This window comes from Mycetocola reblochoni REB411, from assembly GCF_900163835.1.
Lineage (GTDB): Bacteria > Actinomycetota > Actinomycetes > Actinomycetales > Microbacteriaceae > Mycetocola_B > Mycetocola_B reblochoni.
In genome coordinates, this window is the sequence record NZ_FUKR01000004.1 from 1 (window position 1) to 40,809 (window position 40,809).

The window sequence follows — 40,809 nt, forward strand, 5'->3', positions numbered from 1 at the left end:
GGCTGGGGCAGCGGGGCGGCGCTGATGACGAGGGGGTCGTCGAGCTCGCCCCACGGGACATCGGTCCGCGTGACCACGGTGCTGATGCGCACGTCGTCGCCGAAGCGGCGCAGCAGGCCGTCGACGATCCCCGTGTACAGGTCGAGATAGCCCGGGGCGATCACGGTGATCGGCAGTCGCGCGTCGGCGCCGAGGCTCCGGTTGAGCTGCGCGCCCAGGTGGAGGGCGATGTAGGCGATCTCGTCGTCGCCGACGGTGATGCCCGTCGCGTCGGCGATCGCGCCGCTCAGCCTGACCGCGACGTCGTAGATCATCGGGTAGCTCGTCTTCATCGTCGCGGCGAGCGGGTTGCGGCCGGGGGAGGCGTCGGCCGAGCGCTCGACGAGGTTGGCGACGTGCGCGGTGAGGCGCCGGAGGAAGCCGGGGTCGGCGAGGTCGAGGCCGTACTCGCGACCGAGTGAGGCGACGATCGCGCCGACCGTGTCGGCGAGCGTGCCGGGGAGGGCATCGGCGGTGTCCGCGTCCCCTGCGGTGCCCTCCGCCGTGACGGCCCTGGTGCTGAGCACCCGGGCGAGGTGGTCGACATCGGCGGGGGGAAGCTCGATGCCGAGTTCGTCCCTGATCAGGGCGCCGACGTCGATCCGTCCGACGAGGGCCGGTGTCGGCTGCGGGTCCGGCGTCACCTGCTGGCCTGGCGCCACCGGCGGCACCGATGACTCCGGAGACGGCGGTGCCACGGGCGGTGTGCGCGTCACCGGAGCGGCGGTGGGGGCCGATCGCGAATCGGCGCCCCCTGCCCGGTCGGCGGCCACGGCGAGATGCAGGAGGAAGTCGTCGAGGCCGTACTCGTTGATCCGGTGCTCGACCGCGTCGACGCCGGCGAGGATCGCGGTCTTCACCTTCGCGAGCGCGGAACGGTCGACGCTGCCGAGGGCGGAGTCGAGCGGCGCCTCGCCCGTGACGCTCTCGGCGCGGAACAGCTCGAGCAAAGCCAGGCGCTGGGCGTGCTCCGGTCCGGCCAGACGCACCCGCGACCCGCTCCGCTCGAGGCGGAGGCCGGTGTTCTCCAGGCGCTGGCGCACCCGTGCCAGGTCGGCCTCCATGGTGGACCCGCTGAGGTGCTCGGTCAGGGCCCTGTCGGCGACGTCGACGCCGGCGGCGTCCCTGAGCAGGTCGCGGAGCAGCCGGGTGGCCCTGTGCTCGGGCGAGACGTCGCCCGTCGGTGCCGCTGTCGGTGCCGCGGCCGTCGACCTCAGCCGGTAGCCCGCGGCCCCCGACTCGATGCCGTGGCCGTCGTCGTCCCGCAGCGACTGGACGTAGCCACGGACGCTCCGGGTGCTGACGCCGAGGGCGTCGGCGATCGAGGCGGCGGGCAGCCAGGTCCCCGCCTCCGTCAGGAGGGTGAGTACCTGCGCGCGACGAGAGCGGGCCATCGCCGTGCCTCCCATCCGCGCCACGGGGTCGCATGATCGTTCGTGGACGCGCGAGGTGCGCCCTGCCCCGCCGTCGATCCCGGGGAGCCCACAGGGAAGTCAACCACGTCGAGCCGGGCGAACGGTGGACGCTCCGAGCCGGCTTCCTGCCCGGCGGAAGCGAAACGGGTGGCCCCCCGGGTCCGCCGGGAGCACACTGGCAGGACCAGAGAACCCTGAGGATGCCATCGATGAAGATCTCCGTGCTGTGCGCTGCCGGCGCCTCGAGCACCTTCGCTGCGCTGCACCTGCGCCGCGAGGCCGCCGCACGGGGACTGGCCGCCACCATCACGGTGAGCACCCTGCCCGCCGTGCTGCTCCGGCCCGACGACAGCGACGTCATCCTGCTCGGAGCGCACCTCAGCGGTGAGCGTGACCGGGTGAGGCTGGCGGCGCCGGACGCTCGGGTCGTGCAACTCGGCACGACCATCACCGACCGCGCGCAGGCGGCCGCGGTTCTCGACAGCATCACCGCAGAGCACGACACAGCACGGGGCGGCACCGCCCCACAGAACGAAGGACACAGACAATGACGACGACGTCAGAGAGCGCGGGGAAGACCCGCGGACTCCGCACCGGAGTGCAGAAGGTCGGCACGTTCCTCTCCGGAATGGTCATGCCGAACATCGCCGCGTTCATCGCGTGGGGACTCATCACCGCCCTGTTCATCCCGGAGGGCTACCTTCCGAACGAGCAGATCAGCTCGATGGTCGCACCGATGCTGTACTTCCTTCTCCCGCTGCTGATCGCCAGCACGGGCGGGCGCATCATCCACGGCGCCCGCGGCTCCGTCGTGGCCACCATCGCGACGACGGGCGTCATCATGTCGTCGATCGGCGACCCGATGTTCGACGGCGGCAGCCCGATGTTCCTCGGTGCGATGGTCATGGCCCCGCTCGCGGCGTGGCTGATGAAGCAGCTCGACCGGCTGTGGGACGGCAAGGTCAAGGCCGGCTTCGAGATGCTGGTCAACAACTTCTCCGCGGGCATCTTCGGGGCCATCATGGCGGTCGTCGGCTTCTTCGCGGTCGGCCCCGTCATCCGCACGATCACCGACTGGCTGGGCGCCGGCGTCAACGCCCTGCTCGACGCCGGCCTGCTGCCGCTGGCGAGCATCATCGTCGAGCCGGCGAAGGTGCTCTTCCTCAACAACGCGATCAATCACGGCGTCCTCACCCCGCTGGCGTCGAGCCAGGCCGCCGAGCAGGGTCGCTCGCTGCTGTACCTGGTCGAGGCCAACCCCGGACCCGGTCTGGGCATGCTCATCGCCTTCACCGTCTTCGGCCTCGGCGCGGCGCGCGCGACGGCGCCGGGCGCGATCGTCATCCAGTTCCTCGGCGGCATCCACGAGATCTACTTCCCGTACGTGCTGGCCAAGCCGGTCCTTCTCCTCGGCCTCATCGCCGGTGGCGCGACGGGTATCGCCACGAACGTGATCTTCGGCTCCGGCCTGTCCGGGGCCGCGTCCCCCGGCTCGATCATCGCCGTCCTGACGATGACCGCCCCCGGAAGCCACCTCGGCGTGATCCTGTCCGTGGTGCTCTCCGCCCTCGTGTCGTTCCTCGTCTGCGGCGCGATCCTGGCCGCCAGCCGCAAGCGCGACCTGGCCTCCGGCAACGCCGGTGACCTCAGCGCCGCCGTCGCCGCCACCTCGGCGAACAAGGGCAAGGAGTCGAGCGTGCTCGGCACGCTGAACACCTCGGCCGCCGCACCGGCCGGCGCACCGGCCGCCGGCGTGGTCGCCGAGCCCGCCGTCGACCGCGCCGAGGCGCACCGCCGGGTCGAGAAGGTCATCTTCGCCTGCGACGCCGGGATGGGCTCCAGCGCGATGGGAGCCTCCGTGCTGCGCAACATGGTCACGAAGGCAGGGATCGAGGGGGTGAGCGTGACCAACGCGGCCATCGCCAACCTCGACGGCACCGCCGACCTGATCGTCACGCAGCGCGAGCTCACCGACAGGGCCAGGCAGAAGGACCCGACGGCCCAGCACGTGTCCGTCGACAACTTCATGAACTCGCCGCGCTACACCGAGATCGTGGAGCAGCTGCGCGCCCAGGGCTGAGCCGGCCCCGCCGTCGCGCGGGCTCCGACCGCCGTCAACCGTCCACACAAGGAGAAGCACATGTCAGGAAACGTCCTCACCCGCGACCGCGTCCGCATCGTCACGGGGCCAAGCGACAGGGACAGCGCGATCCGCGCGGCCGGGGCCCAGCTCGTCGAGGCCGGAGCGGTGACCCCGCCCTACGTCGAGGCGATGCTGCAGCGCGAGGCCACCGTCTCGACGTTCATGGGCAACGGCCTGGCGATCCCGCACGGCACGAACGAGGCGAAGGACGAGGTGCGCAGCTCGGCGCTCTCGGTGACCCGCTACGAGACGCCGATCGACTGGGCCGGCGAGCCGGTCAGCTTCGTCATCGGGATCGCGGGAGCCGACGGCGGGCACCTCGAGCTGCTCAGCGGCATCGCCATCCTGTTCTCGGAGGAGGACAGCGTCCAGGCGCTCCGCGACGCGCCGGACGAGGACGCGCTGTTCGCGCTGTTCGACGGGATCGGCGCCTGATGCTCGCCGTCCACTTCGGTGCGGGCAACATCGGCCGCGGATTCATCGGCCTTCTGCTGGCCGAGGCCGGCTACGAGGTCGTCTTCGCCGACGTCAACGCGGACATGGTCGACACGATCAACCGGCTGGGCGGATACGCCGTCCACGAGGTCGGCCAGGGCGCCCGCGAGCACAGCGTCACGGGGGTGCGTGCGGTCAACTCCGTCACCCAGGGGGAGGAACTCGTCGAGCTCATCGCCCGCGCGGACGTGGTCACGACCGCCGTGGGGCCGAGCATCCTTCCGCGCATCGCGCCGGCGATCGCCGCGGGGATCCTCGCGCGTCCCGCCGACGCGGCACCGGTCTGGGTGATGGCCTGCGAGAACGCGGTCGGTGCCAGCGCCCAGCTGGCCGAGGCCGTCGCCGTCGAGGCGGGCGACAGGGCCGACGAGGTCGCCCGCCGCTCCGTGTTCGCGAACACGGCCGTCGACAGGATCGTGCCGGCCCAGGACCCGGACGGCGCCGACGTCACCGTCGAGGCGTTCCACGAGTGGACGATCGAGCGCGGCGACCGCACGGACGCGCCCGAGATCCCCGGCGCCCACCCGGTGGACGCCCTCGGACCGTACATCGAGCGCAAGCTGTTCACGGTGAACACCGGTCACGCGACCGTCGCGTACCTCGGCTACGCCGCGGGTGTGGAGTCCATCGCCGACGCGATCGCCGTGCCGGAGATCGCCGCGCGCGTCGAGGCGGTGCTCGCCGAGACCAGCGCACTCCTGATCGCCGAGCACGGCTTCGGGGCGGAGGCGCTCGGGGACTATCGGGCCACCGTCCTGCAGCGCTTCGCGAACAGGGCGTTACCGGACACGACCGTGCGTGTGGGCAGGGCGCCGCTGCGCAAGCTCGGTGCGGGGGAGCGCTTCATCGCCCCCGCACGCCGGCTCGCGGACCACGGCATCGAGCCGACCGCGCTGCTGTCGATCGTGCCGGCCGTGCTGGCGTTCGACCCCGCGGGCGACGACGAGGTCGAGCAGCTGCGGCGGATCAGGGCCGAGCTCACTCCGGAGGCAGCGGTGACCCGCGTCACCGGGGTGGCCGAGGGCGAGCCGCTCTACGCGGCCCTCGTCGATGCCTTCCGCCGTGCCGACGAGGCGGACCTCCCCGCCGACTGAGCCGTCCGGCCGGGTCCCGGCCGGAACACACCCGCACTCCCGTCGGCCTTCATCAGGGGGACGTCACCGGAGGGGAGTGCGTTCGCGGGCATCGCCCGCGTGCACTGGGGCGCCTGCGGATCGCGGGCGCCCCAGCCGCGTCCGCGGCGGCGTGCTCGCCGTGCCGCGCACGCACCGTCGACGCTCGACACCGAGCGACCGGGGCGACACGCGAGCTGGCGCGAGCGGGCATTGTGGCATAAGATCATTCTTTGGTGCTTTATGCGCGCTTCCGGCGCGTCGTCTTCGGGCGTCCGGCACCGTTCCCCATCAACCGCACGACCAGTGCGACCGACAACTTGTGACAGTGAGGCAATGGCCAAAAAAGACGGCGTCATCGAAATCGAGGGCCAGGTGACCGAGGCTCTGCCCAACGCGATGTTCCGCGTTGAGCTGACCAACGGACACAAGGTCCTGGCAACCATCTCCGGAAAGATGCGGCAGCACTACATCCGTATTCTGCCCGAGGACCGCGTGATCGTGGAGCTCAGCCCCTACGACCTCACGCGCGGGCGCATCGTCTACCGCTACAAGTAATCGGTCGTCTGTAAGTAACGGCCGCGACCACCACGGTGGCGGTACGAGGACAGCGAAAAGAGAAGAACCATGAAGGTCAACCCCAGCGTCAAGAAGATCTGTGACAAGTGCCAGGTCGTCCGCCGCCACGGCCGCGTTCTCATCATCTGTGAGAACCCGCGCCACAAGCAGCGCCAGGGCTAAGCCGTCGCCGCGTCACGCGGCAACGGACAACGCAACACAACACAACCAGGCAGTTCCATCTGATCCGGCGGGAGACCGTCGGATGGACACCTCGGGTCGGAGGCCCGGGCACCGGAACTGCTCCACACCTCCATTACTCCTAGGAGAGCCACCATGGCACGTCTTGCAGGCGTTGACATTCCGCGCGACAAGCGCGTGGAAGTCGCACTGACGTACATCTACGGTGTTGGACGCACTCGGGCCCTGAAGACCCTTGCGGACACCGGCATCGACGGAAACATCCGCGTGAAGGACCTCAGCGACGAGCAGCTCGTCGCCCTCCGCGACTACATCGAGGGCAACTACAAGGTCGAGGGTGACCTTCGCCGCGAGGTCGCGGCCGACATCCGCCGCAAGGTCGAGATCGGCTCGTACGAGGGCATCCGCCACCGTCGCGGCCTGCCCGTCCGCGGTCAGCGGACCAAGACCAACGCGCGTACCCGCAAGGGCCCCAAGCGCACCGTCGCCGGCAAGAAGAAGGCGCGCTAGCCCTTCGGCAGCCCGCCCGCCGTTCAGGATTCAGGAGAAATAAATGGCTTCACCGAAGTCGGCTGTCCGTAAGCCGCGTAAGAAGGACAAGAAGAACGTCGCCGCCGGCCACGCTCACATCAAGTCCACGTTCAACAACACGATCGTCTCGATCACCGACACGACCGGTGCCGTGATCAGCTGGGCCTCCTCGGGTGGCGTCGGCTTCAAGGGCTCGCGCAAGTCGACCCCGTACGCCGCTCAGCAGGCCGCCGAGGCCGCAGCCAAGGGCGCGCAGGACCACGGCATGAAGAAGGTCGACGTCTTCGTCAAGGGGCCGGGTTCCGGCCGCGAGACCGCGATCCGCTCCCTCCAGGCCGCCGGCCTCGAGGTCGGGTCGATCACCGACGTGACGCCCCAGGCGCACAACGGTGCTCGTCCCCCCAAGCGCCGTCGCGTGTGATTCGTCCCCGGTCGGCCGGGTGCCCGGTTCCTGAGTGAACCGGGCACCCGGCCATCCGGGTTGCAACTCCATACCTCGCCATCGCAAGTGTCATATGGCGGACACTTAGCCGAAAGGAATCAACAGTGCTCATTGCACAGCGTCCCACGCTTACCGAGGAAACACTCTCCGAGAACCGCAGCCGCTTCGTCATCGAGCCGCTGGAGCCGGGCTTCGGGTACACCCTCGGCAACTCGATGCGTCGCACCCTGCTGTCGTCGATCCCGGGCGCGGCCGTGACCAGCGTCCGCTTCGACGGCGTGCTGCACGAGTTCAGCACCATCCCCGGTGTGAAGGAGGATGTCACCGAGATCATCCTCAACATCAAGGGCCTCGTCGTCTCGAGCGAGCACGACGAGCCGATCACCGCGTACCTGCGCAAGACCGGTGCCGGTCAGGTGACCGCAGCCGACATCTCCGCTCCGGCGGGCGTCGAGGTGCACAACCCCGAGCTGGTCATCGCGACGCTCAACGACGCGGCCAAGTTCGAGGTCGAGCTGACCATCGAGCGCGGCCGTGGCTACGTGTCGGCGACCCAGAACCGGAACGAGTTCAGCGAGTCGGGTCAGATCCCCGTCGACTCGATCTACTCGCCCGTGCTCAAGGTCACCTACCGTGTCGAGGCCACCCGTGCCGGTGAGCGTACCGACTTCGACCGCCTCGTGGTCGACGTCGAGACGAAGCCGGCCATCTCGCCGCGCGACGCGATCGCCTCCGCCGGTTCGACCCTCGTCGAGCTCTTCGGTCTCGCCAAGGAGCTCAACAACCAGGCCGAGGGCATCGAGATCGGCCCCGCGCCGGTCGAGGCCCAGCTGCCGGGCGAGCTCTCGATCCCGATCGAGGACCTCGACCTGTCGGTGCGTTCCTACAACTGCCTCAAGCGCGAGGGCATCAACACGGTGTCCGAGCTCGTCGCCCTGAGCGAGACGCAGCTGATGAACATCCGCAACTTCGGCCAGAAGTCGGTGGACGAGGTCCGCGACAAGCTCGTCGAGATGGGACTGTCCCTCAAGGACGCCGTCCCCGGCTTCGACGGCGCGCACTTCTACACCGGAATCGACGAGCAGAACTCCTGAGTTCGGCCCGATCGTTCGACCTTTTCTAATCCTGGAGATACACAACAATGCCTCAGCCCACTAAGGGTCCCCGCCTCGGAGGCGGACCGGCGCACGAGCGTCTGCTTCTGGCCAACCTCTCGGCCGCGCTGTTCACCCACAAGTCGATCAAGACGACCGAGACGAAGGCGAAGCGCCTCCGTCCCGTCGCCGAGCGCCTGATCACCTTCGCTAAGCGCGGCGACCTGCACGCGCGCCGCAAGGTGCTCGGCATCATCGGTGACAAGTCGGTCGTGCACGAGCTCTTCACGGAGATCGCGCCCCAGGTGGCCGACCGTCAGGGCGGCTACACCCGCATCACGAAGATCGGCAACCGCAAGGGCGACAACGCCCCCATGGCTGTCATCGAGCTGGTTCTCGAGCCCGTGACCCCCAAGGTCAAGGCAGCCAAGAAGACGGCCGCTCCGGTCGTCGACGAGGCTCCCGTCGAGGAGACCCCGGCCGAGGAGACCGTCGTCGAGGAGGCTCCCGTCGAGGAGGCCACCGAGGCGGAGGCCCCCGCCGAGGACGCCAAGTAGCCTCGGCAGCACTGCCGCTCGGCGGGCCCGTCACCCTCGTGGTGACGGGCCCGCCGAGCTTGTTGTCAATGGCAGGCGTCGGGTCGTCCGGACGCCCGCCCGGTCGCGCCGCGTGCGGGTACTGTTGACACCATGCCCTCGCAGACCCGCACACTTTCCGAGCGCCTGGGACCCGTTCCCGAGCCCGTCCGTCCCTCCCACCCCGGCATCGCGGAGTGGAGGTCAGCGACCGCCGCCGACGTGGACGCCGTGGTGGGGGCTCTGACCGCGATGGCGGTGACGGACAGCCCCGAGCACCTGCCCAGCGCAGGGCACGTTGCCGAGGAGCTGGCGCTCAGCCACATCGACCTCGCCGTCGACAGCGTCCTCGGCTTCGACGCCGCCGGTGTGCTGGTCGCCTACGGGCTCGTCGCCCTCGACCCCGGCGCCGATACGCGAGCGCAGTCGTACCTCTCCGGTGGCGTCATCCCGGAAGCCCGCGGGCGGGGGATCGGCAGGGAGCTGCTGCGCTGGCAGCTGGAGCGCTCGCGGCAGCAGCTGGCAACCGTGACCGCGGACGTGCCGGGCTGGAGCATGCTGTTCTGCCCCGAGGGCAACGCCTCCGCCCCCGCGCTGTTCGCCCGCGTCGGTGCCCCGCTCACGCGCTACTTCGTCGGCATGCACCGTGACGTCGCAAAGCCGATCGACAGGGTCGAGCCCAGGGCGGCCGAGGACGGGCTCCGTATCGTCCCCTTCGAGCCGGCGCTGGCCGACTCCGCGCGGCGGTCCCGCAACGACTCGTTCCGCGACCACTGGGGATCCCAGCCGACTCTCCCGGAGGAGTGGAGCGTCATGGTCGACGCCCCGGCGTTCCGCTACGACCTCTCGCGTGTGGCGGTCGTCGGCGAGGGCGATGACCGGCGGGTCGTGGGCTTCGGGCTCGTCGAGCTCAACGAGCAGGACTGGGAGGCTCAGGGCTACACGAGCGCGTACATCGACTACATCGGTGTCTCGCGCGAGGCGAGGGGCCGACGCGTCGCCCCGGCGATCATCGGGGAGGTGCTCACCGCCATCCGCGACGCGGGCTACCAGCAGGCCCTGCTCGACGTCGACTCCGCGAGCCCGACCGGCGCCGATGAGCTGTACGGCCGGTGGGGCTTCGTCGCGGGAACGCGCGAGCTGGCTTTCGTCAGGGAGTACTGACGCGTCTCGCCGCGTCCGACGCTGGGTAGCATGAACGGGTGACCGAGCCCGCAGCATCCGACCCCGCTCCGCAGCGTCTCCGCCTCGACCTCGCCTACGACGGCACCGCGTTCTCCGGCTGGGCGGCACAACCGGGCAAGCGCACCGTGCAGGGGGTCCTCGAGGCGGCGGTGTCCCGCCTCTCCGGTGACCGGTTCGCGCCGGTCCGACTCGTCGTCGCGGGTAGGACGGACGCCGGGGTGCACGCGAGCGGGCAGGTCGCGCAGCTCGACCTGCCGGCCGACCACGCGCGCGCCCTGGTCCGCGGGCGCGGGAGACGCGGCTCCGGTGAGCCGGCGGAAGCGCTGCACCGGGCGCTCAACGGCGTGCTGGGCCGGAACAGCGACGTGGTCGTGCGCTCCGTCGTCCCCGCGCCCGAGGGCTTCGACGCCCGATTCTCCGCGCTCTGGCGGCGCTACCGCTACCGCATCGCCGACAGGGGGAGCGCCCGCGATCCGCTGCAGAGGCACAGGACCCACTGGCACGGCCGGGCACTCGACGACGCGGCGCTCGATGGTGCGGCGCGCGCCACGGTCGGCCTGCACGACTTCCTCACCTTCTGCAAGCCGAGGGAGGGGGCGACGACGATCCGCACCCTGCAGGACTTCCGCTGGGAGCGCGACGGGGACGGCGTGCTCGTCGCCGAGCTCCGGGCTGACGCTTTCTGCCACTCGATGGTCCGTTCCCTCGTCGGCGGTGTCGTCGCCGTGGGTGAGGGGGGTCGGACGCTCGACGAGCTGCGCGACGCGCTCGCCGTTCCCGCACGGCGCCAGTTCGCCTCCGCCATGCCCGCGCGAGGGCTCGACCTGGTCGAGGTGGGCTACCCCGACGACGATGAGCTGCGCGCCAGGGCCGAGCTGACCAGGGCCAGGCGCACCCTGTCCGGGCCGGTGCACGCCGACCCCCGCCGGTGACCGTGCATCGGCGCGACGTTTGCCAGGGGTCCGATCATCGCGTAACCTAGATTCTTGGTGTGCCGGCTCCCGTGGCCGGACCCCGTGGTTGAGCCCTCCACCTCACGGCGTTCCATTCGGAACTCCGGCCGGAGCGGGATTCACGAACGTCCAACCTACGATCAAGAAAGCAGCACTACTGTGACGCGCACTTACTCCCCGAAGGCCGCTGATGTCCAGCACGACTGGCTCGTCATCGACGCAGAGGACGTCGTCCTCGGCCGTCTGGCCAGCCACGCGGCGGCCCTGCTCCGCGGCAAGCACAAGCCGACCTTCGCCCCGCACATGGACATGGGTGACTTCGTCATCATCGTCAACGCCGACAAGGTCGCGCTGACCGGCCAGAAGGCCGCGCAGAAGGTCGCCTACCGTCACTCGGGCTACCCGGGCGGCCTCAAGGCTGTCGGCTACGCCGAGCTGCTGGAGAAGAACCCGGTCCGCGCCGTCGAGAAGGCCATCCGCGGCATGCTCCCCAAGAACAGCCTCGGCCGCGCCCAGCTGAAGAAGCTCAAGGTCTACACCGGTGGCGAGCACCCCCACGCCGCGCAGCAGCCGAAGACCTTCACCCTCGACCAGGTCGCCCAGTAAGCACCGGAACACAGACTTTAAGGATTATTGACGTGGCGAACATCGCAGACTCCATCGACCAGGCTCCGGAGAGCTACAGCACCCAGTCGAGCACCGAGGCGGCCGCTGCCGCTCCTCGCGTGGTCAACGTTCCGGGCGCAGCCGTCGGCCGCCGCAAGCAGGCCATCGCCCGCGTGCGGCTCGTCCCCGGCTCCGGCACCTTCTCGGTCAACGGCCGTGAACTGGCCAACTACTTCCCCAACAAGCTGCACCAGCAGCTGATCACCGACCCCTTCACGCTCCTCGAGCTGAACGGCAGCTACGACGTGATCGCCCGCATCTCCGGCGGTGGCCCCTCGGGTCAGGCCGGCGCGCTGCGCCTGGCGATCGCTCGTGCGCTCAACGAGATCGACCGCGAGAACAACCGTCCCGCCCTCAAGAAGGCCGGCTTCCTCACCCGTGACGCGCGCGTCATCGAGCGCAAGAAGGCCGGTCTCAAGAAGGCCCGCAAGGCGTCGCAGTTCTCGAAGCGCTGATCCGGGGTATCACCCCATGGGTCGTCTGTTTGGTACCGACGGTGTTCGCGGCCTCGCGAACGGCGTCCTGACGGCGGACCTCGCCCTCGGCCTCGCCCAAGCCACCGCAGTGGTGCTTGGGCGGGGCCGTCGTGCTGAGGAGCGCCGTGCGCGCGGGGTGCGCCCCGTCGCCGTCCTCGCACGGGACCCCCGTGTCTCGGGCGAGTTCCTCGGGGCCGCGGTCGCCGCGGGCCTGGCCTCGAGCGGCGTCGACGTGCTCGACGCCGGTGTCATCCCCACGCCGGCCGCGGCGTTCCTCGTCGCGGACATCAAGGCCGACTTCGGCGTGATGATCTCCGCGTCGCACAACCCGGCCGCCGACAACGGCATCAAGATCTTCGCCTTCGGCGGGCGCAAGCTGCCCGACGAGGTCGAGGAGCGCATCGAGGCGTTCCTCGGTGCCGAGCACCTCCTGCCGACAGGGGCTGACGTCGGACGCATCCGCCGCTTCTCCGACGCGGAGGACCGCTACGTCCTCCACCTGCTGTCCACGCTCCCGCACAGGGATCTCTCGGGGCTGCACGTCGTCCTCGACTGCGCCAACGGCGCCGCCTCCGGGCTCGCGCCGGACGCCTTCAAGGACGCGGGCGCCGAGGTCACGGTCATCGGCAACGAGCCGGACGGTCTCAACATCAACGAGGGCGTCGGGTCGACGCACCTGGAGCCGCTGCAGCGCGCCGTCGTCGACCTCGGGGCGGACATCGGGATCGCCCACGACGGCGACGCGGACCGCTGCCTCGCCGTCGACGCCAGCGGCGCCGTCGTGGACGGCGACCAGATCATGGCGATCCTCGCCGTCGCGATGAAGGAGCGGGGCCAGCTGGCGAAGGACACGCTCGTCGCCACGGTGATGAGCAACCTGGGCCTCGGCCTGGCGATGGCCGAGCACGGCATCACGCTGGTGCAGACGGGCGTCGGCGACCGCTACGTGCTCGAGGGCATGGCCGCGGGCGGCTTCTCGCTCGGAGGGGAGCAGTCGGGTCACGTCATCATGAGCGACTTCGCGACGACGGGCGACGGCCCGCTGACGGGACTGCACCTGGTGGCGGAGATGGCGCGGACGGGCAAGACCCTGGCCGAGCTGGCCTCGGTGATGACGGTCTACCCGCAGCGCCTGATCAACGTCAGGGGTGTGGAGCGCGAGCTGCTCGACGCCGACGAGGTGATCGCGGCGACCGTGGCGACGGTCGAGGCGGAGCTCGGCGACTCCGGTCGGGTGCTGCTGCGTCCGAGCGGCACCGAGCCTCTGGTGCGCGTCATGGTCGAGGCGGAGACGGAGGAGACGGCGACACTGCACGCCGAGGCCCTCGCCGCCGTGGTGAAGGAGCGGCTCTCCGTCGGCTGAGGCCGACGCGCAGCAGGACACGGCCCGGGCGGCCTCGGGGGAGACATCCCTCGCGGCCGTCCGGCGTTCGTGGCGCCATCCACGGCGGTGGCGTGTCGCCGCCGGCGCTAGGCGGCGACACGGCCGTCCTCGAGCCGCACCACCCGCTCGGCCGAGGTGATCACGGCGGCGTCGTGGGTCGTCTGTACGACGGTCACCCCCGCACCGGACAGGGCGGTGACGGTGGTGGCGATGAGGCCGCGCGAGTGCTCGTCCATGGACGATGTGGGCTCGTCCAGCAGGAGCAGCTCCGGCTCCTGGCAGAGAGCGCGCGCGACGAGGGCGCGCTGACGCTGCCCTCCGGAGAGCGCATCGACGTCCCTGTCGGCGAGCGGCGCTATCTCAAGGGCCGTCATCGCCCGGGCGACGGCGTCGATGTCGTCGCCGCGCAGGCGACGCCACGGGCCGGTGTGCGCCCAGCGCCCCATCGACACGAGTCCGCGCACGGTGAGCGGCAGGCCAGCGGGGACCTGGCTGTGCTGGGGAACGAGGGCGACGGCCCGGCCGCGAGCACGGCGGGAAGGCGGCCGAGGTCGCCGGACTCGGGCCGCATCCCTCCCGAGAGGACGTCGAGTAGCGTGGACTTGCCCGCTCCGTTGCCACCGACGATGACGGTGCTGCTCCCGCCGGCCAGGGCGAGGTCGACGGAGTGGATCCCTCGGCCTCCACGGTGGGTGGCGGTCACGTCGCGGAGCACGATCGGGTCGGACGGGGGGAGGGGGGCGATGTGGAACATGTCCTCGATTTTATAGTGAGAATCATTATCATGTAGTGTGAACGCGTGCTCGACGACCTCCTCGCCCCGCTTCAGCTCGCCTTCATGCAGCGCGCGCTGATCGGGGGGATCCTCGCCGCCGCCATCTGCGCCGTCGCCGGAACCTGGGTGATCGTGCGCGGACTGGCATTCCTCGGCGAGGCGCTCTCGCACGGCATGCTGCCGGGCGTGGCGATCGCCGGCCTGCTGGGCTGGCCGCCGATGGTCGGCGCGGCCGCCAGCGCCGCCGTGATGGGGGCGGGCGTGAGCGCGCTCTCGCGGCGCGGACGGCTGTCCGGCGACACGGCGATCGGCCTGCTGTTCGCCGGCATGCTCGCCCTCGGCGTCATCATCGTGTCCCACTCGCAGAGCTTCGCCACCGACCTCACCGCGATCCTCTTCGGCGACGTCCTCGCCATCCGCATGGCCGACCTCGTGGCACTCGCCGGCGGCGTGATCGTCACCGTCGCGCTCGCGGCGATCGGCCACAGGGCGTTCCTCGCGCTCAGCGTCGACGACCGGATCGCCGGGACCCTCGGCCTCGCGCCGCGCTGGGCGGAGGCGGGGCTCATCGCCCTCGTCGCGGTGGCGGTCGTCTCCGCGGCGCAGGCCGTGGGCACGCTCCTGGTCGTCGCACTGCTGCTCGGTCCGGCGGCCGCCGCCCGCCGCCGTGCACGCAGTGTGACCGCCACCATGGCCGGCGCGGCCGTCATCGGGACGGCGTCCGTCGTCGTCGGCCTGCTCGTGTCCTGGCAAGCGGGCACGGCGGCGGGAGCCTCGATCGCGATCGTCGCCGTCGGCGCGTACCCGATCGCCCTCATCCTCACCCCTCGGCGCTCGCGCGCCGCCGCCGTCGGGCCGGTCGCCCGACTCCCCATCCCGGAAGGAACCACGTGACGCGATCGCGCACACTTCCCCTCGTCCTCGGCCTGTTGACCGTCCCCCTCCTCGCCGGGTGCTCCACGACCACCGGCGGCGAGCCGTCCGGCTCGGCATCGTCCACCGCATCCGACGCCCCCGGGCACGGCTACGTCGCTGGGGCCGAGGAGCTCAGCGAACCGCAGACGGGGCTCGTCACCGTCGGCGACGGCGGGGTCGCCCTCACCGACCTGGCCACCGAGGCGGTCGAGGACGTCACCGACGGCGCAGGGATCGCGTCGATCGGCTCCGACGGGCGGTTCGTCGTGCTCGGTCGCGACGGCGGCACGGAGATCGTCGACAGCGGCGTCTGGACGGTGGACCACGGAGACCACCAGCACTACTACCGCGCCCCGGCGCGATCCGTCGGCACGCTCGAGCAGGAGGTGAGCTCGATCGCCTCCAGTGAGAGCGTCGTCGTCCTGCGCTCCGCGGGAACCGGTCAGGTGACGCTGCTCGACCGGGAGGCACTCGGCCGGGGCGAGATCGTGGAGACCGGGTCCATCCCCGGCACACCGGGGGAGGGGGCGGCCTACCCGCTCGACGGCGAGGTCGTCGTCGTCGAGCCGGTCGAGGACGACTCCGCCGACGCGCACCTGCTCCGCTACGGCGGCGACGGCACCGCCGTGGCCGAGGCCGTCACCTGCGACGCGCTCGGCGTCACCGCGCAGACCAGGGCGGGGATCGTCGTCGACTGCGCCGACGACGCGATCCGCGTGGGCGAGGGGGACGACGGGATCACGACCGAGCGTGTGGAGCGCCCCGAGGGCCCGCGCGCCTCGGCTGCGCTGGCGGGGAGGGCGCTGCGCCCGGTGCTGACGGCACCGGCGGGCGACGCCGGCTACTGGCAGGTCAACACCCGCACCGGTGAGTGGGAGCTCACCCGCACGGACACGGCGCTCGGCACGGTGGTCGGAGCGGACGACGACGCCGGGCACGTCCTCGCCGTCGACACGGCGGGCGCGCTCCACGTCTACACGGACGGCGAGCTGACCGCCACGGTCGAGGCCACCGCGGCCGAGGGGGCGCTCCCCGGCGCGCCCGGCCTCGTCGTGGACCGGTCCAGGGCCTATCTGCTCACCGGCGACGGTGTGGCAGAGATCGACTACGCCGACGACGCGCGGGTGTCCCGCGAGTTCGCCGTCGCCGGCGCCACGGCACTCGTCCAGGTGGGTGCCTGATGGGCGCCGTCGCGGCCCGCCGCACCACGACGACCCGGGCGACACGACGCGCACGGCGCCGTGGGGGCCCCCTGGCCGCCGGACTGGCGCTGCTGCTCCCCATCGGCCTCGCCGGCTGCTCGGCGGCGGGCACGGGCACGGCCGACGACGGCCCGGTCGTCGTGGTCAGCACCAACATCCTCGGCGACGTCGTCGAGGAGATCGTCGGGAGCCAGGCCGAGGTGGTCACCCTCATGAAGCCGGACGCCGACCCGCACTCCTTCGAGATCTCCGCGCAGGAGGCCGAGATGCTCGGCAACGCCGAGCTCGTCGTCAGCAACGGCCTCGGCCTCGAGGAGGGTCTCCAGCAGCACCTCGACCAGGCGGGGGCGGCCGGTGTGCCGGTCCTCGCCGCGGGCGACCACGTCGAGACCCTCGTGTACGGCGTCGAGGCCGGCGACAGCGAGGGCCAGCCCGACCCGCACTTCTGGACCGATCCGGCGCGCATGGACGACGCCGTCGTCGCGATCGCTGACGCCCTCGCAGCCGTGCCTGGCGTCGACGCCGCACGGCTCGAGGAGGACACCGCGGCCTACCGCGCTCAGCTCGCCGACCTCGACGAGGAGATGACCGCCGCCTTCGGCCGGATCGACGAGGACCGCAAGGCGCTCGTGACGAACCACCACGTGTTCGCCTACCTCGCCGAGCGCTACGGGTTCCGCGTGCTCGGTGCCGTCCTGCCGAGCGGGACCACGCTCGCCGCGCCGAGCGCCTCGGACCTCGCCGGGCTGGCGGCGACCATCAGGGAGGCCGGCGTCCCGACCATCTTCGCCGACTCCTCGCAGCCGGACCGCCTCGTCCAGGTGCTCGCCGAGGAGGCGGGGATCGACGTCCAGGTCGTCAGCCTGTTCACCGAGTCGCTCAGCGAGACCCAGCCGGGCGCGGCCAGCTACCTCGAGATGATGCACACGAACACCGAGCGGATCTCTGCGGGCCTCGGCGCGGACTGACCACTCCCACGCCCGCACCCGCACCCGCACCCGCACGACCACCCGTCCACACGGACCGTCCCACGACCCCACGCCCGCACCACAGGGCAGACCCGGGCGGCACAGCCGCCAGCACCGAGAAGAGAAAGAGAACGATGACATCACGCACCACCCGCACCCTCCTGGCCTCCACGGCCCTCGGGGCGCTCCTGCTCAGCGGCTGCAGCTCCGCCGCCCAGCCGGACGCGGCCTCGACCGACGCCGCCGCCGAGCCGGGCGGCCGCATCGCGCTGACCTACGACGGCGGCATCTACGTGCTCGACGCGACCAGCCTCGAGCAGCTCGCCGACCTGCCGCTCGAGGGGTTCAACCGGCTGAACCCTGCCGGGGACGGCCGTCACGCGATGATCACCACCACCGAGGGCTTCCGCGCCCTCGACACGGGATCGTGGACGGACGACTCCGGTTCGGCCCAGAGCGGCGAGCCCGCGATCACCGACATCCTCTTCCCCGCCGAGGCGGCCGGTCACGTGGTGCGCCACGGCGGCCGCACCGTGCTGTTCGCCGACGGCACGGGAGACATCACGCTGTTCGACTCGGAGGCCCTCCGCGACGTGGACAGCGCCGACGACGTCGACGCGACGATCGTGACCTCCGAGCACGCCCACCACGGTGTCGCGATCGAGCTCACCAACGGCACCCTGCTGTCCACGCTCGGCACGAGCGAGGAGCGCAGCGGCGTGCGCCTGCTCGACTCCGACCACGAGACCGAGCTGTCGCGCAGCGAGGACTGCCCCTCCGTGCACGGTGAGGGGACCGTGAAGGGCGAGATCGCGGTGTTCGGCTGCGAGAACGGGGCGCTCGTCGTCGAGGACGGCGCGTTCACCAAGCTCGACAGCCCGACCGACTACGGTCGCATCGGCAACCTGTACGTGTCGGAGGAGTCGCCCATCGCCTTCGGCGACTACAACTCCGACCCCGACTCGGAGGGCTACCTGCTCACCGAGCTCGCCCGCATCGACACCGAGGCCGGGACGCTCGAGCGCATCGAGCTGCCCGAGGGCGTCAGCTACACCTGGCGCGGTGCAGCGCGCAGCGCCGACGGCGACCTGCTTCTGCTCGGCTCCGACGGCGCCCTGCACGTGGTCGACGAGGCGACCGGAGAGGTGACCGCCAGCCATGAGCTCTTCGGCGCATGGGAGAGCCCCAGCGAGTGGCAGGAGTCGCACCCCGGCCTGACCGTGCTCGACGGCGTCGCCTACGCGACCGACACGGCGACGAACACCGTCTACGCGGTCGACCCCTCCAGCGGTGAGGTCCTCGCGACCGCCGAGCTCGAGGGCACCCCGAACGAGCTGGTCGGCATCACCGGCTGAGCTCGAACAGAGACCCCGGACGGCCTGTGACATGGGGAGGCCCGTCCGGACACGCCGCGGCCGGGACCCGAGAGGGTCCCGGCCGCGGTGCTGCGCGTCGGCGCGTCGGCAGGTCAGGAGGAGGTCAGCGAGTCGACCCACTCCCTGTTGTCGGCGATCCACTCCGCGATGCGCCCGTCGTACTCCGCGGTCTCGTTGCCGACGATGAGGTGCTCCTCGAGTGAGGCGAGCGTGTCCATGTCGATGGTGAAGTCGCTCAGCCAGCCCGCAGCGACGGGGGCGTCGTCGGCGAAGCCCTCGCGCGAGAAGCTCGTCATGTCCTCGTCGCCGCCCATCGCGCCGAGCGGGTCCTCGAGGTTCTTCAGCTCGTAGCTGCTGTACGCCCAGTGCGGCTGCCAGAGCGTGACGACGATGTTGCGCCCCTCGGCCATCGCCCCGTCGAGCTCGGCGAGCATCGACGGCGACGACGAGACGAGGAACTCCATGTCCTCCAGGCCGTACTGGGGGATCGCCTTCTCCGTCGTCATCGCCGTCAGCCCGGCGCCGGGGTCGGTCCCGACCAGGCGGTTGTCGAACAGCTCGGCGTTGTCGGCGAGCTCCTCGAGCGAGTCGATCGGGGCGTCGGCGTTGACCGCGATGACGTTGCGGCCCTCGCGGTTCCAGACGCCGAGCTCGGTGATGTCGTCGCCGTACTCGTCGATGTAGGCCGCATGGGTGTTCGGCAGCCAGGAGTCCATGAAGACGTCGAAGTCGCCGCCGGCGAGGCCGGTGAACGCGGGCGCGATGTCGACGTACTCGAGGTCGACGTCGTAGCCCTTCTCCTCCAGGACCGCCTCCCAGAGCACGCTGACGGCGATGCCCTCGTCCCAGCCGTGGACGACGGCGATGGAGATGTCGGAGGCATCGCCGTTCTCCGTGGTGGACGTGGCCTGACCGCTGCACGCGGTCAGGGCGAGGGTTCCGGCGGCGATCGTCGCGATCGTCGCGGCAGGTCGGATTCTCATGGTGGTGGGTGATCCGTTTCTGGCCGCGCAGCGGCGGCCGTCGGGCGGCACCGCCGGTGTCGTTCAGGCGGTACCGCGGGGGTACTCAGTCCTGGACGGGTGAGGGACGTCAGGGCCGGGGCCTCGAACCGTTGAGGGATTGCCGGCTGCGATGCGGATGCGCTCGCGACGTGGTCACCGTACGCCTGTCCGTCGCGTCGACGGTCACTCGCGTCCGTGTCCGGCCTGGGATGGCCGGGACCAACGCTAGCAAGCCGGTCCTCGGCGGCTCCCCGCCCGAGGGGCGGGAGCCCCCTGCGGATCCCAGTGCCTGCGCGGGCGTCGCGGGGGCGTCGTCCACCACGGCCGCCCGGGCGCGTCGCGGTGTACCGTCTGCTCATGGACCACCACCCCGCGCAGCCTCGTCAGACCGCCCCCGCGCCCGCCGAGGCCGGGGGGAGAGGAGCCGTTTCCTCGCGGTCCGCCGCGGTCGCCGTGGCCGTGATCGGCGCGGTCGTGACGATCGGCTACGCCGCCCTCGGCCTCGCTCAGATCCTCGTGCTCAATCCGCTCGCGGCCGTTCCGGGGATGGAGCTGGATCAGATCAGAGCCGTCATGGCCACCAGAGGGGAGCGGATCGACGCCTGGCCGCCGGTCACGTTCGCGGTGGTCGGGGCCGGACTGGCGGTGGTCATCGTGGTGGCCACCCTGGCCGGACGGCCGAGGCCGACCACGGTGCTGCTGTTCGTCAGCCTCGGACTCGTCGGCGGCGCGCCCGCCTACTGGATCGCGTCCTTCGGCGCGGGCATGAGCCTCGCGGACGCCTTCGCGATCGGTGGAGGCGACGTGTCGCCGTGGGCGGTGCCGCTCTACGCCGTCAGCGCCGTCGCGCTCGTGACGGCGCTCGTCCTTCCCGTCGCTCGTGCCGCGCGCGGGAGGGCTCAGATCTTGCGGACGAGCACCGATCGCACCGTGTGATCGCTCGCCTTGCGCAGCACCAGGTCGGCGCGCGCCCTCGTCGGCAGCACGTTGGTGAGCAGGTTGGGCTCGTTGATCGTCGACCAGAATGAGCGGGCCCTGTCGCGTGCCTGCTCCTCGCTGAGGTCGGCGTAGACGCGGAAGTACGAGTTCGGGTTGGTGAAGGCGCCGCGCTGCAGGGCGATGAAGCGCTCCTCGTACCAGGTGGCGATGTCCGAGGTCCTGGCGTCGACGTAGATGCTGAAGTCGAACAGGTCGCTGAGCGCGAGGCGCCCGTCGCCGGTCGGCGGCTGCAGCACGTTGAGGCCCTCGACGATGAGCACGTCCGGGCGGCGTACGACGACGCTCGCGTCGGGCACGATGTCGTAGCTCAGGTGCGAGTAGAACGGGGCGCGCACCTCGGTTGCCCCGGACTTGACCTCCGACACGAAGCGCAGCAGCGCCCGCCGGTCATAGGATTCGGGGAAGCCCTTCTTCCCCATCAGGCCTCGCCGCTCCAGCTCGGCGTTCGGGTAGAGGAAGCCGTCGGTCGTGACCAGCTCGACGTGCGGAGTGCCCTGCCAGCGGGACAGCAGCTCCCGCAGCAGTCGCGCCACCGTCGACTTGCCGACCGCGACGGAGCCGGCCACGCCGATGACGAACGGCGTGCGCTCGCGGGAACTGCGCAGGAACCGCTCGGTGGCGGTGTTGAGGTGGACGGCGTTCTCGGCGTAGAGGCTGATGAACTTGGACAGCGGCAGGTAGACCTCCGCGACCTCCCGCATGTCCATGCGGTCGCCGAGACCGCGCAGCTGGACGATCTCCGTCTCGCGGAGCGGCTGCTCCAGCTCGGGCGCCAGCCCGGCCCAGTGGTCCCTGTCCACGTCGATGAACGGAGAGCGGTGGGAGCTCTGCGGCGCGCTCGCATCTGACATAGGCGTTCATCCTATTGCAGGTAGTGTTGACGCCATGTGTGGAATCGTCGGATACGTAGGACAGCGGGACAGCAGCGAGGTCCTGGTCGGGGGACTGACACGGCTCGAGTACAGGGGGTACGACTCCGCGGGCGTCGCCGTGATCGCCGAGGACGGCACCCTCGCCACGGCGAAGAAGGCGGGCAAGCTCTCGGCGCTGACGGCTGTCCTCGACGCCGCGCCCCTTCCCCGCTCGGGCACGGGCATCGGGCACACGCGCTGGGCCACGCACGGTGGACCGACCGACGTCAACGCCCACCCGCACCTCGGCGACAACGGTCGCCTCGCCCTGATCCACAACGGCATCATCGAGAACTTCCACGCGCTCAAGACCGAGCTGATCGAGGAGGGCTACGCCTTCCTCAGCGAGACCGACACGGAGGTCGCCGCGATCCTCATCGGCAAGGCGTACCGCGAGACGGGGTCGCTCACGGCGGCGTTCCGCCAGGTCGTGTCCCGGCTCGAGGGCGCGTTCACGCTTCTGGCCGTGCACGCGGACGAGCCGGACGTCGTCGTCGGCGCTCGTCGCAACTCCCCGTTGGTGATCGGCCTCGGCGAGGGCGAGAACTTCCTCGGCTCCGACGTCGCGGCCTTCGTGGCGTACACGCGCCGCGCGCTCGCCGTCGGCCAGGACCAGATCGTCACCATCACCCCGTCGAGCGTCGAGATCACCGACTTCGAGGGCAACCCGGTCGAGAACGCCGAATTTGACGTTCAGTGGGACGCGTCGGCGGCGGAGAAGGGCGGCTGGTCGTCCTTCATGGCCAAGGAGATCAACGAGGAGCCGGAGGCCGTGCTCAACACCACGCTCGGCCGCGTCCACGAGGGCGTCGTCGACATCGACGAGCTCGCCGGGCTCGACGAGCTGTTCGCGCGCATCGACCGAATCGTCGTCGTGGCGAGCGGCACCGCCGCCTACGCCGGGCAGGTCGGGAAGTACGCCGTCGAGCGCTGGGCGAGGGTTCCCGTCGAGGTGCAGCTCAGCCACGAGTTCCGCTACTCGGACCCGATCATCACGCCCGAGACCCTGGTCGTGTCGATCAGCCAGTCCGGCGAGACCATGGACACGCTGCTCGCCGTCAAGTACGCGGCGGAGCACGGGGCGAAGACCCTCTCGATCTGCAACACCCAGGGGGCGACCATCCCCCGGGAGTCCGACGCCGTGGTCTACACGCACGCCGGGCCCGAGGTCGCCGTGGCATCGACGAAGGCCTTCGTCGCGCAGATCACCGCCCTGTACCTGTTCGGCCTGCACCTGGCCCGGGTCCGCGGAACGCTCGACGCCGACGCCATCGCCGCCCAGACGGAGGAGCTGCTCGCCGTTCCGGCGAAGATCCGGCAGATCCTCGAGACGGAGACCGCCGAGGTCGCCCGTCTGGCGCACTGGATGGCCGACTCGAGGGCGATCCTCTTCCTCGGGCGGCACGTCGGGTACCCGATCGCGCTCGAGGGCGCGCTCAAGCTCAAGGAGCTCGCCTACATCCACGCCGAGGGCTTCGCCGCCGGTGAGCTCAAGCACGGCCCGATCGCGCTCATCGAGCCGGGGCAGCCGGTCTTCGTCGTCGTGCCGAGCCCCCGCGGCTCCGAGACGATGCACTCGAAGGTGGTCTCCAACATCCAGGAGATCAGGGCCAGGGGCGCGCGCGTCATCGCCATCGCCGAGACGGGCGACGTCGCGGTGCTGCCATTCGCCGACGAGGTCATCCGCATCCCGCTGGCCGCGCCGTTCTTCGAGCCGCTGCTCGCCGTGATCCCGCTGCAGGTGTTCGCGATGGAGCTGTCGTCGGCGAAGGGGCTCGACGTCGACCAGCCGCGCAACCTCGCCAAGTCCGTCACCGTCGAGTAGCCGGTCGGCATGATCGTGGGGATCGGGGTCGACGTCGTCGACCTGGCGCGCTTCGAGCGCGCCGTCACGCGTACCCCGCGGCTGGTGGCCCGGCTGTTCACGGCGGAGGAGCGGGGGCTGCCGCTGCGCTCGCTCGCCGGCCGCTTCGCCGCGAAGGAGGCGCTCATCAAGGCGCTCGGCGGTTCGGACGGCGTCCGCTGGCAGGAGATGACGGTGCGCAACGGCGTCCAGGGGGAGCCGGTGTTCGTGACGAGCGGGGAGACGGCCGGCCGCGTCCGCGGGCGCGGCATCACCCGGATCCACGTGTCCATGTCCCATGACGCCGGGGTGGCGACCGCCTTCGTGGTGGCGGAGGGAGAACGATGAACGGTTTCCGTGAGGTCGTGGTCGACCTCGACGCGATCGAGGCGAACACCCGGCGCATGGTCGAGGTGCTCGACGGGGCGGCGCTGATCGCCGTGGTCAAGGCCGACGGCTACGGCCACGGTGCGCTCCCCGCGGCGGAGGCCGCACTCCGCGGCGGGGCGGCGATGCTGGCCACGGCGGAGCTCGCCGAGGCGGAGCTGCTCCGTGACGCCGGGATCGACGCGCGGCTGCTCTGCTGGCTGCACGGCCCGGACACGCCGTTCGACCGCGCCGCCCGGCGTGGCATCGAGCTGGGCGTGTCCAGTGCCCGCCAGCTCGAGCGTGCGGCGGAGGCCGGCGCGACGGTGCACCTGAAGCTCGAGACGGGGCTCGGCCGCAACGGCATCGCGCCGGGGGACTGGCCGGGCGTGTTCGCGCGGGCGGCGCAGCTGGAGGCGGCGGGGGCGTCCGACGGCTTCCGCGTCGCGGGGGTGATGACCCACCTGTCCAACACCTCGCCGGAGGACGACCGCGAGGCGCTCGCGCTGTTCCGGTCCGGCGTCGACGCGGCGCGGGCGGCCGGGCTCGACCCCGAGCTCGTGCACGCGGCAGCCAGTGCCGCGGCCATCGACCTGCCCGAGTCCCGCTTCACGGCGGCGCGCATCGGGCTCGCGCTGTACGGGCTGAGCCCCTTTGACGACGAGCGCGACTCCGCCGCGCTCGGGCTCCGGCCCGCGATGTCGCTGCGCGCCACGGTGATCGCCGTCCGCCGCGTGGCCGCGGGGCACGGCGTCTCCTACGGTTACCTGCACAGGACGGAGCGGGAGACCGGCCTCGCGCTCGTCCCCCTCGGCTACGCGGACGGCGTGCCGAGGCAGGCCTCCACGGCGGGGGTCGTCACCATCGGCGGGCGCGAGTACCCGCAGCGCGGCCGGATCGCGATGGACCAGTTCGTCGTCGAGACCGGGGACGACGCGGTCGCCGTCGGCGACGAGGCCGTGCTGTTCGGCGACCCGTCCCGCGGCGAGCCGGCGGTCGAGCGCTGGGCCGACGCGGCGAACACCATCAACTACGAGATCGTCACCCGGATGGGCGCCAGGCCCGGGCGGGTGTACCGCGGCGGGACGGTCGCGCGGTGATCGACGAGGGCGAGTACCGGGTCGCGACGGCCGCGGACATGCACGCGCTGGGCGTCCGCATCGGCCGGGGGCTGTCGGCGGGCGCGCTGCTCGTCCTCACCGGACCGCTCGGCGCGGGCAAGACGACCCTGAGCAGGGGGATCGGCGAGGGGCTCGGGGTGAGGGGCCCGGTCACGAGCCCCACCTTCGTGCTCGCACGCACGCACCCCAGCCTGGTCGGCGGGGCGCCGCTCGTGCACGTGGACGCCTACCGGCTGAGCGACCCGCTGCAGCTGGACGACCTCGACATCGCCTTCGACAGCTCCGTCGTCCTCATGGAGTGGGGGGCAGATGCCGCGGCCGCCGTCGCCTCGGAGTGGACGGAACTGGTCATCACGCGGCCGACGGGGTCGGATGCGGACCGGGGCGACGGGGCCGGGCAGGGCGATGACGCCGACGCCGAGGCGCTCGCCGGTGACGCGCCGCGGACCGTCCTCGTGCGCCGGGTCGAGGCGGGCTCCCGGCGGTAGACTCGGGGTCATGCTCCTGGCGATCGACACCTCCATCGGATCGAGTGCCGCGGTCGTCTCGCCGTCGGGTGAGGTGCGCTCCTCGCTCGGCGTCACGGACACGATGCGCCACGCCGAGGTGATCGGCGAGCTCATCAGGGACGCCCTCGCCGCGGCAGGCATCGGGGCGGACGGGGTCACCGCCGTGGTGGCCGGCATGGGTCCTGGACCGTTCACCGGCCTGCGCATCGGCATCGCCGCCGCGACCGCGTTCGCGCTTGGGCGCGGTGTCCCGCTCCTCCGGCTGGTCAGCCACGACGCCATCGCCGCGGAGTGGGCCCTCTCCGGGGGCGAGGGGCAGCTGACGGTGAGCACGGACGCGCGCCGGCGCGAGCTGTACTGGTCCCGCTACCTCGTCGAGGGCGGTCAGGCCCGACGCGTCGACGGCCCCGGACTGGTCGTGCCCGCCGAGCTGGAGCTGCACGGCGAGCATGTGGCGGCGACCGCCGTCGATGCCGGGCGCCTGGGGGCGATCGCGGCGGCCGGACTGAGGGACGGCGTCGAGTTCCCCGCGCTGTCCGCCCTCTACCTGCGCTCGCCCGACGTCACGCCCTCGGCGGGTCCGAAGCGGGTGACGACGTGAGCGCGGCACCGGCTCCCGCGGCCAGGCGAATCGGCGATCCCGACCATCCGGCGCTTCTGCGCGGGGCCGAACGGGGAGACCTCGACGGCATCATGCGCATCGAACGCGACAGCTTCCCCCGCGACGCCTGGTCGGAGCGTGCGATGGCCGCGGACCTCGACTCGGAGTACACCGGCTACCTCGTCATCGCCGGGGAGGACGGCACGGTCCTCGGCTACGGCGGCGTGCTCGCACCCGAGCGCTCGGGCGACGCCGACATCCAGACGATCGCCGTGGCCGACGCGGCGCGGGGCAGGGGCTGGGGCCGGCTGCTCGTCAGCGAGCTGATGGCGCTCGCCGCCGGCCGGGGCGCGAGGGAGCTGTTCCTCGAGGTCAGGGAGGACAACCCCGTCGCGCAGGGCCTGTACCGCTCTCTCGGCTTCGAGCAGATCGCGGTCAGACCGGGCTACTACCAGCCGGAGGGGGTGGACGCGCTCGTCATGCGGGCGAGACTCGCCGCGCCCGCCAGATCCGGCACGCCCGTCGCGCCGCTCGGGCCGCCCCGGAACGAGGGCATCGGCGACCCCGACGACAGAGACGACACAAGCGACACCGACGACAGCACAGGAGCAGCATGAACCGCGACGCACCCGTCGTCCTCGGCATCGAGACCAGCTGCGACGAGACGGGCGTGGGCATCGTCCGCGGGACCGAGCTGCTCGCCAACGTCATCTCCTCCTCGATGGACGAGCACGCCCGCTACGGCGGTGTGGTCCCCGAGGTCGCGGCCAGGGCGCACCTGGAGGCGATCGGCCCGGTGATCACGGCCGCGGTCGCGGAGGCGGGGCTCAGCCTCGACGACATCGACGCCGTCGCGGTGACCAGCGGCCCCGGGCTCGCCGGCGCGCTCATGGTCGGCGTGGGGGCGGCGAAGGCGCTGGCGCTCTCGCTCGGCGTGCCGTTCTACGCGGTCAACCACCTCGTCGGCCATGTCGGCGCCGACGTGCTCGCGGCCGAGGGGCAGCCGCTGAGCTACCCCACGGTGGCGCTCCTGGTGTCGGGAGGACACACCTCGCTGCTGCTCGTGCGCGACATCGTCGACGACGTGGAGTTGCTCGGCGAGACCATCGACGACGCCGCGGGCGAGGCCTTCGACAAGGTCGCGCGGATCCTCGGCCTTCCCTACCCGGGCGGCCCCCAGATCGACCGCGTGGCCGCAGACGGCGACCCGAGGGCGATCCGGTTCCCCCGCGGCCTCAGCCTGCCCAAGGACATGGCCGCGCACCGCTACGACTTCTCCTTCTCCGGGCTGAAGACGGCGGTCGCGCGCTGGGTGGAGAAGCGCAGGGACGCAGGCGAGCCCGTGCCCGTGGCCGACGTGGCCGCGAGCTTCAGGGAGGCCGTCGCCGACGTCCTGCTGACGAAGGCGCTGAACGCCTGCGCCGACACGGGGGTGCCGAGGCTGCTGCTCGGCGGCGGCGTCGTCGCCAACGCCCGGATCCGGGATCTCGCCCACGAGCGGGCGGCCGCCGCCGGTGTCGAGCTGCGCATCCCGCCGTTCTCCCTGTGCACCGACAACGGTGCGATGATCGCGGCGCTCGGGGCGCAGCTGATCAGGGCGGGTCGCGCGCCGTCCGACCTCGGCGTTCCCGCAGACTCGACGCTCCCGGTCACCGAGGTGCAGGCGGGGCGCGCGTGATCTCCGCCGCGGAGGGCGCGCCGACGGCCGGCAGCTGGCCGTTCACCTCCGACCCGGCGTCGCGGGGCGGACGCTCCTGGCTGGCGCTGCGACTGGGGATCGTGTCGACGGTCGGAGGGGTGCTGTGCGGCTGGACGCTTCCGCTCGCGGTCCTCGCGATCGTGCTCGGCGTCGTCGCGGCGGTGCGGGGGCAGGGTCACACGGGCAACGCCATCGGCGGCGTGGTCTTCGGTGCGATCGGGCTGCTGCTCTCGGTCGGCTGGATGGTGCACTCGCTCGTCGTGCTCACCCTTACCGCGGGCTGAGGCGCGCCCGAGCCGGGGGCGGAGGCGCGCTCGCACCGCGGGCGGAACCGGTCCACCGCCGGGGGCGCGGCGGCCGCGCGACCGCCGCACGGCATGGCCCTGGTGGCCGGGGCGGCGTCAGGCGGTTCGCCCTCCCGTGCCCAGGCGCTGGGCGATGATGGCCGTCCGCACGCCGCTGACGCGCGTGAGGATCAGGCTCAGCGCCTCCGGGCCCTTCAGCTTGAGCCCGGTGCGGAAGGCGGCGGGGTCGATGTCGACGCCGCGCTTCTTGATCTCGAGCGTGCCGACCCGGCGGCGGGCGAGCTCCTGGCGGATCGTCCTCTGGTCGAGCGGCAGCGTGTCCAGCACGCGGAAGCCCTGGGCGAACGGCGTCGACACGGCGGCGTCGGAGCTGAGGTACGCGATGCTCGCGTCGATCGTGCCCGCGCCGATGCGCTCCGCGAGGGTGCCGATCTGCCGGGCACGGATGACGGCGCCGTCCGGCTCGTAGAGGTAGCCGCCGAGGGGCCGGGTCTCCGGGTCGGCCGCGTCGTGCTCCGCCGCGAGCTCGTGTGCGCCGTCCGCAGTCAGCAGCAGGGCGCTGCGTTTGACGCCCTCGCGCGCGAGCGTGCCGAACCACAGGCCCATCTCGACGAGCTGGCCGTCGACGCTCACCCACTGCGCCTCGGCGTCGTCGGGGATGAGCGCGCGGTCGAAGCCCGGCCCGAGCTTCACGCCCGTCGGCAGCCGGCGGCCCACATCGAACGCGAAGGACAGCGAGGGCGCATAGTCGTCCGGGTCGGTCAGGCGTCGGGTACCGCTGTGCCCCGCCGTGCGCCTGGCGGGGTCGAGGTAGACGCCGTCGACCTCGTCGAGCGCGGTGTCCTCCGCGCGCGCGTGCTCGACGGTCACGGACGGGAACGGCGCCAGGTTGTACCCGGCGATGGCCGCCGTGACCTCATCCGCGTCGACCGCGAGGACGTCGGCGCCGGCACCGGCGAAGGCGAGCGTGTCCGCGCCGATGCCGCAGCCGAGCTCGGCGATTCGGGTGATGCCTGCGGCCCGGTAGCGGCCGGCATGGCGGGCGGCGACGCGGAGCCTGCTCGCCTGCTCCAGCCCGGAGGGGGTGAACAGCATGCGGTCGGCGAACTCGCCGAGCTTCGCCCTCGCCCTGCGCCGCAGCGACGCCTGACCCAGCACGACTGACACGAGCTCGGGGCTGTGGCCCGCAGCCCTCAGGGCCGTCACCTGCCGCACGGGATCGGTCTCGCCCTGAGCGGTCACGGCGTCCAGCAGCTCGAGACCCGAGGGGGTGAGCAGGGTGCGCAGCTCGTTGGAATCCACCAGCCAACGGTAGCGGATCGCCTCCGGAGCGCGGGCCGCGGTGCCCGGATGACGCCGGGCGACACCGGTTGGCACTCGCGTTGCATGAGTGCCAGGATCGCTCTAAACTGGCGTTAGCACTCTCACGACGAGGGTGCTAAATCACGACGTACTGAGTTCAAGAAAGAGGTCAACCGTGTCGGTCTCCATCAAGCCGCTCGAGGATCGCATCGTCATCAAGCAGGTCGAGGCGGAGCAGACCACTGCTTCCGGGCTCATCATCCCTGACACCGCCAAGGAGAAGCCGCAGGAGGGCGAGGTCGTGGCCGTCGGGCCGGGTCGCATCGACGACAACGGCAACCGCGTCCCCCTCGACGTCGCCGTCGGCGACCGCGTGCTGTACTCCAAGTACGGCGGAACCGAGGTCAAGTTCGGTGCGGACGAGTTCCTCGTCCTCCCCGCCCGCGACGTGCTGGCGGTCGTCGTCCGCTAGACGACGGCACTGACGTCCAGGGCCCCCGCGCTTCGGCGCGGGGGCCCTGCGCGTGCGCGGCGTCACGCGGCGACGCCGGATCGTGTCGGCCGGCGTCCCGGCGATACGGTCGAGGGGTGAGCACCACCCCGTCGCCGTCGCCCGCGCCCCCGGACAGCTCCGAGGCGGACGGGGCCAGGGCCGGTCTCCTCGCCGGGGCGGGCGCCTACCTGCTCTGGGGCGTGCTCCCGCTGTACTTCCTGCTTCTCGAACCGGCGGGGCCGCTCGAGATCGTCAGCGTCCGGGTCGTGTTCGCGCTGCTGTTCTGCCTGGCGCTTCTCGCCGTCGCACGGGGGTGGCGCCGTCTCGGCCGGGTGCTCGCCGACCGCCGCACGATGCTCCTCATGCTCCTGGCGGCCGCGCTCATCTTCGTCAACTGGCTCGTCTACGTCATCGCCGCCACGACGGGGCACGTCGTCGAGGCGTCCCTCGGCTACTTCATCAACCCGATCGTGACGGTGCTGCTCGGCGTGGCGGTGCTCAGGGAGCGGCTGAGGGCGACGCAGTGGGTCGCCGTCGCCGTCGCCGTCGCGGCGGTGCTCGTCCTCGCGGTCGGCTACGGCAGCGTCCCGTGGCTCTCGCTCGCGCTTGCGGGCAGCTTCGGCCTCTACGGCCTGGTCAAGAAGGCCGTCGGTCCGCGGGTCGACGCAGTGTCGGGGCTCACCGTCGAGACCCTGTGGCTCACCCCGCTCGCCCTCGCGATCGTCGCGGTGATCGCCTCCTCGGGTCGGCTCACGCTGTGGAGCGAGGGGCCGGCGCACTTCTGAGTGCTCGCCGCCGCCGGGGCGGTGACGGCCCGTGCCGCTGCTGCTGTTCGCCGCCGGGGCGCGCCGGTTGCCGCTGGTCGCGATGGGCTTCCTGCAGTTCGTCGCTCCGATCCTGCAGTTCCTGATCGGTGTCGTCGTGCTACACGAGGAGATGCCGCCCGAGCGCCTGGCCGGCTTCGTCCTCATCTGGGTGGCCGTCGTGCTGATCATGGTCGACGCGGTCCGCGGGGCCCGCCGGGGCCGTGCGGCCGTCGGCACCGAACCCTGCTGAGCGGGGCTACCAGGGCAGCGCGGTGAACAGCGTCCCCGTCCACTCCATCACCGAGGTGCGGGTCAGGGCGGCGAGCCACGGCACGAGGACGGTCACGGCGGCGACGATCGCGATCCCCGTCGTCATCCTCCTGGTCCGCGCGGCGGGAAGGATCGCGATCATGACGAGCGTGAGGATGATGAAGCTGTTTCCGGCCGACCCCGTCGGGACCAGGCCGAAGACGAACCCGGCCATGACCAGGGCGAACAGCAGGCTGCCGACGAGCATCGCGCCCGGGCGCCTGACCAGGAGGCTGAGCGCGTACAGGCACAGCAGCGGTGCGAGCAGGCCGAGCCAGCGCAGGTCGTGGGTCGTGTCGACGAGGCCCTGCAGGGCGTCCGCGCTGTAGCCGAAGCTGTCGCCGGCCGGCCACCGGTGCAGGAACGCCAGCTGCAGGAACAGCACGGTCGCCAGAACGGCCACGGTCGGGAAGCCGAGCACGACGCTGTTCGCCGTGCGTACGCCGCGCTCGCCCCGGCGGCCGAGGGTGAACAGCGGCGCGGCGAGCACGAGGGCGGCGACGAAGGCCAGCCCGCTCGTGTCGGACAGCGCGGAGAGCATCAGGTAGAGGCCTGCCCGGAAGCCCGCCTGGGTGTTGCGCCAGGTGATGAAGCGCACCGTGTCGTTGAGGCCGATGCCGAAGAACATGATCGACAGGAACGCGGGAAGGTTCTGCGTCGCCGTGTAGGCGAACAGCGGGTTGGCCACGAGCGCGAGGGTGAACAGCGTGCCCAGCAACGCGCCCGCCCTGTGCTGGTGCAGCACCTCGATGATGCGCTGCGTGAAGGCGCCGGCGGCGAGGGCGCCCACCACCGCCAGACCGGTCGTCCCCCAGGGCAGCAGTGCTGCGGCGATGGTCGGAAGCGGCGGGTACAGGCTCTCCATCCATGTCACCGTCGACCCGGTGAAGGCGATCGACCTGGCGTGCTCGATGAGCGCCGCGTTGGGGGACGACAGCCCGTCCCACAGCCGTGGGTCGGCGAGGGCGACCAGCAGCAGGAACGGCACCGCGGCGAGCAGCCGGACGAGCCAGCGCAGCCGGGAGTCGAAGGGGTACGGGTCGAAGCGGACGTTGTACCCGCCGCTGACCGTGCTCGGAGCGATCGTGCGGATCGCGCCCGTCGCCGTGCTCACGACCGCAGGGAGGCTCCCCGTCCGCGGCGGGCGCGGGCGCACCGGAGCGGCCGCCTCAGTGGCTCTGCGTGGTGAGGCCATGCTCGGTCTTCTCCCAGTAGTGCGGTTTGGTCAGCAGCTGCCACAGCCCCTTGTACGCGGCGATCGAGTGCAGGATCCAGTAGACGGGGTTGAGCAGCGACCACAGCTGCAGGTTGAAGGTGCCCCGCTTGAACGTCCCCATCATGTTCAGGTAGACCATCAGCCAGTTGCCGACGACAAAGTTGAGCAGGCTCACCCAGAGCACCCAGTCGGGCAGGATCGCGTTCACCGCGGCGAGGGGCACGAACAGCGACAGCACGGTCACGGCCAGCAGCGGGAGCACGGCGAGGAAGCTCAGCGGGGTCCCGCCGATCAGCAGCACGAACGCGGCGAAGCGCTTGAGGCCGATCTCCCTGATCAGGCCGAACGGGCGCCGGGCGTGGATGAGGCTGGTCTGCATGTAGCCCTTGATCCAGCGGCTGCGCTGGCGGATGAAGTTGGGGATGGAGGTGTTGGCCTCCTCCATCGTCGTGGAGTTCACGACGCCGACGCGGTAGCCCAGCGCGCTCGCCCTGATGCCCAGGTCGGCGTCCTCCGTCACGTTGTACGGGTCCCAGCCGCCCAGCTCGCGCAGCGCGTCGGTGCGGAAGTGGTTGGAGGTCCCGCCGAGCGGGATCGGCAGGGTCGCGTAGTCGAGCCCGCCGAGCATGTAGTCGAACCAGAAGCTGTACTCCAGCGTGAACATGCGGGTGAGCACGTTCTCGGTGGCGTTGAAGTAGTTCAGCGCCGCCTGCACGCAGACCGTGGTGGGCCCGCCCTTGCCGAAGGCGATGAGGGCCTTCTTCAGCTGGTCGGGGTCCGGCCGGTCCTCGGCGTCGTAGATGACGAGGAACTCGCCCGTCGCCAGCGCGAGCCCCACGTTGCAGGCGCGCGGCTTGGTCTGCGGCTGGCCGGCCGGGATCGTGACGATGTGCATGTTCGCCGGCGGCTGCGCGCGCGTGATGGCGCCGCGGGTCTCGTCGTCCTCCTCCTCGATGAGGATGAGGATCTCCAGCTTGTGCGCCGGGTAGTCGATGCCGCCGAGGTTCTCGATGAGGTTGGCGACGATGTTCGCCTCGCGGAAGACGGGGACGAGGACCGTGTAGGTGGGCAGCTCGTCGTCGTCGAGGGCGGCGACCTCGTCGTCCCTGACCCGCTCGACGACGTCGAAGCGGGCCCCGCGCATGGCGACGAAGAACTTGAACGCGGTCCCGGCGAGGAAGATCAGCGACAGCGCGGCCACGGAGATCACGATCGTCGGCACCGCGGCGAAGACGAGCCCGGCCAGGAAGGCGAGCACGAGCAGGATCCCGCCGATCTTCTGCCCGCGGGAGAACGTCTCCCGCGCGGACAGCAGGGGGTTGCGTCGGTACAGCTCGTTGGCGGCGTTGTCGGCCACCTCGGCGGGGAACGCCTGCACGATGCGGTTCTTCAGCACCCACGGGGGCGTCGGTCGCACGTGCACGGGCCGGCCGATCTCGGCCGCGCGCGCGTCCAGCCACGCCTGGTCGGTGGTCAGTCCCTCGTCGACGAGCACGACGACGCCGTCGCCCTCGGTCTCCGTGGTGATGAGGAATCCGCCGTCGATGGCGGAGCGTGCCGTGCAGGCGGCGTCCGCGCGGTCGGGGGCGGGGACGATCGTCGTCGTCTCGTCGAGGTGCGGGGCAGGGGTCGCCGGGGCCGTCGTGGCGGCCGCGGGCTGCACGGTCCTGCCGTTCTCCGTCGTGCCCCGGTCTGGGGTGGTGGCCGTGGCCGGAGCGGACGCTGGCGCGGGCGCGGCGGCGGGGCCGACCGGGGCCTCGGTGGCGGCGCCGGTGGCTGCCGCGGACGCCGGCGCGGCATCCAGAAGGCCGAGCTCGGCGAGGACGTCCTCGACCGTGCGCCCGCTGCGTTCCGCGCTCTCCCTGGCGACCTGCAGCTCCGTCGGCGGGATCCGTCCCCCGTCGACGGGGGCGGAGGCCGGGGACGGAGCGTCGTCAGGGGACGGTTCCGGAGCCGGGGCGTGGGGGCGCGACATGAGTCGATTGTCGTGGAGACCGCGCGGAAACTCCAACCGCCGGCGCTCGTGACTGCGCCGCCTCGGCTCGTCGGCGCCCTCCGTGCCGATCGCCGGCGCCGGCCCCGCGGAGTGTCGTCACGGGACAGCCCCGGCCCGGCGCCCGAGGCGCGGAATACGGCTCCCGAGACGGCGTTAGGATTGGTACACGGATCAGGACGCGGCGCCCTCGGCGCCGACGCGACGCAGGGACGGAACCCACACGTGACACAGAACGACCCCTTCGGCTTTGTCGGACTCACCTACGACGACGTGCTGCTGCTCCCCGCGCACACGGACGTCATCCCCAGCGAGGCGGACACCGCGTCGCGCCTGACCAAGCGGATCCGCTTGCACCTGCCCCTGCTCTCCAGCGCGATGGACACGGTGACGGAGTCGCGCATGGCCATCGCTATGGCCCGGCAGGGCGGCATCGGCATCCTGCACCGCAACATGTCCATCCAGGACCAGGCCGAGCACGTGGACCGCGTCAAGCGGAGCGAGTCGGGCATGATCACCAACCCCGTGACGACGACCGCCGACGCGACGGTCGCCGAGGTCGACGCGCTGTGCGGCCAGTTCCGCGTCTCCGGGCTGCCCGTGGTCGACGAGGACGGCGTCCTGGTCGGCATCATCACCAACCGCGACATGCGCTTCGTCCTCGACTCGGCCAAGCCGACCACCCTCGTGCGCGACGTCATGACGACGTCCGGCCTGATCACCGCCCGTGTCGGCGTCCAGCCGGAGGAGGCGCAGGCCCTGCTCGCGCAGAACCGCATCGAGAAGCTCCCGCTCGTCGACGACGACAACGTGCTGCGCGGGCTCATCACGGTCAAGGACTTCGTCAAGAGCGAGCAGTACCCCCTGGCGACCAAGGACGAGGACGGCCGGCTGCGCGTGGGTGCGGCGATCGGCTTCTTCGGCGACGCCTGGGAGCGGGCGGAGGCGCTGCGCGACGCGGGCGTCGACGTTCTCGTCGTCGACACGGCCAACGGCGACAGCCAGGGCGTCATCGACATCATCGCGCGGCTGAAGTCCGACGCGAGCTTCGCCCACATCGACATCATCGGCGGCAACGTCGCGACCCGCGCCGGGGCGCAGGCCCTCATCGACGCGGGCGTCGATGCCGTCAAGGTCGGCGTCGGACCGGGGTCGATCTGCACCACGCGTGTCGTCGCCGGTGTCGGTGTCCCCCAGGTGACCGCGGTGTACGAGGCCTCGCTCGCGGCCCGTGCCGCCGACGTCCCCGTCATCGCCGACGGCGGCCTGCAGTACTCGGGCGACATCGCCAAGGCGCTCGTCGCCGGTGCGGACACCGTCATGCTCGGCTCGCTGCTCGCCGGGACGGACGAGAGCCCCGGCGACCTCATCTTCGTCGGCGGCAAGCAGTTCAAGTCGTACCGCGGAATGGGCTCGCTCGGCGCGCTGCAGACGCGGGGCACGAAGACCTCGTACTCCAAGGACCGTTACTTCCAGTCGGATGTGCCGAGCGACGACAAGCTCATCCCCGAGGGCATCGAGGGCCAGGTGCCCTACCGTGGACCGGTCGAGGCCGTCGCGTACCAGCTGATCGGCGGACTGCGGCAGTCGATGTTCTACGTCGGCGCCCGCACGATCGACGAGCTCAAGCAGCGCGGCAAGTTCGTGCGCATCACGCCCGCGGGCCTGAAGGAGTCGCACCCGCACGACGTGCAGATCGTCGTCGAGGCGCCGAACTACCGCTGACCCCGGCCGAGCGCCCGCCCCTGCGGGGGAGGGCGGCCGACGAGGCCCTCCCGACCACGGCTGCGCCGATCGGGAGGGCCTCGTCCGTTCGCGCAGCGCAGCCGTGCGGATGCGGCGGCGGCGACGTGCACCGTTCGGGCGGGCTCAGCCGCGCGGTGCGCGCGTGAGGACCTCGGCGCCGTCCTCGGTGATCGCGACGGTGTGCTCGCTGTGCGCGGTGCGCGCGCCCGTCGCCGAACGCAGCGTCCAGCCGTCGGCGTCGGTGACGAGCCGGTCGGTGTCCGCCATCGCCCAGGGCTCGAGCGCGAGCAGCATCCCTGGGCGAAGCGGGTAGCCCCGCCCCGGGCGTCCCGTGTTGGGCACGTGGGGGTCCTGATGCATGGTGCTGCCGATCCCGTGACCGCCGAACTCGGTGTTGATCGGGTATCCGGCCGAGTCCAGCACCGCGCCGATCGCCGCCGAGATGTCGCCGATCCTGGCCCCTGGTCGTGCGGCGGCGATGCCGGCGGCGAGCGCGCGCTCGGTCGCGTCGATGAGGGCGACGCTGCCCGCAGGCCTGGCGTCGCCGACGAGGAAGCTGATGGCGGCGTCCGCCGCGATGCCGTCGAGTGTGACCGCGAGGTCGAGCGTGAGCAGGTCGCCGTCGGCGAGCGCGACGTCGTGGGGCATGCCGTGCAGCACCGCGTCGTTGACGGAGGTGCAGATGTAGTGCCCGAACGGTCCGCGGCCGAAGGACGGGGCGTAGTCGACGTAGCAGGACACCGCCCCGGCGTCGAGGATCAGCTCCCGGGCCCAGCGGTCGATGTCGAGCGGGGTGGTGCCGGGAACAACACGTGACCGCAGCGTGTGGAGGATGGTGCCGACGAGCGCGCCCGTCGCGCGGGCCCTGGCGAGCTCCGCCGTGCTCAGGATCTCGATCATGTCCGTTCCCTTCCGATCTGTGAAAACTATACCGGTCATACTATCCCGGTATTACTATTGGATCATGGTCAGGACACCGCTCACCGCCGACGACATCGACAGGGGACGCCGCCTCGGCGCGCTGCTCCGAGGAGCACGGGGGGACAGGACGATGCTCGCCGTGGCGCTCGACGCCGGGCTGTCGCCGGAGACGCTGCGGAAGATCGAGTCCGGACGCGTCGCGACCCCGTCGTTCGCGACGGTGGCGGCGGTCGCCGGAGTCCTCGGGCTGTCACTCGACGCGATCTGGTCGGAGCTCGCCGCGGAGCGCACGCCGGGAGCCGAGGCGGAGCCGGGGGAGCGGCGCGCCTCCTGAGCCGCGCGGTTCCCGTGGTGCCATTCCCTCGCGGTTCCCCTCCCGCGGGGAACTCTGCGGGCCTACGCTTGATGGCATGAACGCAACGCCGTCGCTCGGGTCCGCCGTCCGCTATGCCGCCGCCGACGACGCCGCGGGCGACTCTCGGGCGCGGCGTCGCCGCTGGGCGGTCGAGATCGGCTTCGCCGCGGCGCTCGGCGGCCTCGCCCTCGTCGACCCGGCCCGTCTCACGCCCGGGCGTCGTGCCGTCTTCCGCGTCAGCGAGGCGGCGCTCGCCGCAGGAATGACCGCGTGGTCGATGCGCACGGCCGAGTGGCCGATGCGCTCCTCCACGCCGGGGTTCGCCGCCGGCGCGGCGGGGCTCTCCCTCGGACTGGCCGAGATGAGTGAGCGCGTCGACGCGCGCGTCGTCGGCGGGCTCCGCCGCCGTGGCGTCCGCCGGCCCCGCCTGCTCGTCGCCGCGGCGACGGTGGCCGTCCAGCTCGCGAGCGCGGCGACGGTCGAGCGCTCGGCGCTGTCCGCCTCCGTGTGGGGCGACGACGAACCCGAGTCTGGGCCTGGCACCCTGCCCGAGACGGCGAGCCGGATCCTCACGGCCATCATCACGGCAGACGACCGCATCGACGGGGGAGCGCTCGCCCGCCAGCTCGACACCGCGCTCGCGGCCGACGGCGACGACCCCGACGGCGATGACTGGCTGGCGATCCGCGTTGACGACTCCGCGCCCCGCTCGCCGCTGGCGAGCTACACCCACCCGGTCGTCGTCCGGGCCCACACCCCGGACGGACGGCCCGTCCTCGTGGAGCTCAGCATCGAGCAGGGCACGCTGTCGGCGCTCACCGTCTCCGTCGTGGACCCGGACGGACCCGACGACGGTGCCGCGGCCGACGCCCGCGAGACCGACGGCGCCCGCCCGTTCACACGAGTGTCCAGCTTCGGCTGGAACGCCCGGACGCCGCTGGTCAGCTCGGACGCCCCCGACGGGATCGGGCTCGAGCACTGGACGGCTCCGCGCTGGTCGGAGATCGTGCTCGACGGCGCAGAGCTCGTCGTCGGCTTCGGCGACTCCGCCCGTCGCCTGCCCTTCCCCCCTGCCGCCTGAGCGCAGTCGGGGGCCGGGCGGCCGCTCGCCGCCCGTCGGCGCGGCCGCTAGGCTGGGCGGGTGAGCATGCAGATCGAGATCGGCGTTTCCAAGCGCGCACGTCGCGCCTACTCCTTCGACGACATCGCCATCGTCCCCTCCCGGCGCACCCGCGACCCCCAGGACGTGTCGATCGAGTGGGGCATCGACGCCTACCACTTCGACACCCCCTTCATCGGTGCGCCGATGGACGCGGTGGTCTCGCCCGCGACCGCGATCGAGATCGGCCGCCTCGGCGGTCTCGGCGTGCTCGACCTCGAGGGCGTGTGGACGCGGTACGAGGACGCCGAGTCCGTCCTCGCCGAGCTGCGCTCGCTCCCGCCGGAGGCCGCGACCGCCCGCATGCAGCAGATCTACTCCGAGCCGATCAAGCCGGAACTGGTGACCGCACGTCTGGCGGAGATCCGTGCCGCGGGCGTCACCGTCGCCGGGTCGCTCTCCCCGCAGCGCACCCAGGAGCTCTACGAGACCGTGGTGGCGGCCGGCGTCGACCTCTTCGTCATCCGGGGGACGACGGTCTCGGCCGAGCACGTGTCCAAGACGGTGGAGCCGCTCAACCTGAAGAAGTTCATCTACGAGCTCGACGTCCCCGTGATCGTCGGCGGTGCCGCCAGCTACACGGCTGCGCTGCACCTCATGCGCACCGGCGCGGCCGGCGTGCTGGTGGGCTTCGGCGGTGGCGCGGCGTCGACGACGCGCGCCACGCTCGGCATCCACGCCCCGATGGCGACAGCGGTCGCCGACGTCGCGGGCGCGCGCAGGGACTACATGGACGAGTCGGGCGGCCGCTACGTGCACGTCATCGCCGACGGCGGCCTCGGCACGGCGGGGGACATCGTCAAGGCGATCGCCTGCGGCGCCGACGCCGTCATGCTCGGCGGTGCGCTCGCCCGGGCATCCGACGCGCCCGGGGGCGGCTACCTCTGGGGCGCCGAGGCCCACCACTCCACGCTTCCGCGTGGGAACCGCGTCGAGGTGCCCACCCGCGGCCCGCTCGAGGAGGTCTTCTACGGGCCCGCGACCGTCGCCGACGGCACCGCCAACCTCGCGGGCGCCCTGCGGCGGTCGATGGCGACGACCGGCTACTCCGACCTGAAGGAGTTCCAGCGCGTCGAGGTCGTCGTGGCCCCGTACACGGCCCGGTAGCGGTGACCGACGCCGCGCTCGCCGCGGAACGGGTGGTCCGCGCCCTCGCCTCGGCCACGAACGGCTTCCTCGCCGGGCTGCGCATCGTCGTGCCCGGCGACGGTGATGTCGCGGACGGCGTCCGACGCATCCTCGGCGGGCTCGGCGCCAGGGTCGTCGCGACCCCCGGGCGCGGGACCGCCGCCCCCGTCCCGGCCGACTGCGACGTCGTGGTCGTGACCGAGGCATGGAACGGTGTCGGTGCTCCTTTGGTCGTCGATGCGCTCCCCGGTGCTGCCGCACGGTGGTCGGACGGGACGCCGGTCCGGCCCGGCGTCCGACGTCGGGGGGACGGCGTGCTCGGCGTGCCCGTCGACGTCCACGCTCCGCCCCTCACGGGCGCCGGAGCCCCGGGACGTCGGGGCGATGCCGAGGGGCGGATGCGCTGGGCGGCGGAGCGGATGCCGGTCACCCGCGCGCTCGCCGCCGAGCTCGCGGAGCGCGGGCTGCTCGCCGGACGGCGGGTCCTGGTCAGCCTCGTGCTCGAGCCGAAGACCTCTGTGCTCGCGCGTGCGCTGCGCGATGCGGGGGCCGACCCCGTCCTGTTCGCCAACTGCGCGGAGACCGACGGGGAGGTCGCGGCGGTGCTGCGCCGCTCCGGCTTCGTCGTCCACGCCGCGGAGGGTCCCGTCGTCGCCGCGGAGCGCGCGGCGATCGACCGGCGCAACGCCCTCGCCGCGCTCGACACGGAGCCCGACCTCCTCATCGACGACGGAGCGCAGCTCCTCCGGCTCGCACACCTGGAGCGACCGGGCGTGCTGGCGGGGCTGCTCGCGGCGGAGGAGACGACGTCGGGCGTCCGGGCGGCCGCGGCGATGGGGGACCAGCTGCGTGTGCCTGTCGTCGCCGTCAACGACGCCTCGACCAAGACGGGCGTCGACAACCGCCACGGCACGGGGCACAGCTGTGTCCTCGCCGTCGCCGACCTGCTCGACCGTGCCCGGCCGCGCGCCCGCGGGCAGTGCGGAACCCGCTGGAGCGTCTACGGTTTCGGGCCGGTCGGCGAGGGCACGGCCGAGGCCGCGCGGGCGCTCGGCGCCGTGGTCACCGTCGTCGAGCCGGACCCCCTGCGGGCGATGGCCGCGCTGCACCGCGGCTTCGACGTCGGCGACGCCGTGCCCGCGGCCGACGCCGACGTGCTGATCAGCGCGAGCGGCCGGAGGGCGACGCTCGGCCGCGACATTCTCGATGCGGCACCCGACGCGGCGGTGATCGCGGTGGCCGGCGGCGTCGACGGCGAGGTCGCGTTCGGGGAGCTGGCGGACGCCGGCTACCGGCGGCTGGACTGCGCCGCCGCGGGGGGACCCGACGTCGCAGCCGTCGAGGGCATCGGCCTGCTCCGTGCCCCCGACGGGCGCACGCTGCTGCTGCTCGCGGACGGCGACGGCGTCAACTACGCCGCGGGGGAGGGCAACGCGGTCGAGGTGATGGACCTCTCCCTGGCGAGCCAGCTCGCCGCGCTGCGCCAGCTGCTCGGCGGACCCGCCATCCCGCCGGGCG

The 40,809-nt window shown here is 72.1% G+C and carries 43 protein-coding genes and 1 pseudogene; 36 read left to right on the forward strand and 8 right to left on the reverse strand.

What is annotated here, in order from left to right:
- A partial coding sequence (locus tag FM119_RS00410; protein ID WP_179205140.1) for a BglG family transcription antiterminator occupies positions 1 to 1,433 on the reverse strand: 1,433 nt, incomplete at its 3' end.
- Positions 1,434 to 1,663: 230 nt separating this feature from the next.
- On the opposite strand from FM119_RS00410, the gene FM119_RS13775 reads away from it, so the two are divergent.
- The 15 genes from FM119_RS13775 to glmM all read left to right on the forward strand — a co-directional run bounded on the left by FM119_RS13775 (position 1,664) and on the right by glmM (position 13,248).
- Positions 1,664 to 2,005, forward strand: coding sequence for a PTS sugar transporter subunit IIB (locus FM119_RS13775; protein WP_087135721.1), 342 nt, complete (start codon positions 1,664 to 1,666; stop codon positions 2,003 to 2,005).
- Complete coding sequence (locus FM119_RS00420; RefSeq protein WP_087135722.1) at positions 2,002 to 3,534, forward strand: PTS mannitol transporter subunit IIBC; 1,533 nt, start codon at positions 2,002 to 2,004, stop codon at positions 3,532 to 3,534. The genes FM119_RS13775 and FM119_RS00420 overlap by 4 nt, the downstream gene beginning before the upstream one ends.
- A 60-nt stretch (positions 3,535 to 3,594) precedes the next feature.
- Positions 3,595 to 4,032: a PTS mannitol transporter subunit IIA gene (locus FM119_RS00425; protein ID WP_087135723.1), complete on the forward strand. Its 438-nt coding sequence runs from the start codon at positions 3,595 to 3,597 to the stop codon at positions 4,030 to 4,032.
- Positions 4,032 to 5,186 (forward strand): mannitol-1-phosphate 5-dehydrogenase, encoded by a 1,155-nt coding sequence (locus FM119_RS00430; RefSeq protein WP_087135724.1) that lies wholly within the window; start codon positions 4,032 to 4,034, stop codon positions 5,184 to 5,186. The genes FM119_RS00425 and FM119_RS00430 overlap by 1 nt, the downstream gene beginning before the upstream one ends.
- A gap of 354 nt (positions 5,187 to 5,540) precedes the next feature.
- A complete protein-coding gene (infA, locus tag FM119_RS00435) occupies positions 5,541 to 5,762 on the forward strand; it encodes a translation initiation factor IF-1 (RefSeq protein ID WP_087135725.1) in 222 nt (73 codons plus the stop codon).
- 69 nt (positions 5,763 to 5,831) lie between these two features.
- Entirely contained in the window at positions 5,832 to 5,945 is a 114-nt protein-coding gene (rpmJ, locus tag FM119_RS00440; protein WP_087135726.1) for a 50S ribosomal protein L36, read from the forward strand.
- Between the two features lie 153 nt (positions 5,946 to 6,098).
- Positions 6,099 to 6,473 (forward strand): 30S ribosomal protein S13, encoded by a 375-nt coding sequence (rpsM, locus tag FM119_RS00445; protein ID WP_087135727.1) that lies wholly within the window; start codon positions 6,099 to 6,101, stop codon positions 6,471 to 6,473.
- 43 nt (positions 6,474 to 6,516) lie between these two features.
- On the forward strand, positions 6,517 to 6,915 hold the full coding sequence (gene rpsK, locus FM119_RS00450) for a 30S ribosomal protein S11 (RefSeq protein WP_087135728.1): 399 nt from the start codon (positions 6,517 to 6,519) through the stop codon (positions 6,913 to 6,915).
- A 125-nt stretch (positions 6,916 to 7,040) separates the two neighbouring features.
- A complete protein-coding gene (locus tag FM119_RS00455; RefSeq protein ID WP_087135729.1) occupies positions 7,041 to 8,030 on the forward strand; it encodes a DNA-directed RNA polymerase subunit alpha in 990 nt (329 codons plus the stop codon).
- A 47-nt stretch (positions 8,031 to 8,077) separates the two neighbouring features.
- Entirely contained in the window at positions 8,078 to 8,587 is a 510-nt protein-coding gene (gene rplQ, locus FM119_RS00460) for a 50S ribosomal protein L17 (protein WP_087135730.1), read from the forward strand.
- Positions 8,588 to 8,719: 132 nt separating this feature from the next.
- Entirely contained in the window at positions 8,720 to 9,769 is a 1,050-nt protein-coding gene (locus tag FM119_RS00465) for a GNAT family N-acetyltransferase (RefSeq protein ID WP_087135731.1), read from the forward strand.
- A gap of 38 nt (positions 9,770 to 9,807) precedes the next feature.
- Complete coding sequence (gene truA / locus FM119_RS00470; protein ID WP_087135732.1) at positions 9,808 to 10,722, forward strand: tRNA pseudouridine(38-40) synthase TruA; 915 nt, start codon at positions 9,808 to 9,810, stop codon at positions 10,720 to 10,722.
- Between the two features lie 180 nt (positions 10,723 to 10,902).
- Complete coding sequence (rplM, locus tag FM119_RS00475) at positions 10,903 to 11,349, forward strand: 50S ribosomal protein L13 (RefSeq protein WP_087135733.1); 447 nt, start codon at positions 10,903 to 10,905, stop codon at positions 11,347 to 11,349.
- 32 nt (positions 11,350 to 11,381) lie between these two features.
- Positions 11,382 to 11,864, forward strand: coding sequence for a 30S ribosomal protein S9 (gene rpsI, locus FM119_RS00480; RefSeq protein ID WP_087135734.1), 483 nt, complete (start codon positions 11,382 to 11,384; stop codon positions 11,862 to 11,864).
- 16 nt (positions 11,865 to 11,880) lie between these two features.
- The gene (glmM, locus tag FM119_RS00485) at positions 11,881 to 13,248 is read left to right on the forward strand and encodes a phosphoglucosamine mutase (protein ID WP_087135735.1); all 1,368 of its coding nucleotides are present in this window, start codon (positions 11,881 to 11,883) and stop codon (positions 13,246 to 13,248) included.
- Between the two features lie 107 nt (positions 13,249 to 13,355).
- Here glmM and FM119_RS00490 read toward each other — a convergent pair.
- Positions 13,356 to 14,023: pseudogene (locus FM119_RS00490) on the reverse strand (metal ABC transporter ATP-binding protein).
- A gap of 45 nt (positions 14,024 to 14,068) precedes the next feature.
- Between FM119_RS00490 and aztB the strand changes: the two are divergent.
- From aztB to FM119_RS00515, 4 genes are all read left to right on the forward strand, one after another.
- A complete protein-coding gene (gene aztB, locus FM119_RS00500; RefSeq protein ID WP_245827147.1) occupies positions 14,069 to 14,938 on the forward strand; it encodes a zinc ABC transporter permease AztB in 870 nt (289 codons plus the stop codon).
- A complete protein-coding gene (locus FM119_RS00505) occupies positions 14,935 to 16,140 on the forward strand; it encodes a hypothetical protein (protein ID WP_087135738.1) in 1,206 nt (401 codons plus the stop codon). The genes aztB and FM119_RS00505 overlap by 4 nt, the downstream gene beginning before the upstream one ends.
- The gene (gene aztC, locus FM119_RS00510) at positions 16,140 to 17,129 is read left to right on the forward strand and encodes a zinc ABC transporter substrate-binding protein AztC (RefSeq protein ID WP_087135739.1); all 990 of its coding nucleotides are present in this window, start codon (positions 16,140 to 16,142) and stop codon (positions 17,127 to 17,129) included. Before FM119_RS00505 ends, aztC begins: the two co-directional genes overlap by 1 nt.
- A 134-nt stretch (positions 17,130 to 17,263) precedes the next feature.
- Positions 17,264 to 18,484: a hypothetical protein gene (locus tag FM119_RS00515; protein ID WP_087135740.1), complete on the forward strand. Its 1,221-nt coding sequence runs from the start codon at positions 17,264 to 17,266 to the stop codon at positions 18,482 to 18,484.
- Positions 18,485 to 18,597: 113 nt separating this feature from the next.
- On the opposite strand, the gene FM119_RS00520 is transcribed toward FM119_RS00515, so the two are convergent.
- Positions 18,598 to 19,488 carry a glycine betaine ABC transporter substrate-binding protein gene (locus FM119_RS00520; protein WP_087135741.1) on the reverse strand — a complete coding sequence of 297 codons (891 nt, stop codon included), beginning with the start codon at positions 19,486 to 19,488 and terminating at the stop codon, positions 18,598 to 18,600.
- Between the two features lie 378 nt (positions 19,489 to 19,866).
- Between FM119_RS00520 and FM119_RS00525 the strand changes: the two genes are divergently transcribed.
- A complete protein-coding gene (locus FM119_RS00525; protein ID WP_245827148.1) occupies positions 19,867 to 20,445 on the forward strand; it encodes a hypothetical protein in 579 nt (192 codons plus the stop codon).
- Here the strand turns inward: FM119_RS00525 and coaA are convergent.
- Positions 20,409 to 21,359: a type I pantothenate kinase gene (gene coaA / locus FM119_RS00530; protein WP_087135742.1), complete on the reverse strand. Its 951-nt coding sequence runs from the start codon at positions 21,357 to 21,359 to the stop codon at positions 20,409 to 20,411. The two genes, FM119_RS00525 and coaA, sit on opposite strands and share 37 nt — an antisense overlap.
- Before the next feature lie 34 nt (positions 21,360 to 21,393).
- On the opposite strand from coaA, the gene glmS reads away from it, so the two are divergent.
- The 8 genes from glmS to FM119_RS00570 are packed head-to-tail and all read left to right on the forward strand — an operon-like array spanning position 21,394 to position 27,842.
- Complete coding sequence (glmS, locus tag FM119_RS00535) at positions 21,394 to 23,244, forward strand: glutamine--fructose-6-phosphate transaminase (isomerizing) (RefSeq protein WP_087135743.1); 1,851 nt, start codon at positions 21,394 to 21,396, stop codon at positions 23,242 to 23,244.
- 9 nt (positions 23,245 to 23,253) lie between these two features.
- Positions 23,254 to 23,610, forward strand: coding sequence for a holo-ACP synthase (locus FM119_RS00540; protein ID WP_087135744.1), 357 nt, complete (start codon positions 23,254 to 23,256; stop codon positions 23,608 to 23,610).
- Positions 23,607 to 24,728, forward strand: coding sequence for an alanine racemase (alr, locus tag FM119_RS00545; protein WP_087135745.1), 1,122 nt, complete (start codon positions 23,607 to 23,609; stop codon positions 24,726 to 24,728). Before FM119_RS00540 ends, alr begins: the two co-directional genes overlap by 4 nt.
- 38 nt (positions 24,729 to 24,766) lie before the next feature.
- Positions 24,767 to 25,237, forward strand: a complete 471-nt coding sequence (gene tsaE, locus FM119_RS00550) for a tRNA (adenosine(37)-N6)-threonylcarbamoyltransferase complex ATPase subunit type 1 TsaE (protein WP_087135760.1) — start codon at positions 24,767 to 24,769, stop codon at positions 25,235 to 25,237.
- 10 nt (positions 25,238 to 25,247) lie between these two features.
- Positions 25,248 to 25,859 (forward strand): tRNA (adenosine(37)-N6)-threonylcarbamoyltransferase complex dimerization subunit type 1 TsaB, encoded by a 612-nt coding sequence (gene tsaB / locus FM119_RS00555; protein WP_087135746.1) that lies wholly within the window; start codon positions 25,248 to 25,250, stop codon positions 25,857 to 25,859.
- Entirely contained in the window at positions 25,856 to 26,476 is a 621-nt protein-coding gene (gene rimI / locus FM119_RS00560) for a ribosomal protein S18-alanine N-acetyltransferase (protein ID WP_245827150.1), read from the forward strand. The genes tsaB and rimI overlap by 4 nt, the downstream gene beginning before the upstream one ends.
- Positions 26,473 to 27,537, forward strand: coding sequence for a tRNA (adenosine(37)-N6)-threonylcarbamoyltransferase complex transferase subunit TsaD (gene tsaD, locus FM119_RS00565; RefSeq protein ID WP_087135747.1), 1,065 nt, complete (start codon positions 26,473 to 26,475; stop codon positions 27,535 to 27,537). Before rimI ends, tsaD begins: the two co-directional genes overlap by 4 nt.
- Positions 27,534 to 27,842, forward strand: a complete 309-nt coding sequence (locus FM119_RS00570) for a hypothetical protein (protein WP_087135748.1) — start codon at positions 27,534 to 27,536, stop codon at positions 27,840 to 27,842. Before tsaD ends, FM119_RS00570 begins: the two co-directional genes overlap by 4 nt.
- A 117-nt stretch (positions 27,843 to 27,959) precedes the next feature.
- Here FM119_RS00570 and FM119_RS00575 read toward each other — a convergent pair whose 3' ends face one another.
- Entirely contained in the window at positions 27,960 to 29,165 is a 1,206-nt protein-coding gene (locus FM119_RS00575; RefSeq protein WP_087135749.1) for a class I SAM-dependent methyltransferase, read from the reverse strand.
- A 175-nt stretch (positions 29,166 to 29,340) separates the two neighbouring features.
- Here FM119_RS00575 and groES point away from each other — a divergent pair, with 175 nt between their 5' ends.
- The 3 genes from groES to FM119_RS14350 all read left to right on the forward strand — a co-directional run bounded on the left by groES (position 29,341) and on the right by FM119_RS14350 (position 30,714).
- Positions 29,341 to 29,637 (forward strand): co-chaperone GroES, encoded by a 297-nt coding sequence (gene groES, locus FM119_RS00580; protein WP_087135750.1) that lies wholly within the window; start codon positions 29,341 to 29,343, stop codon positions 29,635 to 29,637.
- A gap of 116 nt (positions 29,638 to 29,753) precedes the next feature.
- Complete coding sequence (gene rarD / locus FM119_RS00585; protein WP_338065644.1) at positions 29,754 to 30,443, forward strand: EamA family transporter RarD; 690 nt, start codon at positions 29,754 to 29,756, stop codon at positions 30,441 to 30,443.
- Positions 30,444 to 30,474: 31 nt separating this feature from the next.
- On the forward strand, positions 30,475 to 30,714 hold the full coding sequence (locus FM119_RS14350; protein ID WP_338065645.1) for an EamA family transporter: 240 nt from the start codon (positions 30,475 to 30,477) through the stop codon (positions 30,712 to 30,714).
- Between the two features lie 6 nt (positions 30,715 to 30,720).
- Here FM119_RS14350 and FM119_RS00590 read toward each other — a convergent pair whose 3' ends face one another.
- Both FM119_RS00590 and FM119_RS00595 read right to left on the reverse strand, forming a co-directional pair.
- Positions 30,721 to 31,887, reverse strand: coding sequence for a hypothetical protein (locus tag FM119_RS00590; RefSeq protein ID WP_087135751.1), 1,167 nt, complete (start codon positions 31,885 to 31,887; stop codon positions 30,721 to 30,723).
- A 55-nt stretch (positions 31,888 to 31,942) separates the two neighbouring features.
- Positions 31,943 to 33,964 (reverse strand): glycosyltransferase family 2 protein, encoded by a 2,022-nt coding sequence (locus FM119_RS00595; protein ID WP_143822585.1) that lies wholly within the window; start codon positions 33,962 to 33,964, stop codon positions 31,943 to 31,945.
- Between the two features lie 243 nt (positions 33,965 to 34,207).
- Between FM119_RS00595 and guaB the strand changes: the two genes are divergently transcribed.
- Entirely contained in the window at positions 34,208 to 35,707 is a 1,500-nt protein-coding gene (gene guaB, locus FM119_RS00600; RefSeq protein WP_087135752.1) for an IMP dehydrogenase, read from the forward strand.
- A 144-nt stretch (positions 35,708 to 35,851) separates the two neighbouring features.
- Here guaB and map read toward each other — a convergent pair whose 3' ends face one another.
- The gene (gene map, locus FM119_RS00605) at positions 35,852 to 36,628 is read right to left on the reverse strand and encodes a type I methionyl aminopeptidase (RefSeq protein WP_087135753.1); all 777 of its coding nucleotides are present in this window, start codon (positions 36,626 to 36,628) and stop codon (positions 35,852 to 35,854) included.
- 64 nt (positions 36,629 to 36,692) lie between these two features.
- Here map and FM119_RS00610 point away from each other — a divergent pair, with 64 nt between their 5' ends.
- The 4 genes from FM119_RS00610 to FM119_RS00625 form a co-directional block, all read left to right on the forward strand.
- Positions 36,693 to 36,983, forward strand: coding sequence for a helix-turn-helix domain-containing protein (locus tag FM119_RS00610; RefSeq protein WP_087135754.1), 291 nt, complete (start codon positions 36,693 to 36,695; stop codon positions 36,981 to 36,983).
- A gap of 76 nt (positions 36,984 to 37,059) precedes the next feature.
- Entirely contained in the window at positions 37,060 to 38,085 is a 1,026-nt protein-coding gene (locus FM119_RS00615) for a hypothetical protein (protein WP_087135755.1), read from the forward strand.
- A gap of 66 nt (positions 38,086 to 38,151) precedes the next feature.
- Complete coding sequence (locus FM119_RS00620) at positions 38,152 to 39,270, forward strand: GuaB3 family IMP dehydrogenase-related protein (protein ID WP_087135756.1); 1,119 nt, start codon at positions 38,152 to 38,154, stop codon at positions 39,268 to 39,270.
- A gap of 2 nt (positions 39,271 to 39,272) precedes the next feature.
- Positions 39,273 to 40,809: adenosylhomocysteinase (locus tag FM119_RS00625; protein WP_087135757.1), on the forward strand; the 1,537-nt coding region annotated here is incomplete at its 3' end.

What these genes read in the sequence shown, in the direction of transcription:
- FM119_RS00515 (WP_087135740.1), top strand. Translation starts at nt 17,264, where the DNA reads ATGACATCACGCACCACCCGCACCCTCCTGGCCTCCACGGCCCTCGGG.
- tsaD (WP_087135747.1), top strand. Translation starts at nt 26,473, where the DNA reads ATGAACCGCGACGCACCCGTCGTCCTCGGCATCGAGACCAGCTGCGAC.
- FM119_RS00610 (WP_087135754.1), top strand. Translation starts at nt 36,693, where the DNA reads ATGGTCAGGACACCGCTCACCGCCGACGACATCGACAGGGGACGCCGC.
- glmM (WP_087135735.1), top strand. Translation starts at nt 11,881, where the DNA reads ATGGGTCGTCTGTTTGGTACCGACGGTGTTCGCGGCCTCGCGAACGGC.
- FM119_RS00465 (WP_087135731.1), top strand. Translation starts at nt 8,720, where the DNA reads ATGCCCTCGCAGACCCGCACACTTTCCGAGCGCCTGGGACCCGTTCCC.
- FM119_RS00540 (WP_087135744.1), top strand. Translation starts at nt 23,254, where the DNA reads ATGATCGTGGGGATCGGGGTCGACGTCGTCGACCTGGCGCGCTTCGAG.
- aztC (WP_087135739.1), top strand. Translation starts at nt 16,140, where the DNA reads ATGGGCGCCGTCGCGGCCCGCCGCACCACGACGACCCGGGCGACACGA.
- FM119_RS00430 (WP_087135724.1), top strand. Translation starts at nt 4,032, where the DNA reads ATGCTCGCCGTCCACTTCGGTGCGGGCAACATCGGCCGCGGATTCATC.
- FM119_RS00615 (WP_087135755.1), top strand. Translation starts at nt 37,060, where the DNA reads ATGAACGCAACGCCGTCGCTCGGGTCCGCCGTCCGCTATGCCGCCGCC.
- FM119_RS00520 (WP_087135741.1), bottom strand. Translation starts at nt 19,488, where the DNA reads ATGAGAATCCGACCTGCCGCGACGATCGCGACGATCGCCGCCGGAACC.
- tsaE (WP_087135760.1), top strand. Translation starts at nt 24,767, where the DNA reads ATGCACGCGCTGGGCGTCCGCATCGGCCGGGGGCTGTCGGCGGGCGCG.
- rpsK (WP_087135728.1), top strand. Translation starts at nt 6,517, where the DNA reads ATGGCTTCACCGAAGTCGGCTGTCCGTAAGCCGCGTAAGAAGGACAAG.
- FM119_RS00525 (WP_245827148.1), top strand. Translation starts at nt 19,867, where the DNA reads ATGGACCACCACCCCGCGCAGCCTCGTCAGACCGCCCCCGCGCCCGCC.
- map (WP_087135753.1), bottom strand. Translation starts at nt 36,628, where the DNA reads ATGATCGAGATCCTGAGCACGGCGGAGCTCGCCAGGGCCCGCGCGACG.
- rpmJ (WP_087135726.1), top strand. Translation starts at nt 5,832, where the DNA reads ATGAAGGTCAACCCCAGCGTCAAGAAGATCTGTGACAAGTGCCAGGTC.
- glmS (WP_087135743.1), top strand. Translation starts at nt 21,394, where the DNA reads ATGTGTGGAATCGTCGGATACGTAGGACAGCGGGACAGCAGCGAGGTC.
- FM119_RS00620 (WP_087135756.1), top strand. Translation starts at nt 38,152, where the DNA reads ATGCAGATCGAGATCGGCGTTTCCAAGCGCGCACGTCGCGCCTACTCC.
- rpsM (WP_087135727.1), top strand. Translation starts at nt 6,099, where the DNA reads ATGGCACGTCTTGCAGGCGTTGACATTCCGCGCGACAAGCGCGTGGAA.
- rplQ (WP_087135730.1), top strand. Translation starts at nt 8,078, where the DNA reads ATGCCTCAGCCCACTAAGGGTCCCCGCCTCGGAGGCGGACCGGCGCAC.
- FM119_RS00425 (WP_087135723.1), top strand. Translation starts at nt 3,595, where the DNA reads ATGTCAGGAAACGTCCTCACCCGCGACCGCGTCCGCATCGTCACGGGG.
- infA (WP_087135725.1), top strand. Translation starts at nt 5,541, where the DNA reads ATGGCCAAAAAAGACGGCGTCATCGAAATCGAGGGCCAGGTGACCGAG.
- FM119_RS00420 (WP_087135722.1), top strand. Translation starts at nt 2,002, where the DNA reads ATGACGACGACGTCAGAGAGCGCGGGGAAGACCCGCGGACTCCGCACC.
- coaA (WP_087135742.1), bottom strand. Translation starts at nt 21,359, where the DNA reads ATGTCAGATGCGAGCGCGCCGCAGAGCTCCCACCGCTCTCCGTTCATC.
- FM119_RS13775 (WP_087135721.1), top strand. Translation starts at nt 1,664, where the DNA reads ATGAAGATCTCCGTGCTGTGCGCTGCCGGCGCCTCGAGCACCTTCGCT.
- FM119_RS00595 (WP_143822585.1), bottom strand. Translation starts at nt 33,964, where the DNA reads ATGTCGCGCCCCCACGCCCCGGCTCCGGAACCGTCCCCTGACGACGCT.
- tsaB (WP_087135746.1), top strand. Translation starts at nt 25,248, where the DNA reads ATGCTCCTGGCGATCGACACCTCCATCGGATCGAGTGCCGCGGTCGTC.
- alr (WP_087135745.1), top strand. Translation starts at nt 23,607, where the DNA reads ATGAACGGTTTCCGTGAGGTCGTGGTCGACCTCGACGCGATCGAGGCG.